The sequence below is a fragment of the Umezawaea sp. genome (genome assembly GCF_057122925.1).
On sequence record NZ_DBNGPQ010000057.1, the window covers coordinates 1 to 56,458 of the forward strand.

The following is a 56,458-nucleotide window of genomic DNA, read 5'->3' on the forward strand; positions in this document are numbered from 1 at the left end:
TCTCCCTGGGCGAGACGCAGGTGCGGCCCACGGCCATGCTCTGGCGCAACATGGCCGCGATGGCCACGGAGGAGATGCTCCGGGCCAACCCGATCGACGGCGTCGTCCTGCTGGGCGGCTGCGACAAGACCATCCCGTCGCTGCTCATGGCGGCGGCGTCGGTGGGGCTGCCCGCCGTGGTCGTGCCCGGCGGCCCGATGCTCACCGGCACGTTCCGCGGCGTGCCGCTGGGCTGCGGCACGGACGTGTGGCGGCTGTCGGAGGAGGTCCGCGCAGGCACGCTGTCGCAGGACCAGTTCACCCGGTCCGAGTCCTCGATGGTCCGCAGCCGCGGCCACTGCAACACCATGGGCACCGCGTCCACGATGGGGCTCGTGGCCGAGGCGCTGGGCATGGTCCTGCCCGGCCTCGCGGGCACCCCGGCCGCGGACAGCAGGCTGCTGGAGAGCGCCCACGAGACCGGTCGCCTCGCCGTGGAGATGGTGGCCGAGCAGCGCACGCCCGCCGCGGTCCTGACCCGCGGCTCGTTCCTCAACGCCATCGTCGCCCTGGCCGCGATCGGCGGGTCCACCAACGCCGTCGTCCACCTGCTGGCCATCGCGGGCAGGCTGGGCGTCGAGCTGACCCAGGACGACTTCGACCGCACCGGCTCGGACGTGCCGCTGCTGGTCGACCTGCAACCGGCGGGCCGGTTCCTGATGGAGGACCTGTTCCGCGCCGGTGGCCTGCACGCCGTGCTGCGGGAGGTGCGGGACCTGCTGGACCCGACGGCGATCACCGTCACCGGCGAACCCCTGGTCGACTACCTGGAGACCGCCGAGGTCTGGGACCGCGAGGTCATCCGCCCCCGCACCGACCCGCTGCTGCCGCACGCGGGCATCGCCGTGCTGTACGGCAACCTCGCGCCCGACGGCGCCGTGGTGAAACCCGCCGCGGCCTCGGAGCACCTGCTCCGGCACCGGGGCCGCGCGGTCGTGTTCGACTCGGTCGAGGACATGCACGCCCGCATCGACGACCCGGACCTCGACGTGGACGCCGACTCGGTGCTCGTCCTGCGCGGCTGCGGCCCGAAGGGCTACCCCGGCATGCCCGAGGTCGCGAACATGCCGCTACCGCGCAAGCTGCTCCAGCAGGGCGTGCGCGACATGGTCCGCGTCTGCGACGGCCGCATGAGCGGCACCGCCTACGGCACCGTCGTCCTGCACGTCTCCCCCGAGGCGGCGGCGGGCGGCCCGCTGGCCCTGGTCCGCACCGGCGACTTCATCGTCCTGGACATCGAGGCCCGCCGGCTCGACCTCGACGTGCCCGGCGATGAACTGGCCCTGCGCACCCCGGACCCGGCCACCGTCGCGGCCTACGCCAACCCGAAGCGCGGCTGGGAACGCCTCTACGTGCAGACGGTGCAGCAGGCCAACACGGGCGCGGACCTCGACTTCCTCACCGGGGCGAGCGGGTCGGACGTCTCCCGCGAGTCCCACTGACCGCTCAGCCCGCCACGGGCCGGTGCAGCGCCGCCGCCTTCTCCGGCCCGTACTTGGACACGAGGACGGTGTCGATCAACGCGTCCACGGTCGTGCCCTGCTTCTCGGCCGCCGCGGTGAACCCCTCGTCGGCCAACGTCATCAACGGGGCGATGTCGACCTTCCACACGCCCTGCTCGCGGACGAAGTCGACGGTGTACGGCGCTTCCCGGCCGCCGATCACCGCCTGCGCGCTGGCCTTGTCCCCGGTCACGTTCACCTTGCCGAGCGCGAGGTCGGAGATCCCGTCCTCGCCCACGAGCCCCTTGTCGAACGAGGTCCGCAGCAGGTCGGCGGGCGAGCCGTCGCGCAGCAGGGCGGGTTCCACCTCGGCGCGCAGCACGTACACCGTGAGCCGCTGCGTGGAGGTGATGCCGGTGAGCTGGTCGTCGGTGGCCGTCAGCGCCAGCTTGCGCGCGTCGTCGTAGTAGGTCGCCACCGTGTCGGCCAGCACGCCCTGCGCGGTCGCGCCGTCCTTCGCCAGCGCGGCCTTCGTGTAGGTCTCGAACGCCCGGTGCACCGCCCCGGTGTCGTCCTGCGCGGCGGACGTGGGCGCGCCGCCGGTGTCCGACGAGCCGCAGCCCGCGAGGAGCAGGGGGACGCACAGGACGAACCGGATCAGCCAGGTCATGGCGCGCAGCGTAGTGCGGTCAGGCCGCGGGTCCGAAGCGCTTGCGGTACTCCGAGGGGGTGAGGCCGGTGTGCCTGCGCAGCTGCGCGCGCAGGTTGGCCGCCGTGCCGAGTCCGCTGGCGGCGGCGACGCGGTCCAGCCGCACCTCGCCGCGTTCGATCAGCCGGCAGGCCAGGGTGATCCGTTCGGTGGTGAGCCAGGTCAGCGGTGTGGTGCCGAGTTCGGCCTGGAACCTGCGGTGCAGCGTGGCCTGGCTGGTGGCGGCTCGTGCGGCGAGGTCGGCGACGGACAGGGGGCGGTCCAGGCGCGTCCGCGCCCAGTCGAGCACGGTGCCCAGCGACGAGTCCGGCACCGCGGGCAGGGGCCGTTCGACGAACTGCCGCTGGCCGCCGTCGCGGTGGCCGCCGAACACCAGCCTCCTGCTCACGGCGGTGGCCACCTCGGCGCCGTGGTCCCGCTGGACCAGGTGCAGCCCCAGGTCCAGCGCCGCCGCGCTCCCGGCAGCGGTCAGCACGGACCCGTCGTCCACGAACAGCACGTCCGGTTCCAGCGCGACCAGCGGGAACCTCCGCGCGAACTCCGCCGCCCACCGCCAGTGCGTGGTGGCCCGCCGCCCGTCCAGCACCCCGGCCTCGGCGAGCGTGAACGCGCCCGTGCAGAAGCTCACCAGCCGCGCCCCGCGCCGCTCGGCCCGCCGGATCGCGTCGAGCACCGCGGGACCGGCGGGCACCTCGGGGTCGGGCCGGTTGGGCACGATCACCGTGTCGGCGGTGTCCACGGCCTCCAGCCCGGCCACGCCCGACAGCGTGAACATCCCCAGGTGCATCGTCACGGCGGGCACGGCGGCGCAGAGCGCGAACGAGTACCAGGGGATGCCCAGCTCCGGCCGCCGCAGCCCGAACAGCTCGGTGGCCACCCCCAGTTCGAACGGGTTGGACCCGTCGTCGACGACCACGACCACCCGGTGCGAGGATTCTTGCGGCATGTGCGATTCCTAGCACTCACGGTCGGGAACCACCAGCCGCCACGATGGCCGCATGAGCACCCAGCCGATCGACATCCGCACCGCACTGGACGGCTTCGACGCCCTCTGGAGCCCGAGGATCCTCACCACCGTCAACGACTACGACGTGCGGATCGCCAAGGTGAAGGGCGACCACGTGTGGCACGTCCACGAGTCCACCGACGAGTTCTTCCTCGTCCTGGAGGGCGAACTCGACCTCGCCCTGCGCGAGCCGGAGGGGGAACGGGTCGTCACCCTGCGCCCGAACTCCGTGTTCGTCGTCCCGAAGGGCACCTTCCACAAGCCCTCGTCGCGGGAGGGAGCGCACATCGTGGTCGTGGAGCCGTCCGGAACGCTCACGGTGGGGGACCGGCACGAGGAGGTGCCGTCCTACGTGGACGTCACCACCGGCCACCGCCTCCAGGACGGCCTGCCCGACTAGGACAGCCTGCCCAGCGCCGCGCGGCTCTCGTCGTCCGCCGGCCGGAAGACCACCAGCCGCTGGTCGGGGTCCTGCATCGGCGTGAGCACCTCGAAGTGCACGGTGACGTCGCCGACGCGGGGGTGCCGCAGCACCTTCCGGCCGCGGGCGTTGACCTCGACGTCCCGCTCGGTCCACCACCGCGCGAACTCCTCGTCGTGGGCGGTGAAGTCGGCGATGAGGGCGGCCAGCACCCGGTCCTCCGGGTGCGCGGCCCACGCGGCGCGCAGGTGGGCGACCCCCTCCCGCACGACGCGGGTCCGGTCGACGTAGGACCCGCGCACCTCCGGGTGCGCCAGGCACACCCACATCGCGTTGCGCCGCGCCGGGGGCAGGTCGCCGAAGTCCACCAGCAGCCCGGCCATCTCGCGGTTCCAGGCCAGGACGTCGAACCGGTGGTTCACCAGCATCGCGGGCAGCGGTGACAGGTCGGCGACCAGCCGCGCCAGCGGCGGCGCGGCGGTGGTGGCGGGTTCCTCGGCGGAACGGGGGCGCTGCCCGGCCAGGTTGAACAGGTAGGCGCGTTCGACGGGGGCCAGGCGCAGCGCCCCGGCCAGCGCCTCCACCACGTCCGCCGAGGGCCGCAGCCCGCGGCCCTGCTCCAGCCGCACGACGTAGTCGACGCTGATCCCGGCCAGCTCGGCGACCTCCTCGCGGCGCAGACCGGGCGTTCGGCGGGCCTGCTTGCGCGGCGGCAGACCGAGGTCGTCCGGGTCCAGCCGTTCCCGCCGGGCGCGCAGGAACGCGGCCAGGTGTCGTGCGGTGTCCGCGGTGGGGGTCGTCATGACCGGTGCAACAGCGGGGGTGGGACCGGCCTTCCCAGGAAGGGCTCTCCCTTACCCGCCGCCCGCGACGACCGCAGACTCGTCCTCCGCAAGGGACCACCACCACAGGAGGACACGATGCCGCTCACCCTCGACACCTACCGGCTGCTGGGCCGGTCGGGTCTGCGGGTCTCACCGCTGGCGCTGGGCACGGCGACCTTCGGGACCGAGTGGGGCTGGGGCGCGGAGGAGCACGAGGCGCGCACGCTGTTCGACACCTACGTCGAGCGCGGCGGCAACTTCGTCGACACAGCCAACACCTACACCGACGGCAGTTCCGAGCGCCTGCTGGGCCGGTTCACCCGCGACCACCGCGAGAGCCTGGTGCTGGCGACGAAGTACACGACGCTGCGCAGCCCCGGCGACCCGAACTCCGGGGGCGGCGGCCGCAAGAGCCTGTTCACGTCGGTGGAGGCCAGCCTGCGGCGGCTGGGCACCGACTACGTCGACCTGCTCCACCTGCACGTGTGGGACTTCACGACGCCGGTCGAGGAGATCCTGCGGGGCATGGACGACCTGGTCCGGCAGGGCAAGGTCCTGTACGTGGCGATGTCCAACGTGCCCGCGTGGGAGGTCTCGCGGATGCAGGCGGTGGCCGACCTGCGCGGCTGGTCGCCGCTCGTCGCGCTCCAGGTCGAGTACAACCTGGTCAACCGGACCGCCGAGCGCGACCTGATCCCCATGGCGCGGGCGGTGGGGCTGGGCGTGACCCCGTACTCGCCGCTGGCGGGCGGCCTGCTCACCGGCAAGTACACCCGCGCCGACCTCGCCGGTCCGGCCGCGGACGACGGCGACAGCACCAGGAAGAGCTTCAACGCCGCCCTCGGCCTGGTCACCGAGCGGAGCCTCGCCGTCGCCGACGTCGTGCGGGAGGTCGCCGCGGAGCTGGACCGCACCCCGGCCCAGGTCGGCCTGGCGTGGACCCTGGTGAACCCCGACGTGACGGCACCGATCATCGGCGCCCGCACGCTGGCGCAGCTGGAGGACAACCTGGGCGCGCTGGACGTCGAGTTCACCGAGTCCCAGCTGGCCCGCCTGGACCGGGTCAGCGCGATCGACCTCGGTACCCCGCACGACCTGCTGGCGAGCGACCACGCCCGCAGGGTGATCGCGGGCGACCTGACACTGGCGGCCCGCCGCTGAACCGGGCTGGCCGGAGGGTGACCGCCCTCCGGCCGCCGCCGCGGTTCAGCCCGACCGGGGCTCGTACCGCACCAGGTCCGGTGATCGCCGCACGACCTCCCGCAGGTCACCCTCGACGCACCCGGCCGCTCGGGCCTGCACCAGGACGTTGCCCAGCGCGGACGCCTCCACCGGCCCCGCCACCACCGGAAGGCCGCACGCGTCGGCCGTGAGCCGGCACAGCAGCGAATTCAGCGCCCCGCCGCCGACGACGTGCACGACGTCCACCTCCCGCCCGGACAGCCGGGCGGCGGCGGCGACCGCGTCGCGGTGCGCGAGCGCGAGGCTGTCGACCACGCAGCGGACGACCTCCGCCCTGGTGCGGGGGACCGGTTGCCCGGTCTCCGCGCAGGCGGCGGCGATCCGCGCGGGCATGTCGCCCGGTGCCAGGAAGCGGGAGTCGGTGGCGTCCACCGCGGAGGACGCGGGCAGTGCCGCCGCCTCGTCCAGCAGCGCGCCGGGGTCGGTCGTGCCCCACTCCCGGTGGCACTCCTGGAGCAGCCACAGCCCCATCACGTTCCGCAGGTACCGGATGGTGCCGTCGACACCCAGCTCGTTGGTGAAGTTCGCCGCCCGGCTCTCGTCGGTGAGCACCGGCGACGGCAGCTCGACGCCCACCAGCGACCAGGTCCCGCAGGAGACGTAGGCGAACCGCTCGTCCGCGGCGGGCACGGCGACGACGGCGGACGCGGTGTCGTGCGACCCCACCGCGTACACCGGGACCCGCCGCGCCAGGCCGATCTCGGGCAGCACGTCCCCGATCACGGCACCGGGTTCGCGCAGCGGGGCGAACAGACCGAGGTCGATCCCGAGCGCCTCGGCGACCGGTGCCGACCACGTCCGGGTGCGCGGGTCGAGCAGGGCGGTGGTCGACGCGTTGGTGATCTCGGTGCCCGCGCGGCCGGTGAGCCAGAACCCGATCAGGTCCGGGATCAGCAGCGCCCCGGTGGCCACGTCCGCCATCCGGTCGGCGACGAGCTGGAACGCGGTGTTGAACGGCTGGAACTGGATCCCGGTGGCCGCGTAGTGCCGCTCGGCGGGCAGGGCGGCGTGCGCGCGGGCGACGGCCGCCGCCGTGCGCTCGTCGCGGTAGTGCACGGGGTTGCCGAGCAGCGTCCCGTCCGCGTCGAGCAGCCCGTAGTCCACGGCCCACGAGTCGACGCCGATGCCGTCCAGCGGCCCGGCCTCCCGCAGTCCGTCCACGACCTCCCGGTACAGCCCCAGGACGTCCCAGTGCAGCGTGCCGCGCACCAGCACCGGCCGGTTCGGGAAGCGGTGCACCTCGTGCAGGGACACCGATCCGCCCTCGACCTCGCCGACGATCACCCGGCCGCTGCCCGCGCCGAGGTCGACCGCCGCGAACCGCTTCATCGCAGGAACGCCGCGGCGACGCCCGCGTCCACCGGCACGTGCAGCCCGGTGGTGTGCGTCAGCGTCGTCAGCACGAACACCGCGTGCGCGACGTGCTCCGGCAGCACCTCCCGCTTGAGCAGCGTGCGCCGCGCGTAGAACGCCCCCAGCTCCTCCTCGGGAACGCCGTAGACCTCGGCGCGCTGGGCCCCCCAGCCGCCCGCGAAGATCCCCGACCCGCGCACGACGCCGTCCGGGTTGACCCCGTTGACCTTGATGCCGTGCTCGCCGAGTTCGGCCGCCAGCAGCCGGACCTGGTGCGCCTGGTCGGCCTTCGCCGCGCTGTAGGCGATGTTGGCCGGTCCGGCGAACACGGCGTTCTTGCTCGCGATGTAGACGACGTCGCCGCCGAGGCCCTGGTCGATCATGATCCGCGCGGCGTGCTTGGCGACCAGGAACGAGCCGCGCGCCATCACGTCGTGCTGCCTGTCCCAGTCCTCCGCGGTCGTGTCCAGCAGCGGCTTGGAGATCGACAGACCCGCGTTGTTCACCACGAGGTCGACGCCGCCGTGGGCGAGCACGGCCGCGTCGAGCGCGGCGGCGACCTGGTCCTCGTCGGTGACGTCGGCGGTCACGGCGACCGCCCCCAGCTCGTCGGCGACGGTCGTGGCCGAGGAGGCGTCGCGGTCGGCGACGACGACGCACGCGCCCTCGGCGGCCAGCCGCGTCGCGATGGCCCTGCCGATGCCCGACCCGGCCCCGGTGACGAACGCGACCCGCCCGGTCAGCGGCGCGGGCTCGGGGCGGCGGGCCAGTTTCGCCTCCTCGAGGGCCCAGTACTCGATGCGGAACTTCTCCACCTCGTCGATCGGCGCGTACGTCGACACCGACTCGGCGCCGCGCATGACCTCGATGGCGTTGAGGTAGAACTCGCCCGCCACGCGGGCGGTCCGCGCGTCCGCGCCGTAGGAGAACATGCCGACGCCCGGCACCAGCACGATCGCCGGGTCCGCGCCGCGCATGGCGGGGGAGTCCGGGACCGCGTGCCGCTCGTAGTAGGCGCGGTAGTCCTCCCGGTAGGCCCCGTGCAGCTCGCGCAGCCGCGCCTTCGCCTCGTCCAGCGGCGCGGTCGGCGGCAGGTCCAGCACCAGGGGGCGGACCTTCGTGCGCAGGAAGTGGTCCGGGCACGACGTGCCGAGCGCCGCCAGCCTCGGGTGTTCCGCGCGGGACAGGAAGTCCAGCACGGGCGCGGTGTCGGTGAAGTGGCCGATCCGCCGGTCGTCGGTGGACGCCAGCCCGCGCAGCAGCGGGGCCAGCGCGGCGGCGCGGGCCCGGCGTTCAGCCTCCGGAAGTGCTTGGTAGCCGGGCAGCTCCGGGCCGAACGGCTCGGCGCGGCCGTGCTCGGCGAGGAAGGCCGCGGCACCGCGGATGATCTCCAGCGACCGCGCCTCCGCCTCCTGCGACGTCTCGCCCCAGGCGGTGATGCCGTGTCCACCCAGGACGCAGCCGATCGCCTCCGGGTTCTCGGCCCTGATCCGCGCGATGTCCAGCCCCAGCTGGAAACCCGGCCTCCGCCACGGCACCCAGACGACCCGGTCGCCGAAGCAGCGCGCGGTCAGCTCCTCGCCGTCCACGGCCGTCGCGAGCGCGATCCCGGAGTCCGGGTGCAGGTGGTCGACGTGCGCGGCGTCCACGAGCGCGTGCATCGCGGTGTCGATCGACGGAGCGGCACCACCCCTGCCGTGCAGGCAGTGGTCGAACGCCGCCACCATCTCGTCCTCGTGCTCCACGCCCCGGTACACGTCCACGAGCCCGCGCACCCGGTCCAGCCGCAGCACGGCCAGGCCCGCCCCGGTCAGCGTGCCCAGGTCGCCGCCGGAACCCTTGACCCACAGCAGGTCCACCGGTTTCCCGGTCACCGGGTCGGTGCCGGTCCCCTTGGCGGAGGTGTTGCCGCCCGCGTAGTTCGTGTTCGCCGGGTCGGAGCCCAGCCTGTTCGACCGCTCCAGCAGATCCCGCACCGCGCTCACGCGCCCCACCCCGCCCGGTCCCCGCCGACGCGCCCGCGCGCGATCCCGTCCTGGTGCCCGGAACGCCGGTCGGCGCCGACGGGGTCGACGCGCACCTCCGCGAGTGCCGTCATGGTGTTCTCCCACCGCCGATTGAAACGTTTCATCCGATGGTATTGTTCGTCGTGGCGCGGAGCAAGGGGTCGGGTGACATGGTCGGCATCAAGGACGTGGCCCGCCGCGCCGGGGTCTCGATCGGCACGGTCTCCAACGTCGTCAACCGCCCCCACGTCGTCTCCGCCGTCACCCGGTCGCGCGTCAACGCGGTCATCGAGGAACTCGGCTACGTCCGCGACGAGTCGGCCCGCCAGCTCCGCGCGGGCAGCAGCCGCACGCTCGCCCTGCTGGTGCTCGACCTCGGCAACCCGTTCTTCGTGGACGTCGCGCGCGGCGCGGAGGAGGCGGCGCACGAGGCGGGCCTCAACATGATCACCTGCAACAGCGCCCAGCGCGTCGACCGGGAGAGCTCCTACCTGGCGATGCTCGCCGAGCAGCGGGTGCGCGGCGTGCTGCTCAGCCCGGTGGGCGCCGGGGACGGGGGGTTCGGGCGCAGCGGCATCCCGTACGTGCTGGTGGACCGCGAGGCGGGCGCGGGGGAGTGCTGCTCGGTCTCCGTGGACGACGTGCTCGGCGGCGCGCTGGCGGCCCGGCACCTCCTCGACCAGGGCCACACCCGGATCGCGTTCGTCAACGGCCCGTCGGTGCTCGTGCAGTGCCGCGAACGCGAGGAGGGCGTGCGGAGCGCGCTGGCCGACGCGCCGGAGCACCACCTGTCCGTGCTGGAGGTGGCCGCGCTGGACGTGGCGTCCGGCCGGGACGCGGGCGCGCGGCTCCTGGCCACCGGTCCGCGTCCGACGGCGGTGTTCTGCGCCAACGACCTGCTCGCCCTCGGGGTGCTCCAGGCGATGGTCGCCGCGGGCGTCCGGGTGCCCGAGGAGCTGGCCATCGTCGGCTACGACGACATCGAGTTCGCCTCCGCCGCGGCCGTTCCGCTCACCTCCGTCCGGCAGCCCGCCGGCCGCATCGGCGCGACGGCCGCGCGGCTGCTCATCGAGGAGACGTCCGGTGAGGACGGCCACGAGCACCGCGCGGTCGTGTTCTCCCCGGAGCTGGTGGTCCGCGACTCCACCCGCCGCTGACACCCGATCGGGGACATCATCGCCGCGCGCCGGGCGTGCGCGCGCCGGGCGGGTGAAGCTGTCGGAATGACCGGATCGCGTGGTGTGGCACTGGACGACCTCGTCCTCCCGTCGGCGGACCTCGGTGTCCACACCGGACTGGCCGGGTTCGGTGACGCGTGGCTGACGGGCCGCTCGGAGGGGCGCCTGCGGTACGCCGAGGCCGACGGGTTCCTGTACGTCAGCGCGGTCGTCCCGCCGTCCGTGCGCTACGCGGAGGCCGTGCGGGCGCTGTACGCCGAGCTGTTCGCGCTGACCAGGCGGATGGGCTACCCGACGATCTGCCGCCTGTGGCACTACATCGGCCACATCAACGGCACCACCGCCGACGGGTTGGAGACCTACCGCGACTTCTGCGTCGGCCGCGCGCTGGCGTTCGAGGAGGTCTCGACCGCCATGCCGCCCGCGAGCGCGGTCGGCTCCGCGCACGAGGGCATCGGCCTCTTCCTGCTCGCCACCCGCTCCGGCGGGCTGACGGCGATCGAGAACCCGCTCCAGGTGCCCGCCTACCGCTACCCCCGCGACCACGGGCCGAAGCCGCCGTCGTTCGCCCGCGCCGGGTACCTCCGGCACGCCTCGGGCGGCACCCTGTTCCTGTCCGGCACGGCGAGCATCGTGGGCCACGAGACCGCCTGCCCCGGCGACCTCGACGGGCAGCTCGCGACGACGTTCGCGAACGTCGAGGCGGTCGTCCACGAGCGCAACCTCGCCCGGCACGGCGTGGCCGCGGGGTTCGGCCTCGCCGACTTCGACCGCGTGACGGCCTACGTCCGCCACGCGGCCGACCTGGCCGCCGTGGAGTCGGCGTGCCGGGCCGCGTTCGGCGCGGGCACGGCGGTCCGGCTGCACCGGGCCGACCTCTGCCGGGCGGACCTGCTGGTGGAGGTCGAGGGCGTGATCAGGTGACGGGCGGGCCGTACCGCGCGCAGGCGCCGACGGTGTCCGCGCCGTACCGCGCGACGTCGGCCTCGATGTCCAGCTCCCCCTTGTGCGCCAGCACGGCCTCGTCCACGAGGTCGGCGGGCACGAGCCAGCACACCTCGAACTCCAGCCCGTCGGGGTCCCTGCCGTACAGGCCCTTCGTCGCGCCGTGGTCGCTGGAGCCGACCAGCGCGCCCGCCCCGACCAGCCGGTCCCGGCAGTCGCGCAGGTCGGCGAGCGTCGGCACCTCCCAGGCCAGGTGGTAGAGCCCGACCTGGCCGCGGCCCGCGGTGCTCGGCGCGGGGTCCTCGGTCTGGAACAGGCCGAGGTCGTGGTCGTTCGCGGACTCCGGGGCCCGCAGGAACGCGGACCTCGGCGTGCTGTGCACGACCCGGAAGTCCAGCACGTCCACGTAGAACGCGCTGCTCGCGCTCGCGTCCCGGACCCAGAGGACGGCGTGGTTCAGGCCGCGGATCGCCACGGGTGCTCTCCCTCAGGTGGTGCGTGGGGGCAGGGCGAAGTCCGCCCCGCCCCGCCGCCACCATCGCGCGTACACGTCGGACGTCGCAACCAGGCAGAGGTACCGCTGCTCCACGGTGGCGCACAGGTCGTCCACGGTGGACGCGATCGGGGAGTCGCCGCGCCAGGCCAGCACCAGCTCGCGGTAGAGCGGGTTGCCCTCCAGGGTGAGGGTCGCCAGGCCGTCGCGCGCGGTGCCGATGGGGTAGAGCACGCAGACCGCCCGGTTCGCGGCGGTGAGCGAGAAGGCCACGTGCGCCTCGGTGGTCAGGTGCGCGATGCTCTGCTCGAACCCGGCCGCGGCGCAGACCCGCGCGAAGAACTCGTTCATCCCGCTGTCGTCGGGGTCGGGCATGACCCACTTCTCGTCGGCCAGCTCCGCCAGCGGCACGTCCTCGCGCCCGGCGAGGCGGTGGCTCGCCGCGACGCCCACGAAGAGGGGCTCGGTGAGCAGGAGCCGCTGCTCGACGCCCTCGGGCAGCGCGAGCGGGAAACCGGGGAACCGCCGCAGCACCGCGATGTCCAGCTCCCCGGAGCCCAGCAGCGCCGTGAGCGTCCCGGTCTCGCGGACGGTGCGGCTGGTCACCTCCTGGCCGGGGTGGGCGGCGGCGAGCGCGTCCACGAGGAGGCTGAACTGCTGCGCCGGGATGCCGCCGACCGTGAACGGCGTGCCGGCCTCGCGCCGCGCGTTGAGACGGGCCGACCGCTCGACGTCGGTCATCTGGTCGAGCACCTTCTTGGCGTCGCGGACGAACTCCGCGCCCGTGTGCGTGGTCAGCACGCCCTCGGTGGACCGCAGGAAGAGGGCGCCGCCGAGGTGCCGCTCGATCCGCCTGAGCTGCGTCGTCACGGCGGGCTGCGTGAGGTGCAGGTGCGCCGCGGCCCTGCGCAGGCTGCCCGATTCGGCAATGGCGACGACGAGTTCGAGGTGCCGGACTTCGAGGCGCATGAGCTGATCCTACGGTCGCGTGAACGGGCGCTGAACGAGAAAGGTTATCGCCCATTGCTATAGCGCCAATCCCGTGATCGTTTCGACGTTTCCCCTGGTGAGGGACGTGTGCCCGACGTCGGGTGGGTTGTCGCGACAGGGAGCGCCGGCTACGTTTTCGCCACCGATCCCGGAAGGTCACCGGGAATTCCCGACGAGCGGAACACCCCACGATGCCCACTCTGCTGGAAGTGCGCGACGCCCCCATGCGCGTCGCCGGAAGCCGGTCCGTGCTGTTCTCGGAAACGGCGTTGGAGAGCTTTCTCTCGGCGGCCGCGACGGAGTACGCGTCGATCACCCCCGACGAGCCGAGACCGTGCTTCGGGGTCCTGCTCGGCACCAGCGCGGAGGGCGCGTTCCTGGTGGAGCGGATCGAGTTCGGCCGCAACGCCCGCGGCACGTGCGCCGCCGCGCGGGAGGAGTTCGCGACCACCATCGTGCCCCGGTTCGGCTCCGCCTACGAGAACCCGGTGCGGGCGTGGTGGCTCGACCCGGCGGACCTGCTGCGGATCTCCCGCCGCGCCGACGCGCTCGACCTCGACGTCCTCGGGTCCATCCACCTGCACCCGGACTGGCACCGGCTCGGTCCCGAGTCCGAACGCGACCGACCGCTGAGCGACCGGCCGTCCGCGATGGACGAGTACGTGTTCCGCGGCTGCGGCTGGCCCGTCAACGTCGTCTGCTACCTGGAGCGGCAGCACGGCTCGCTCTACTACTCGGTGGCCGCGTGGGACGGCGACTGCCTGCCGCTGCCGCTGCGGGTCCGCGCGACCACGCCGGGGAGCCGGGATGAGTGACGACGACCTGGTGCGCGGCCTGTGGTCCACGATGGCCGAGGGCTGGGCCGAGGGGGACGCCGAGCGGTTCGCGGAGGCCTTCGCCCCCGACGTCGACTTCGTGACCGTGCGCGGCGAGGACCTGCGCGGCCGGGCCGCCGTCGCGGAGGTGCACGCGCGCCTGTTCGCCTCGGTCTTCCGCGGCACCCGGCTCGTGCCGAACTTCCTGCTGCTGCGCCCGCTCGCGGACGGGATCCGCCTGGTGCACGTCACCACCGGGATCGTCCCGCTCGGCGTCCTCACCCACGCGCAGGCGGTCGTGACCCGCCGCGACGGCGCGTGGTCGATCACCGCGTTCCACAACATGGTCCCGAACGTCCCGGAAGGAAGCACCCCATGACCAGGCCACGCCTTCGCCACCTCGCGTTCGTCGTCCAGGACGCGGAGCGGATGGCCGACTTCTACCGCGAGAGCCTCGGGATGGAGCAGTTCCACCAGGACCCGGACGGGAGCCGGTTCCTCACCGACGGGTACATCAACCTGGCCCTCATCCAGCAGCGGCTCGACGGTGACGTCGCCACCGGCTTCAACCACTTCGGCTTCGCCGTGCGGGACGTCGACGCGACCGCCGACCGCCTCGTCGGGACCGGCGTGCCCCGGCCGGTCGCCCGCGCCACCGACCGGCCGTTCGCCGAGTACCGGGCGATCGACCCGGAGGGCAACTGGTTCGACCTGTCCGCCCACGGCTTCCTGCCGCCGGGCGCGGGGGAGTGATCCCGCGGCGGGCGGCTCCCGGCCGCCCGCCGTGACCGATCGTGACCGGGTTCGCCGAAGGGCTCACGCGCTGTTCGCGGAAGTCCGCCGAGTAGACCGGACGTATCACGGGGAGTCGAAAAGGGGAAATGGCGGGGAATAGCGTGGTATCGATGCGACGAGGCCGACACGTACGGTAGGGGTGGATGGTTCACCGCGATTCGGTGTTCGTCGAATTTTTCATCTGTCCAGGTCAGGGCGTTGACATTAACGTCTGTTCATCGACATTAACCTGGCGGCGACTTTTGTGCCCGTGAATGGTTAACGAGGGGTTGCCGGTGGGGTCGTACCCCCGCTATCGTCCCCTCCGGTCCATTGTCGAGGTTGATCACGAGTTGAACAACGAGTCGGACCCCCGACCGACTCGCCGGGTTCCCCCGCCCGGTCCCGACCGGACTCCCCGAGCACGGAAGGCCAGGTCTTGTCCCACCTCCGCTCCTCCGGCGGCCAGGCAGACGGCGGCACGGCACCCCGAGCCGTGCCCAAGCACCGGCTGCCCCCGCCCCCCTCGTCGTTCCGCGGTCGGATCGTCATCGCGGCCGTGGCCATCGGCGCGTTCGGCGCCGCCGGTGCGGGACAGGCGCTCCAGGCGGTGGACGGCGCGAGCACCGACGAGGTGACCCCGCTCGCGAACGCCACCAAGCCCTCGGACAACGCCGCCGCGTTCGGCATCGGCGGCACCGCCCCGGCCGCCCCGCAGGTCCTCCAGGTCGCCCGGCAGGTCGACCCCTCGGCCGAGGCGGGCAAGCTCGTCAAGAGCCAGCGCATCACCGAGAAGCGCGAGGCCGAGGAGGCCGAGGCGCGCCGCCCCAAGCGCGTCGCCCCGACCCGCGGCAGCTTCACCTCCGGGTTCGGCTACCGCGACGGCGCCATGCACTACGGCCTCGACATCGCCGCCCCCGTCGGCACCCCGATCTACGCCGCCGCCGACGGCGTCGTGATCGAGGCCGGGCCCGCCAGCGGGTTCGGCCTGTGGGTCAAGGTCGAACACGCCGACGGCACGGTCACCGTCTACGGCCACATGTACCGGTTCAACGTCCGCAAGGGCCAGCGGGTCCTGGCGGGCGAGCAGATCGCCGAGGTCGGCAACAACGGCGTCTCGTTCGGCGCCCACCTGCACTTCGAGGTCTGGAACGCGGTGGGCGTGAAGACCAACCCGCTGCCCTGGCTCAACGAGGCGGGCATCACGGTCTAGCGTCCCGCCAGCGCCCTGTCCACCGCGGCCTCCACGTGCAGGCGGGTCGTGGGGAAGACCGGCACCGGGCTGTCGGCCGCCGTGATCAGCAGCTCGATCTCGGTGCACCCGAGCACGACGCCCTGCGCGCCCTCGGCGACCAGGCGGCCGATGACGTCGCGGTAGCCCGCGCGGGACGGCTCGCGCACGACCCCGACGCACAGCTCGTCGTAGATCACCCGGTGCACGAACGCGCGGTCGGCCTCCTCGGGCACCAGCACGCGCAGGCCGTGGCCCGCCAACCGGTCCCGGTAGAACGACTGCTCCATCGTGAACGCCGTGCCCAGCAGGCCGATGCTGTCCAGCCCGGCCCGCCGCACCGCCTCCGCGGTCGCGTCCGCCAGGTGCAGCAGCGGGACGTCCACCGCCTCCTCGATCCGGTCGGCCACCTTGTGCATCGTGTTGGTGCACAGCAGGAGCAGGTCGGCACCCGCGGCCTGGAGACCGCGCGCGGCCTCCGCCAGCAGGGCGCCCGCCTCGTCCCAGCGGCCCTCCACCTGGAGCCGTTCGACCTCGGCGAAGTCGACGGAGTGCAGCACGCACTTCGCGGAGTGCAGGCCGCCGAGCCGCTCCCGGACCAGCTCGTTGACCAGGCGGTAGTACTCCGCGCTGCTCTCCCAGCTCATCCCGCCCAGCATTCCGATCGTCAGCATCCGCACCTTCCCGAGGTCGAGGTCGTCCGAGCGAGCAACCACCGGGGCACTCCGGACCGTCATAGGGACAACACTCTTCCAAACTCCGCGGAGGCCTCCCTTGCCGACCACCGTGTGCCGCGCCTGCGGCGGAACGAGCAGTCCGCTGCGCTGGGCCTGCCGGTGCTGCGTCGTCGCGACCGGCGAGCGGCTCGACGCGATCCGCGGCCACGCCGTCGCCATCTGCACGGCGGGACCGGTCGACGGGCCGGGCTGCCCCGGCCGCACCGGGGTGCTCCCGGCGCGGCCGGGGGACGGGCTGCCCCTGCGGCTGGACGACGCCGCGCTGCGCGACGGCGACCCGGCCGTGGTGGTGCTGTCGGTCCTGGAGGTCCTGCACCGGATCGCCCGGCACGTCCGGCGCCACCGCGGCGAGCCCGCGCAGTTCCGCTGCACGATCGGCAGCGAGGTCGGCTACCTGCGGGCCAACGCCGAGTGGTGCGCGCACCAGCTGTGGGGGCACGAGTTCGTGGAAGCGGTGCACGGGCTGCACTCCCGCACCGGGGAACGGGCGGGCGCGCTGGTCCGCTGACCGGGTCAGGGATCGTGACGACGATCTTGCCGCGGGTGTGGCCGCGCTCGCCCCCGGCGTGGGCGGCGGCGGTCTCGTCGAGCGGGAGGGTCCGGCTCACCCCCGGGGTGAGGGCGCCGCGCCCGCCCAGCGCGGCACCCGCGCCGAGCACGGCCGAGTCGTGCTCGGCGTGCAGCAGGCGCACGGCCAGCGCGTCGGCGTTCGTGAAGTCGGCGACGGTGACGACCCCGCCGGGGTTCCCGGCGATGCCGACCGGGTCGGCCGGTGAGCCCGAGCCCGCCGCGTCGAGGACGACGTCGACCCCGCCGCCACCCGGTCCGCGAGACCGGGCCCGTAGGTGGTGGGCGTCGCGCCGAGCCCGGTGAGGAACGGGTGGCTCGCCCCGCTCGCGGTCCCGATGACGGTGGCGCCCCCGGCGAGCGCGCCACGGTGCGCGCCGACCCGGTGCCGATGTGCCCGCTCGGACGCCGGAGGGCACCGCGGGCCGATACCAGGGGTCTCCGCGCCGGTCAATGGCGCCCGCTCGACCACCGGGAGGCCCGCCGGGGGGATCGTCGCGGTCCCGCCGTCCCGCGATGCTGGTGGCGGTCGGTGGAACCGGCCTCCCGCAAGGGATTCGCACGTGACCGCGTCCTCAGAGGACTCGCGCCCGCCCGTCGACGTGCCGCGTCGGACGGCGCGGTCGGGCGCCCGGTCGGAGAGGAGACCACCATCGGATCATCGACCGGATCGGGCTGCGCGGCACCCACCCGTCCGCGCGCGGCGAGCAGGCCCACCCGCACGGGCACGGCGTCCAAGCCCCCGGTGCTCCACCTGCCCACGTCACCGAGGTGGACCCCGCCGTGGGACGGGCCGCGCGGCGCCGGGAGGAGGTGACCGCGACGGAGGTGGTACCCCCGCGCGTCGGCCGTACGACTTTCGGCCAACGCGCGGAGGGGAGCACGGGCTGACGCGCGATGACGGCGGGCACCGGCAGTCTCGACGGTGACCGGCTTCTCCCCGATGAAGGAGTGGAACCCATGCTCAACGACCACCACGTGCTCGCCGTCCAGGCCGAGCCCTGGAACTGGGCGGTCGCCGCCGTGATCGTCGCGGTCGTGCTCGGTCTCGTGGTCCTCTTCCTCGGCGCGCTCGTCAGCGTCCTGCGCTCGGGCCTGACCCTCGGCATGAAGGCCGTGTGGGTGGTGTTCGCGTTCTGCGCGCCGTTCCTGGGACCGGTCCTGTGGTTCCTGATCGGCCGCGAGGACCTGGACGCGCGGCGCGTCCACGCCTGACCGCGCCGCGATGATTTCCGGTGGTTTCGCCGGTCTGTTCCTGGTGTTCCGGGACGATGCCCGGAGCGGTACACCACGGAGGACACGATGACGACCACGCCGAACCACCCGACCACCGCGCCGCCCGGCCGCCCGCCCGTCGTCGACCAGGCCACCTGGCAGGCCGCCCGCGACGAACTCCTGGTCCGCGAGAAGGCCCACACCCGCGAGGGCGACGCCCTCGCCGCGGCCCGCCGCGGGCTGCCGATGGTGGAGTTCGACGCGACGGTCGAGGTGGTCGGGCCCGACGGCCCGGTCCCGTTCCTGGACCTGTTCCAGGGCCGCGAGGAACTCGTGGTCTACCAGCACATGTGGTACGACGGCGCGCCGCACCAGGGGCAGTGCGAGGGCTGCACCACCACGGCCTGGCACCTGGGGGACGCCTCCTACCTCAACGCCCGCGGCGTCTCGTTCGCCGTCCTGACCACGGGCCGGTGGGACGAGGTCGCCGCCTACGTCGAGTTCATGGGCCACACCCAGCCCTGGTACTCGGTGCGCGGCCTGGACTGGCCCGTCGGCGGCGGGATGGGCTACCTCGCCTGCTTCCTGCGCGACGGCGACCGCGCGTTCCTCACCTACTCCACCACGGGCCGCGGCAACGAGCGGGTCAACGGGTCGCTCGCCCTGCTCGACCTGACGCCCTACGGCCGGGGCGAGGCGTGGGAGGACACGCCCGAGGGCTGGCCCGAGGGGCGCGACGCGTGCTGGACGTGGCGCTCGGACGCGGACGGGAACCCCACCTGGGGCCCGACCAGCCGCCCGGTGCCGCAGTGGACCCGCCCCGGTGCGACCCCCGTGCGGACCCCGGGCCGCAGCGGTCCCCACTGCTGACGCGCCGCCGACGGCCGCCCGCGGCGGCGGCCGTCGACCCGGTCAGCCCAGCCCGGCGTCGTGGACGACGATGGCGACCTGGGTCCGGTTGGAGACCTCCAGCTTGGCCATCACCCGTCCCACGTGGACCTTGACGGTGGATTCGCTCAGCACCAGCGCCTTCGAGATCTCCGCGTTGCTCAGCCCGCCGCCCACGGCGACCGCGACCTCGCGCTCCCGTGCCGTCAGGGCCTCCAGCCTCGCGACGGCCTCCTGCTTCACACCACCGCTCGCGAACTCCCGCAGCAGCCGCTTGGTGATCCGCGGCGAGATCATCGCCTCGCCCTCGGCCACCCGGCGCACGGCCTGCACCAGGTCGCGCGGCGGGGTGTCCTTGAGCAGGAAGCCCGAGGCGCCCTGCCGCAGCGCGGAGTGCACGTACTCGTCCAGGTCGAACGTGGTCAGCACCAGCACCGGGGGCCCGTCGGGCAGGGACGTGACCAGCCGCGTCACCTCCAGGCCGTCGACCACCGGCATCTGGACGTCGGTCAGCACGACGTCGGGGCGGTGCCGGGCGACCAGGTCGAGGACGGCGGACCCGTCGGGCGCCTCCGCGACCACGGTGAGGTCCGGGTCGGACTCCAGGATCATCCGCAGACCGCCGCGCACGAGTTCCTCGTCGTCGAGCAGGAGCACCTTCACCGTCACGGGCGCGTCATCCGATCACCGGGGGAACCGAGCGGACACAAGGTACCCACCGCCGTCGGTCGGCCCCGACCGGACCGTGCCGCCCGCGAGCGCGACCCGTTCGCGCATGCCGACCAGCCCGTACCCCGAACCGGTCACCTCCGTCCGCGCCGCGCCCGCGGGCCGGTTGGCGACCTCGATCGCCACGTCGTCGTCCGAGGCGGCGACGGTGACCGTGACCGGCGCTCCGGGGGCGTGCTTGCCCGCGTTGGTGAGCGCCTCCTGCACCACCCGGTACGCCGCCCGGCCCACCACGTCCGACGTCTCCGGCACGGCGTCCGGCAGGACGAGGTCCACCTCGGCGCCCGCCGAGCGGAACTCCTCGACCAGGTCGCCGACGCCGTCGAGCGCCGGGCTGTGCCGGGGCGGCGGCGCGTCGGCGTCGTCGCGCAGGACGCGCAGCACGTCGCGGAGCTCGTTGAGCGCGGCGGTGCTGTTGGTCCGGATGACCTCCGCGACCTCCCCGACGTGCTCGTCGTCGGAGGTGAGCGTCAACCCGCCCGCCTGGAGGGCGATCACGCTCACCCGGTGCGCCACCACGTCGTGCATCTCGCCCGCGATGCGGCGGCGCTCCGCGGCGACCGCGCGTTCGGCGAGCAGGTCGCGCTCCCGCTCGGCCTGCTCGGCGCGGTCGCGGAGGGCGGCCAGCAGCGTCTGGCGCTGGAACGTCCAGAGCCCGGCCACCACGGGGAGCGCGATGAACACGATGGTGATCAGCTGAGCCGGGTCCCAGCGGTCGTTCTCGTTCGTCCACACCACGACCTGGACGGCACCGAGCGCCACCGCCGACCCGACCCAGGTGCGCACGGTCGGCCCGTAGCGCGCCGCGGTGCTGTAGACGGCGACCAGGATCGGCACCAGGTACGGGTCGAGCGCCATCCCGACGACCGCCGCGGCCACCGCGACCAGCGGGAACCTCCGCCGGACCACGAGGCCCGCGAACGTGACCAGCGCGCCGCCGACCTCCGCCGCCGTGAGGTCGCTGTTCTGGACGCCCAGCCACGCGACCACTCCCGCCAGCCCCACGTCGAACAGCAGCGACCGCACCCGGCCGCCCCACCACGCCGGCACCGCCCGCGGTTCGCGCATCGCCACGGCGATCACCGTAGCGCCGCCCGCCCCGCCCCGTCGCGGGCCTGGACCGGGGCTCCCCGTGGTCCCCGGTCGGGGTGCCGAGCCGCCGCGCCGGAGGCGACGGAGCGTGCCGACCCGCCCGTGCCGCGGTACCGAACGGTCTGCCGAGATCGGGCATAATCGCTGGCCAGGGCCACTGTGTCACGCACGGTGGTCGACTGAGCCGATCGGGTGACTTCGGTGACGAACCGGAGCCGGACGCCGTGGGCGGCGTCAAACTCCCGCGTTGTCTCCCGGCGCTTCCTGGACGTCGACTCGTGGAGGGTCCCGGTGCAGTTCCGAGTTCTCGGGCCGATCGAGGTGCACGACGACGACGGCACCCTCCTGCCGTCCCCGCCACCGAAGGCGGGCCGCATCCTGGCCGTGCTCGCGGCCGACTGCGGGCGGGTGGTCCCCGTCGACCGGCTGATCGACCTGGTCTGGGGCGACCAGCGCCCGCCGCAGGTCCGCAAGTCCCTCCAGGTCCACATCTCCGGCCTGCGCCGCGCGGGCGTGCCGGTCGAGCACCGGGCGGAGGGCTACCGGCTCGACGCCGATCCCGAGCAGGTCGACGCGCACCTGTTCCGCACGCTGGTCGCCCGCGCAGGGGAGACCCCCGACGCGGTGGAGCGCCGGGCCGTGCTCGGCGAGGCCCTGGCGCTGTGGCGCGGGGCGCCGATGGCCGGGATCGACCGGCTCGGCGGACCGGTGGAGGCGCAGCGGTTGGCGGCCGTCGAGGACGCCGTGGACGCGGACCTCGCGCTCGGCCACCACGCGGACGCCGTGGACCTGCTGTCCGGCCTGGTCGAGGAGTACCCGCTCGCCGAACGGCTGCGGGTGCGGCTGATGCGGGCGCTGGCCGGTTCCGGCCGCCGTCCCGAGGCCATGCGCCTGTTCCAGGACACCCGGCGCCTCCTCGTGGACGAGCTGGGCGTCGAACCGGGACCGGAGCTCCAGCAGACCTACCGCGCGGTCCTGGAGGGCGACGAGCCGGGGGAACCGGTGCGGCGCAACTACCTGCCGTGCGACGTCGGCGACTTCACCGGCCGCGTCGCCGAGCTGGAGCGGCTGACCGGCGGCGACCCGCACGGCGTGTGGTGGATCGAGGGCCCGGCGGGCGTCGGCAAGAGCGCGCTGGCCGTGCACGCCGCCCACCGGCTGGCCCCGCGCTACCCGGACGGGCAGCTCTTCGTGGACCTGCACTCCCTGCCGCCCGCGCCGGGCGTCGCGCTGGACACCCTGCTGCGCGCGATCGACGTTCCCGGCGTGCGGATCCCGGTGCGGCTCGACGAGCGCGCGGCGCTGTGGCGCGCGCAGCTCGCGGACCGCCGGGTCCTGATCGTGCTGGACGGCGTCACCAGCGCCGCCCAGGTGCGCCTGCTGCTGCCCGGTGCCCCCGGCTGCCTCACGCTGATCACCAGCAGGCTGCGTCCCGCCGACCGGCAGGCGCGGCGGCTCACCCTCGACGAGCTGACGTCGGCCGAGGCGGTCGCGCTGCTCGCGGACATCCTCGGCGACGACCGGGTGGCGGAGGAACCGGAGGCGGCTCTGGAGGTCGCGCGGCTGTGCGGCCACCTGCCCCTCGCGGTGCGGATCACCGGCGCGCGGCTCGCGAGCCGCCCGCACTGGCCGGTGTCGCGGCTGGCCGGCCGGTTGGGCGACGAGCGGTGCAGGCTGGACGAGCTGGTCGCCGACGACCTCGCCGTGCGCAGCAGCCTGGAGCTGTCGTACCGGGCGCTCGACGAGCGGGCGCGGCGCGCGTACCGGGCGTTCGGCTTCCTCGACCACCCGGAGCTGCCCGCCGAGCTGGCGTCGCCGCTGCTGGGCGTGCCGGGGCGCGCCGCCGAGGACGTGCTCGACCGCCTGGTGGACGCCCGGCTGCTCGACGTCACCGGCGAGGACCGCTACCGGATGCACGACCTGGTCCGCATCCACGCGCGCGAGCTGGCCGAGGCCGAACCCGACGACGCCGACCGGCTCGCCGCCGTGCGCCGGGTCGTCGTGGCGTGCCTGGCCAAGGTGGACGGCTGCGTGGAACGGCTGATGCCCGCGGTCAGCCAGATGCAGGGGTTCCTCGGGGAGCTGCACGACGACCCGGTGCCGCCCGCGGAGCGGGACGCGTGGTTCGCGGTGGAGGAGCCGCTGCTGATCAAGGTGGTGGAGCGGGCGGCGGAACTCGGTTTCGCGGCGGACGCGTGCGACCTCGCCGAAGCCCTGGTGTTCGCGTGGTTCGGGCTGCGCAACCGGTACGACGGCTGGGAGCGGACCCACCGGGCCGCGCTGGACGCCGTGGTCGAGGCGGGCGACCGCAGGCGCGAGGCCGTGCTGCGGTGCAGCCTGGGGCAGCTGCACTTCAAGCGCGACGAGTTCACCGAGGCCGGTCTGTGGTTCGGTGCGGCGGGGGCGCTGTTCGTGGAGCTGGGCGACCGCCGCGGCGAGGCCATCGCGCTCAACGGCGAGGGCATGGTGACCCGCGAACGGGCGCAGTACCACCACGCGCTCGCCGCGCTCGGCCGCGCGCGGGAGCTGTTGACCGAACTCGGCGACGGCGAGGGCGTGGCGCACTCGCTGTACGGGATCGGCTCCGTGCAACGGGAACTGGCCCGCGACGAGGAGGCGCTGCGCACCCTGCGCGCCGCCGAGACGGCGTACCGGGTGGCGGGCAGCCGACGCGGCGAGGCGCTGGCGGTGCGGGGCATCGGGCTGGTGCACCGCGCGCGGGGCGAGTACGCCGAGGCCGAGCCGTACTTCCGCCGGGCCCACGAGATCGCGTCGGAACTCGGCGACCCGCTGATGAGCTGCTACACCGCGCAGTCGCTGGCGAAGGCGTGGCTGCGGGCTGGCCGGTTGGCCGAGGCCGCGCGGCTGCTGGCCGGGGCGCTGTCGGACTGCCACGAGCTGGGCGACCGGTTCGGCCTCGCGCTGCTGCGGCGCACCATCGGCGAACTCCACCTGGCGGGCGGCGAGGCCGACCGCGCCGTGGTCGTGCTGCGGGTGGCGCTGGCGGGCTGGGACGAGCTGGACCTGCCCGCGTGGCGGGCGCGGACCCTGCGCGACCTCGGTGCGGCGCACGCCAGCGCCGGTGACGGCGGCAGCGCCGCCCGCTGCTGGAGCGAGGCGGCGCTGCTGCTGGAGGGGTTGGGCTCCAGGGAGGCGGGCGAGTCCGGCACCTGGGCCCGGTGGGGCTCCTCACCCGTCGGTCCCCAGGCGTGACGGTGTCCTGCGGGGCACCGGAGAGCCGTGCGGACGGGGGGATCCCGGCGGGACGATCAGAGCCTGACAGCCCTGCCCCGGCGCCGGGGCGGGACCACCGCGCGGACCGCACCCCCGTGGTCCATCGGGATGAATTCGCGGCCGACCCGAACCGGTGGCGGTGCCGTCGAGCCGAAGATGATCGGCGGCACGCGACGCCAGGGCAGGGGAGGCCTCCATGACCGGTCAGCAGGACTCCGGGGAGTTACCCGGCGGGCCGGAGCCGTCCACCGGTCCCACCACCGCGAGGTTCGCCGTCCTGGTCGTCCTCGTGCTGGCGGTCGCCGGGTTCGTGTTCCTGTTCGCCCTGCCACCGGGGATCGTCGCCAACGGCGCCGCCGTGGTCCGCTGCCACGTCGACAGCGGTGTGCCCCTGACCTACGTGCCGCCCCAGACCCTCGACGAGGGCACGGCGATGCGGGTCCCGATGGAGCGCGCGCAGGCGTGCATGGCCGAGTTCATGCCCGCCCGGCTCGCGTGGCTCGCCGCCGGGATGCTCGTCCTGCTGCTGGTGGTCGCGGTCGTCTACCGGCTCCAGCCGTGGTGGCGGATCCGGCGCAACGGCCTGGTGCCCCTCGACGTCCCCGACGGGTCCCCGCTCGCGGCCGAACTGCGGTCGCTGGTCGAGGTGGCCGGACTTCGGCGGGCGCCGACGTTCCTGCTCGACCCGTACTCCTCCCGCGCGGGCGGCGTCGCCTTCGGCCGGGCCGGGCGGCCGTACGTGGCGCTCGACGCGGGACTGGTCGCCACGGCCACCGGCAGGCCCGCGCTGTTCCGCTCGGTCGTGCTGCACGAACTCGCGCACCTGCGCCGCGACGACGTGCCGACGACGTACCTGACCATGGCGGTCTGGCGGGCGTTCGTGCTGGTCGCCCTGCCGGTGTTCGCCTGGGGTCTGGTCGGTCCCGCCCTGCTCGCGGGCGACTCCGCCGAGTGGAGCGCGGAGGGCGTCGGGTTCCTGCTGCGGGTCGCCGTGGAGGTGCTGCTGCTGGCGGCGCTGGTGTACGTGTCGCGCAACGCCGTCCTGCGGGACCGCGAGCGGCACGCCGACGTGATGGTCGCCGACCTGCTCGGCTCCGTCGACTACCTCGCCCACTCGTCCCGGCCGCGCCTGCGCGGGTGGTTCGGCCCCCACCCGCCGTCCGCGGACCGGACGGCCGTGGTGGCCGACCGCTCCCGCCTGCTGCGGGCGGGGTTCGGCGAGGCGCTCGCCTTCGGCATCGCCGCGCAGCTCGGCTGGTGGCAGATCACCTTCGCGGTCGGCAGCGCGGCCGTGTTCACCGGCGAGGTCGCGAGCCACCTGCTGTCCGCGTGGGGCCTGCTGCTGGCGGGGTTCGTCGGCGCGGTGGCGGTCCGGCTGGCCGCCGCTCCGCGGATCACGGCGCGCGCCGTGCTGCTGCCGTGCCTCGGGTTCACGGCGGGGGTGCTGATCGGGTCCAGGACGGGCATCGGGCGGTCGGCGTTCACCCCGCCCGACCTCGCGGAACTGGCCTTCCTCGCCGCGTTCACCGCGGGCACGGCGCTGCTCGTGCGGTGGACCGCCTCGTGCGCGCGCCTCGCCGCCGCGCAGGCGACCCGCGCCCGCCGCGCGTGGGCGGGCCTCGCGATCGGCGGCACCGCGACCCTCGTGTGCACGACCCTGCTGTTCTGGGCGTCGTCCGCGCCCTCCACGGCGAAGGTGGTCCCCGACCTGGTCGGGCCCACGCTCCGGCGGATCTCCGGCCTGGTGGAGCAGGCGGACGGCTCCGGCTTCGACCTGCTCCTGTCCACCGTCGTGGCCAACCCGCTGGTGATGCTCGCGGCCGACCTGTGGAGCGCGGGCGTCGCGGTGGTGCTGCTCTGCGCCGTGCCCCTGGTGCTCGCCCGTCCGGACCGGCGGACCGTCCGGACCGGACTCCTCACCGCCGCCGTCGTCGTGGCGGCCGTCGTGGTGCTCCAGGTGGTGCTGCGGCTGGTGATGAAGTCGGCTCCCGCCGACCTGCGGGCGACCGACGGGTTCGTCTGGATCGCCCGCGTCCGGCAGATCGCTATCATCCTGGTCGCGGTCTTCGCGGCGGCGGTCGTCACGGCCGCGCGCCGCGGCACCGCCGCCGCTGTCGTCGCCGCGCTGGCCACCAGCCTGTTCAGCGCGCTCGCGTTCTGGGGGCTGACGATCGCGGGCGCCTGCGTGAGCGCCGTGCGGCTCACCGAGACCCGCTGCGCCGTGACCGTCCCGTACGTCACCGCGCAGGTGCTGCGCATGGTCCTGCTCGACGGCGTCGTGGTCGCCGTCGTCGGCGTCGCACTGGGCACGGCCGTGCGCCGAGCCCGTGCCGTGCCGGTCCCGGTGGGAGCACCGGGCGGGCGCGCGGCCCTCGTCGCGCTGGCGGCCGTCGCGGTGCTCGTGGTGCTCCCGCACGAGGAGGCGGTCACGCCCACCGCGCCGCCACCGACCACCACCGCCGTCGACGAGCCCGCCGCGCTCCGGGCGTGGTGGCTCGGTCGCGGCCAGGAGGCCGTGTCCGCCGTCGTGTCCGCCACCAGGAAGGTCGACGACGCCATCGGCGCGGGCGACGCCGCCGCGCTCGGCCAGGCGTGCCTTGGCTTGGCCACCGCCGTGGAGACGGGCCGGGGGACCCCGTCGCCGCCCGCCGCGGCGGCCGGTGAGCACTGGACGGGCCTGCTGGACGCCTTCGGCGCGACCGCGGCGGGGTGCCGCGACCTGAGCGAGGGCGTGGCGGGCGCCGACGAGCGGATGACGACCGCCCTGGGCTCGGCGGTGTCGCACGTCAACGCGCTGGTGGACCTCGTCGACGACTGATCCTCGCGCACCATCGGGTGATGCGGCGAATGGAGCAGCGGAAGGCCGGGTAGCCCTCCGGTGAGGCGTCCACACCGGACGCCGTCGAGGGAGGGTCCGAGCCATGGGTATCGGCGACAAGTTCGACGCGCTCAAGGACAAGGCCAAGGACGCGCTGGGCGACCACGGCGACAAGGTCGACCAGGGCGTCGACAAGGCGGGCGACTTCGCCGACGACAAGACCGGCGGCAAGTACTCCGACCAGATCGACCAGGGCCAGGAGAAGGCCAAGGAAGGCCTCGACCGGTTCGGTCAGCGCTAGCTCCGGGCGCTTGACGAGGCCTCCCCCGCCACGACGGGGGAGGCCTCCGCCGCGCGGTCGTCAGAAGCGTCGTCGGCGGCGGGCGGTCGCCAGACCCGCGGTGACGGGGCCGACGAGGTCGTGCGCCAGGTCCGGGTGCAGGCCCGCCCAGTCGGCGAGCTCCCGGTAGTGCTCCTCGGCCTCGGCCCACCGGTTGGCCCTGCCCAGCGCCTTGGCCAGGACGTGCCGGGTGAACGCGGTGACCGGGTGTTCGGCGCCCAGGGTGCCGCGCGCATCGGCGAGCAGCTCGGCCAACGCCTCGGCCGCGTGGTGCGGTGACGGCGCGGCCGTCTCGATGACCAGGCCTCTCTGGGCGATGATCCACTGGTCGACCCGCGCGGTGCGGCGGTCGTCGTGGGCGAGGCCCTCGCGGGCCAGCCGCAGGCAGAGCAGCCGGTCGACCGGATCGCGCACGACGGCGGACAGCCGCAGCAGCGCCTCGGCGGAGGGGCGGGTCGCGGTGGGCAGGGCACGAGCCAGGTCGTCGTAGGCGATGTCGGCCCGCCACGCGGCGAGCAGGCGGGTCCCGCGCCGATCGAGCGAGGCCGCCAGGTAGATCGCCGTGGTCAGGACGGCGGGCTCGTCGGGGGCGCACACCCCGCGCAGCCCCCGCAGCACCCGGTACAGCTCCACCGAGGCCCGCCGGTGGTGCCCGGCCCTGTCCAGGGCGAGAGCACGTCGGCCGCGCTCCACGAGGTCGGCCGCGCCGTCGAGGCCCGCGGGAGGTGCCGGTGGCTCGGGGGCGGGCTCACGCGGCACGGGGGCGAGGGCGAGCCTGTCCTGCAACGCGGCGTGGCGGAACCGGTAGACACCGCCGTGGCGGCGCAGCACCCGCCGGTCCCGAGCGTCCTCCAGGAACCTCAGCGGTCGCCACGGCAGTCGGCCCCGTGCGGCCAGCGCCACGCCCGCGACCACCGACCAGCTCCACGAGCGCAGGCAGACCTCGCGGGCCAGGAACACCGTGACGAGCAGGACGGCCAGCGCGCCCGCGTAGCGGCGGTCCTCGGGGGTGGACTGCGACAGCACCAACGGCAGGGCCAGGACCGAGGCGGCGGTGATCCGCACGACGGAGGACACCAGGTCCGCGCGCAGCACGGCGCGGGGGTGCTCGGCGCGGTCACCTCGCCAGGTGTCGGCGGGCTCCGAGGCTTCGGCCTCGGTGATCGCGTCGGCGTGGACCAGGACGACCAACACCAGGACCACCAGCGCGCCGACCCCGCCCGTCAGTCCGGGGTGGCCGCCGGTCGCCAACCCGACCGCGGCCCCGGCCGCGAAACCGAGACCGGTCAGCACGGCGACGCCTCGCCCGCCGAGGACGGTGGGTGCCCACAGGTCGCCCAACCGGACCCCGGTCGGCGCGTCGGGTGCCGGGCGACCCCAGCGGGAGCTGGACTCGTCGAACAGACCGCACAGGGCGCCCACGCCCGCGCCGCACGCCACACCCGCACAGACACCCGCTCGGACCGCGATCCAGAACAGGGCGCTGGAGTTCTCGTCGGGGAACCAGGTCAGACCCACGAACGCGCCGACCACCGCACCCAGCACGGCGCCCGCGGCGGCGGTGAGCAGCGCGGTGACGACGACGTCGAGGAGGACGTCACGGGCACCGCGCCGCGCGCCGCGCGCGGTCCACGAACTCCGGCGCCACCGCGACGCGTCCCGGTGCCCCACGACCATGCCGGTGGCGACCGCGGCCGCCACCGCACCCAGCAGGGCGCCGACCGCGACCGCGGTGACCGCCGCGGTCGGCGCGGACTGTCCGCTGACCGTCCGCACGGAGTTCTCGACCATCGAGTACGGCACCAGCCACAGGCGGGCGAGGAAGTCGTCCTCGTCGAACGGCGGGTGCTCGGGGAGTGCGCCGATCGCGAGCCTGGCGAGCGCGGTGGCGACGCTGCCGGTGACCAGGCCGGTCAGCGCGCCGAGCAGGAGACCGAAGCGCCACCGGGGCACGAGCAGGTACAGCCGCCACCACGCGATCCCGTGCCGGTCGTCCTCGGACATGCGGGTGGCCAGGTGCTCCAGCCAGCCGTGCACGCGCTCGGGGCTCCACCGCGACCTGGCGTAGGCGACCTGCGGGAAGCGGCCGAACAGGTGTCGGGTCACCGAGTCCGCGTCCGGCAGCTCCAGGAGTTCCCCCGGCGTGCTCCTCGGCGACTCGTAGACCTTCGCGGCGAGCGTGAGCGTCAGCGGCGTCGCCAGTGCCACCGCGACCGGGGACGTCGGGTCGTCCAGGGCGCGCACCACCGGTCGCCACCGCTCGACGTCACCGCCCGAGGGGAAGACCCTGGTCAACCAGCTCACGGCCGCCGCGCGGGGCAGCGGTTCGAGGACGACGGCCGCCGCGTCGCGCACCGCGGTCCCGTCGGCGGGGTAGGCGTCCGTCCTGGAGGTCAGGACGACGGCCTGGCCGTGCCACAGGTCGTCGTTGAGCACCGCGAGGAGGTCTCCGCGCCGCGCCGGGGCGACCTCGTCCAGTCCGTCGAGCAGCAGCACCAGCCGGTTGGTCTCCCGCAGCGCGGTGGCCAGGTCGTCGGCACTCGGGCGCCGTCGGCGGGTGCGCAGCTCGGGGAACTGGTCGACCACGCCGTCGGTGACCCAGTCGGTGAAGTCGCGGCCCTCGGGCCAGGTGCTCAGGTCGAGCAGGACCGGCACGGCACGCCTGTGCTCGGCCGAGTCGAGCAGGCCGCGGGCGAAGGTGTGCAGCCAGTCGGTCTTGCCCGCGCCGCCGTCGCCGCGGACGACCAGCCGCCGGGAGGGGACCCGGTCGAAGACGCGCACGTACTCCAGCGGATCGCCGGTGCCCGTGCCGAGGGTGGCGAGGTGGACGCGGTGGCGGCTCGCGTCGGGATCGGAGCGCCACACCTGGGGGAGCGCGGGCAGGCCGGGGAACAGGCGGTTCTCCCGCACGTGCCGCCGCACCCGCGCGTCGAGCCGCCCGCGCAACGCCTCGACGGCCTGGTCGAGGCGGGCGGGCTCGGCCAGCATCGCCTCCACCGACGCGGCCCGGCGGCGGGGTGCCTCCTGGACGACGAGCAGCACCGCGGTGAGCACCCACAGGACGATCACCAGGGTGTAGGCGTGCGGTCGGAGCACGTCCAGCGGCGGGGGAGCGGATTCACCGGTCGCGACGTTGATCACGATCGCGGTGAGCGTGGCGAGGGTGCTCGTCGCCAGGCCCGTGAGGACCACCCCAGCCGGCACGCGCATGGTTCCAGTGAAGCGTCGATGACCTGTCGTGGACGAGGAGTGTCGCCCTATCGGGCGTACCGGCCCGACTCGGTCACCCCACCCTGCCCGCGTCGGGTCCCGCGCCTCGTGCGCGGCGGGCACCGTCGCGGGCTTCCAGTCCTGGACCAGCCGCCTCGCCACCGGGCTCGTCGTCCGGCGCACGACCACCAGGGCGCCCCCGCGACAAGCAGGTCCCCGCCCAGCCCGGCGCGGGAGGGGGTGCCTGTCCACCAGCCCGTCGCGCAGGCGTGGAACACCCGCCGCACGGGCGTGAAGGGCCTGATGACCTGGTCGATCGACTGGGACGGGTCGAAGGGCCGCACCTTCCGCACCAGCGGGGAGGTGTCGCGGGGCCGGTGGGCACGACCGCGGGCGCGGGCCGCTCGACCTGCGCCCGCGGCGCGGTTGGTTAGGGTTCGGGGCATGTTGACGGTCGGGATCGTGGGTGGCCAGGACGCCGAGACCGCCGCGTCGCGGCTGCGGGCGCTGGGGGTGGCGGCCGTGCTGGGGTCGGGCTCCGCGGTCGCGTTCCGGATCGCCACGTCCGACACGTCGGGCGACACGCGGTTCGTCGACGCCGTCCTCACCGCCGACGAACCGGTGCACGCCCAGGTCGAGCGACTGTGGTCCACGCGGCTGCGCCCGTGGTCCGAGGCACTGGCCGGGAGCGCGCCCGGCCGCCGTCCGCCGCGCGTCGTGGACCACGACCCCCGGTGGGAGTGGGCCGGACGGCGGGGGATCGACCGGGTCCGGTCCGCGCTGACGGGCCTCGACCCGGCCGGGGTGTTCCGCTACGACCACATCGGCTCGACGTCCGTGCGCGGACTGGACGCCAAGCCGTTCATCGACCTCCAGGTCCGCGTGCCGCGCCTACCGGACCCCGAGGACGTCGACCCGGTCATGGCCGCGATCGGCTTCCTCCCCGGCACGGGCGTCCACCGCGACCTCCCGCGCGACCCCGAGGTCGCGGCCGACGACGTGTGGGCCACGCGGCTGTTCGTCTCGCCGGACCCGCTGTCCCCGACGATCGTCCACGTCCGCCGCCTGGACTCGCCGCGGGGCGACCACACCGTGTGGTTCCGCGACTGGCTGAAGGCCCACCCCGACCAGCGCGACCGCTACGCGGAGGTCAAGGCCGCCGGTGCCGCGGAGCACGCGGGCGACACCGACCACGACGACTACACCCGTGCGAAGACCGTCTTCTTCGACGAGGTCCACGAGGCGTTCGAGCAGTGGGCGCGTCGCTAGCGCGGTGACAGCACCGGGCAAGCGCGCGGTGATCACCGTTCCCCTGAGCGAGACCCCGCTGCTGGTGGCGGTCGTCCGCACCGGCACCGGGGTCAGCGCACCGCGTAGTCCTTGAGGGCGAACGGCAGCGTGAGGCTCCCGAAGTCCGGGAGGTCGTCGTCGGCCGCGTCCCGCGGCGCGGAGTTCAGCTCCAGCGCGATGTCCTGGTTGCGGACGGCGTAGTCGCGCAGGGCGTCCTCGTAGGCCGCCAGCCCCCTCGGCAGGTCGTCGCGGTGCGCCGCGAGTTCCCCGGCCAGCACGTACGCGCCGACCATGCCGACGCTGGTGGCCTGCCCCGTGCCCAGGGAGACGGCGTACCCGGCGTCGCCGACCAGCACGACCCGCCCGCGCGACCACCCGTCCACCCTGACCTGGCTCAGCCGGTAGAAGTGGAAGTCGTCGGCGTCCATCATGTGCTCCACGATCCGCGGGACCACCCAGCCGCCGTCGGCCACGCGGTCGGCCAGCAGCCGCTTCTGGCCGTCGACGTCGCGCACGTCGCCGACGGCCTCCGGAGCGCTGAAGCCGAGGTAGGCCCGCGCGGGCTCGTCCGCGCTCAACCCCATCACCAGCGCGCCGATGAACGGGTCCTCCCGCTGGTACACCACCTCCCAGCGTTCGAGACCGAGGAAGTTCGGCATGCTGAACACCGCCACGTGCAGGTCGCCGAACTCCCGCACGAACCGCTCGTCCGGGCCGAAGGCGGTGCGCCGCACCCCCGAGCCCACCCCGTCGGCGCCGACCACCACCTCGAAGCGGCGGGGTGCGGCGGTGGCGAACGCGACGTCGACGCCCGACCCGTCCTGGACCAGCGAGGTGACGGAATCGCCGAACAGGTGCTCGACCCGGTCGCCCACGGCGTCGCGGAGCACCCGGCACAGGTCGTCGCGCAGGACCTCGACGTCGGGGCTGTCGAGCCGGCCGCTAGTCAGGGTGCCGGTGGTGCTGCGGAAGGTCTCCCGCCCGGAGGAGTCGACCACCGCGATGCCCGCCAGTCTCGTGGCCCGGTCGCGGAGCGCGGCGGCGACGCCCATCCGCTCCGCGACCTCCAGCGCGGGCCCGCGCACGTCGACCGCGTGGCCACCCGGCCGCGGCCGGGGCGCCACCTCGACCACCGTGACGTCGAAGCCGTGGCGGTCGAGCCAGTAGGCGGTGGTGAGGCCGGAGATGCCCGCGCCGGAGACCAGCACGCGCGGGCGATCGGGGGATTCGTGGTTCGTGGAGTTCACGAGAACGACCGTAGGCAGCCCTGACCGAGCTGTCCAAGACATAGAATGACGACTTGTGATGCTCTCAAGGCAACGGTGCTGACGCCGTGGAACTCCGCCACCTGCGCTACTTCGCGATCATCGCCGAGGAGCAGAACTTCCGGCGCGCCGCGGCCAGGCTGCACGTCTCGCAGTCCCCGCTGAGCAGGCAGATGAAGGACCTCGAAGAGGAGATGGCCGTCGAGCTGTTCGAGCCGGACGGCCGCGGGATCAGGCTCACCGCCGCCGGGAAGGTCTTCGCGGACCGGGCCCGGAGCATCCTCGCGAGCGTCGACGCGGCGGTGGAGGAGGCCAAGGGCGTCGCCGACGGCAGGCTCGGCACGGTGGTCATCGGCTTCGAGCAGGGGGCCACGTTCACCGGCGCGCTGGCCTCGCTCATGGCGGCGTTCCGCAGGCGCGCCCCGCGCGTCGGGCTCCAGCTCGTCGCGATGACCGGCGCCCAGCAGTGGAACGCCCTGCGCGACGGGACGATCTCGTTCGCCTACGGGACGAGCCGCCCCGACGACGACGCGCTGGTCTCCCTGGAGATGACCAGCGACCGGCTCGGGCTGCTGCTCGCGTCCGACCACCGGCTCGCGTCCCGCGCGGAGGTCCGGCTGCGGGACCTGGTGGGGGAGCGGGTGGTCCTCGAACCGCGCGAGGCCAACCCCGGTCTGCACGCCGACGTCGTGGCCGCCGCCCGCGCGCACGACGTCGCGCTCGGCGCGATGGCGGAGGTCCCCGACCTGGAGGCGCTGCTCGCGCTGGTGGCGGTGGGCGACGCGGTCACGTTCCTCGCCCGGCGGACGGCGGACCTGGTGGCCCCGCTCAGCTCGATGGTCTGGCGCCCGGTCGCCGACCTCGACGTCGCGCTGTCCGACGTCGTCACCTGGCGGGTGAGGGACGCGGCCACGCCCGTGGTGCGGGCCCTCGTCGAGAGCGCGGAGGAGGTCCGGCCGCTGCTGAGCCCCGACGCCTGACGGCGTGCGCCCCGGTCAGTCCGGGTGGCGGACCAGCGACGCGAGGACGACCTCCCGCGTCGCACCGACCGTGGCGGAGAAGGCGGCCGGGTCCCGGCCGATGCGCTCGGCGCCCGAGCGCATGGCACCGGACAGCAGCTCCACGACGAGGGGCACGTCGCCGACGTCGCGGAACTCCCCGCGCGCGACGCCGTCCCGGACGACGGCCTCCACCTCGACGACGATCGCGTGGAACGGGCCGTCCGGCCCCTTCGGCACCTCGGCGACCAGCGGACCGGAGCCCGGTCGGAACATCAGCTGCATGGCCTGGTCCGTGGACGCCTCCAGGACCGCCTCGACGATCTCCCGCACCCGGTCCGCGGCCGGGTCCGCGGACCGGCGGGCGATCGAGGAGACCCGGTCCACGACGGGCGCGCACGCCCGTTCGGTCAGCGCCAGGACGAGCGCCCCCTTGTCGCGGGCGTAGTTGTACAGCGTGTTGCGCGCGAGCCCGGCCCGAGCCGCGATGTGGCCCATGGTGATCGAGTCGTAGTCGCGTTCGAGCAGCAGGTCGCGCACCGCCCCGGCGAGGTCGGACCACACCATCTCGTGGTGCTGTTCGATGCTGGCTCCCCGGATGCGCGGCACCCGATCATCCTCCTCCACCGGCGCCGAGGGCCGCTAGCGAGCCGTGGCGGCGCTCGCCAGGTGCTGGTTCTCCTGGTGCGCCGCGGTGAGCGTGACGTGGCTGAGGCGCCAGCCGTTCTCCGTGCGGACCGCCTGGTCGTCGTAGAAGCCGACCACCAGCCAGCGGTTCGGGCCGTCGCCCGCGACCTCGGCCGGGACCCAGTGCTCGGCGCGGACGTGCGCGTGGATCGTCGCGGTGTCGCCGTCGACCTCGACGACGTGGCCGGTGATGGCGTGGTGGGTCGCCGTGAAGGGGGCGAAGGCGCCGCGGAGGACCTGGACGTAGTCGGCGAGCGGCACGGTCATCGGGGGGATTCCCGCGACGGACTCGAAGTCGAGCGTCACCGGGTCGGTGAAGACGAGGCCGGGCAGTTCGGTGTACTCCTTCAGGTCCGCGATGTCGGCGTAGCGGCTGAGCAGTTCGACGAGGTCGGCGCGGTCGGCGGGTGAGGTCATGGGAAGTCCTTCTCCACGGGGTCGGCGGCGGTCGCGCCCTTTACGCGACAACCTGTCGTAAACATTACGACAGATTGTCGTTAAAACCGGCCCCGTGTGACCCCGTTCACGGCCCGCTGTCGCTCCCACCTGCGCTTTCCCGGCGATTTACATCGTTGGCACAACGTTGTAAAAACGCTACGCTCCGATCAGCCCCTCTTCGTGCTCGACACCTCAGGCCGCACCCACCCCGCACCGGGAGCACAGCCATGTCGATTCCACGCCGAACGTTCCTCCGAGGCGGTCTGCTGACCGCGGGCGGGGCGCTGGTGGTCGAGCGCGCCGCCACCGCGCGGGCCGCCACCCCGCACCACCCCGTGAACCGCCCGCCCCCGCGCCCCTCCTCCTACCTGCGCCTCCCTCCGGGCGCGGTGCGCCCGACCGGGTGGCTCGCGACCCGGCTCGACCGCCAGGTCACCGGACTGACCGGGCGCTACCAGGAGTTCTCCCACTTCCTCCGCTTCGCCGACACGGGCTGGACCCGGCCCGACCTCGACGGCTGGGAGGAGGTGCCCCACTGGCTGCGCGGCTACGGCGACCTCGGCTACGTGACCGGCAACGAGCGCGTGCTCGGCGACACCGAGCGGTGGATCGACGCCATCGTCGCCACCCGGGCCTCCGACGGGTACTTCGGGCCGTCGAGGCTGCGCACCGCGCTGAACGGGCACGCCGACCTGTGGCCGCACATGCCCGTGCTGCACGCCCTGCGCTCGTGGGCCGAGCACCGCGGCGACACCCGGATCGACGGGATGCTGACCCGGTACTTCCGGTTCGTGGCGGCCCAGCCCGACGGGGTGTTCTCCGACGGCTGGGGCGCCACGATCGACGTCCTCTACTGGCTGTTCAACCGGACCGGCGACACCGCCCTGCTCGACCTGACCAGGCGCGTCCACCAGCACTCGGCGAACTGGGTCGACCGGATCGCGAGCCCGCACAACGTGAACTTCGCGCAGGGGTTCCGGGAGCCCGCGCAGTTCTGGCAGCTCTCGGGGGACGACCGGCACCGGGCGTCCGCCCACCGCACCTACGACTCGGTGATGACCTCCTACGGGCAGTTCCCCGGCGGCGGGTTGGCGGGCGACGAGAACTCCCGGCCCGGCTGCGGCGACCCCCGGCAGGGGTTCGAGACGTGCGGGGTCGTGGAGTTCATGGGCAGCCACGAACTGCTGCTGCGCACGACCGGCGACCCGGTGCGGGGCGACCGCACCGAGGAGCTGGCGTTCAACCTGCTGCCCGCCTCGCTGGACCCGCAGGGCAAGGCCGTGCACTACGTGACCAGCGCGAACGGGGTGCGCCTCGACAACTCCCCGAAGAGGCGGCGGCAGTTCCAGAACGGGTTCGCGATGCAGGCGTACGTGCCCGGTGTCGACGACTACCGGTGCTGCCCGCACAACTACGGCCAGGGCTGGCCGTACTACGTCGAGGAGATGTGGCTCGCCACGCCCGACGGCGGTCTCGCCGCCGCGCCGCGCGGACCGTCCCGCGTCAGCGCGAAGGTGGGGGACGGGACGGTCGTCACCGTCGTGGCGGACACCGGCTCCCCGTTCACCGACACCATCACGTTCACCCTGACCACGCCGAGGGCGGTGGCCTTCCCGTTCTCCGTGCGGATTCCGGGGTGGTGCCCGAACCCGGTGCTCACGGTCAACGGGACCGCGGTGGCGGCGCCGGGCGGCCCGCGGTTCGCGTCGGTGGACCGGACGTGGACGACCGGCGACCAGGTCGTGCTGCGGCTGCCGATGACCCCTCGGACGAGGGTGTGGACGCGCAACCACAACGCGGTGTCGGTCGACCTCGGGGCGCTCACGTTCTCGCTGCGCGTCGAGGAGCGGTGGAACCGGTACGCGGGCAGCGCCGACTGGCCGGAGTACGAGGTGGAGCCGGGCTCGGCGTGGAACGTCGGCCTCACGCCGGACCAGCGGTTCGTCGTGTCGTCCGGCGGCTCGCTGACCGACCCGTTCACGCTCGCGACCGCGCCCGTGCGGATCAGCGCCCGCGTCCGGGACATCCCGGACTGGGAGGTCGACAGCGAGAACGTCGTCGGCACGCTGTCCGACGGGCCCGTGGCGACCACGGGGGCGGAGCGGACCGTCGAGCTGGTGCCGATGGGAGCGGCCCGGCTGCGGATCACCGCGTTCCCGCAGACCGGCGGCACCAGGACGTGGGGCACGCCCGGCGTCCTGTGCCGGGTGCAGAACGAGAACAGCGACAAGGTCCTGTCCACGTCGGACGCTCGGGTCGTGCAGTTCGCCGACGACGGGGGCGCCGACCACCGGTGGACGCTGGTCGACAACGGCGACGGGTGGTTCCGGCTGAGGAACGTCCACTCCGGCAAGGTGCTGGCCGTGGACCGGATGTCCACGGCGGACTCGGCGAGGGTGGTGCAGTTCGACGACAGCGGCACCCCCGACCACCTGCGGAGGCTGTCGTGATCAGGGGTGTCGTCGCGTCGCTGCTCATCACCCTCGCCCCCGTCGCACCGCCCAGCACCGACACCGGCCCCTCGGCGGCGGCCGTGGTGTGCGTGCTGTCCTGCGACACCCTGGACCCCTCGCGGGCGCGGCAGGAGACCTTCCCCGTGCCGGAGCGCCGGGTCAACGGCCGCCGGGTCGTCCTGCACGTGTCCGACGCCGACGGGATGGGCTGGGCGTCCGTCGACGGCGGCGTCACCGGCGACGGGGTCTGGCTGGACCGGTCCTGGGACGGCGGCGCCACCTGGGAGGGGCTGCTCGGCCGGGCGACCGTCCCCGGCTCGTGGACCGGGACCAGGACGCTCATGTACAACGTGACCGATCCGGTGGCCCACCAGCGCGGCCTGCTGAGGGCCTGCGGCGACGGCGCGGGCGTGGTGTGCACGGACTGGATCTACCCGACCGTGTGCGACGTGACCTGCGACCGCACCGACGCGGGCCAGGCCGACGGCGACACGCAGCCGGTGCCGTCGACCACGCTGTTCGGCCGGGTGATCCGGCTGCACGTCGACCGGAACGCCATGGCCTGGGGCACGATCGAGGCAGGCGGACCCGGTGACGAGGTCTGGCTCGACCGGTCGTGGGACTCCGGCGCCACCTGGCCGGGCGGCTCCTCGCTCGGCCGCACCGGCGTCACGGCGGGGGCGGGCACCCGCACCGCGATGTTCGCCACCCGCGACCCGCGCGGCAGGCACTACGGCGGCGCGGTCCGGGCGTGCGGCCGGGAGGCCGCGCACGCGCAGGGGAGCTGCACCGCCTGGGCACGCCCGACGCCGACCCGCACGGCGGCGGCGGCCGACGCGCTGGCCTACTCCTACGACCCGTACACGGCGTGGTGGCCGAGCAGCTGGTGGAACTCGGCGGCGACCCTCACCGCGCTGACCGCCTACGCCGCCCGCACGGGCGACCACCGGTACGACTGGATGATCGCCCGCACCTTCGACGTCAACCGCGGCCCGTTCGCCGCGGGCCAGCGCGGCTCCGACCCCGTCGAGGGCGACTTCATCAGCCGGTCGATCGACGACACGGCCTGGTGGGGGCTCGCGTGGATCGGGGCGTACGACCTGACCCGCGACACCCGGTACCTGTCGATGGCCACCACCATCGCCGCCTACGTCCACCGGTTCTGGGACACCGGCACGTGCGGCGGCGGCGTGTGGTGGGACCGCGAGCGCACCTACAAGAACGCGGTCACCGCGGGCCTGTACCTGCGGCTCGCGGCGGCGCTGCACAACCGGACGCCGGGCGACACCCTGTGGGCGCGGCGGTCGAGGACGGCGGCGGACTGGTACCTGGCCAGCGGGATGGTCAACGCCTCCGGCCTGGTCAACGACGGCCTCACCGCCGACTGCCGCAACAACGGGCAGACGGTCTGGACGTACAACCAGGGGCTGGGCATCGGCGGACTCCTGGAGACCTGGCGCGCGACCGGTGACGCGCGCTACCTCGCCGAGGCCCGCCGGCTGGCCGACGCGGGCACCACCAGCCCGGTGCTCGTGGTCGCGGGTGTGCTCACGGAGTCGTGCGACACCGGAACGCGGGCGTGCGACGACAACCAGAAGCAGTTCAAGGGCGTCTTCGCCCGCTACCTGGCCGACCTCGCGCAGGTCACGGGGTCGGCGGCCTACCAGCGGTTCGGCGAGGCGCAGTCCGACTCGATCTGGACCGCCGACCGCGACCCGCTCAACCGGCTGGGGCAGCGGTGGGCGGGCGGCAGCCCCAACCAGGTCGACTGGCGAACCCAGGCCAGCGGCCTTGAGGCGCTGACCGGGTGACCCCGGCGTCGCCCGGCCCGGCGCGCACGGGTCAGGCGACGCAGAACTCGTTGCCCTCGGGGTCGTTCATCACGACGTGGCCGAGGCGCCCGTCGTAGAGCTCCTCGCCCACGACCGTCGCCCCGGCCCCGACCAGCTCCACCACCTTCGCCCTGATCAACCGCTCCCGCTGCGCCAGGTCCCACGGCGGCTCGCCCGCCACCCGGACGTCGACGTGCACCCGGTTCTTGGCCGACTTCGGCTCGGGCACCCGGAGGAACCCGATCGCGGGCCCCACGCCGTCGGGGTCGACGATCGACGCGCCGTCCGGTGCGTCGTAACCGGGTTCGTCCACGTAGCCGAGCGCGAAGGCCCAGAAGGCGGCGAGGCGGTGGGGATCGGCGGCGTCGCAGCCGAGCGTCCAGTGCGTGGCCATGCCGACGAGGCTACGTCGAAGACCGCCGTCGGACCCGCTGCTCGGGTGAAACACCCCTCGCGGGTCCACGGCGGTCAGTAAGGTCTCGCCAGTCCGTTCGAGACCTCACCGGGGAGAGACGTGGTTCCACCGCTGCGGCAGTCGTTGGGAGTGGTCACCGCCGCGCTGGCGGTCACCGCCTGCTCGGTGCGGGCGCGGCCCGCCCAGGTCGGGGAGGTGTCGGTGCCCACGTCGTCGTCGGTCGCGGTGCGGACGTTCCCCGAGGGCGCGGCGGCCGACTACCAGCTCGGCGGCGCCTACCCGCCACCCGCGGGCGTCACGGTGGTGGTGCGCGACAGCACCGCCGAGCCCGCCGAGGGGCTCTACAACGTGTGCTACGTCAACGCGTTCCAGACCCAGCCCGCCGACCGCGACCTGTGGCTGGGCGAGCACGCCGACCTCGTCCTGCGCGGGCGGGACGGCAGGCCGGTCGTCGACCCGGACTGGCCGGACGAGATGGTCCTCGACACCTCCACCGTCGAGAAGCGCGCCCGGCTCGCCGTGATCGTCGGCACCACCGTCGGCAGGTGCGCCGGCGCGGGCTTCGACGCCGTGGAGTTCGACAACCTCGACTCCCACACCCGCTCCTCCGGGGCGGTCACCGCCGAGAACAACCTGGCCCTCGCGGCGCTGCTCGTCGAGTCGGCCCACGACAAGGGGCTGCTCGCCGGGCAGAAGAACGCCGCCGAGCTGGGGGAGCGCGGCAAGGACGAGGTCGGGTTCGACTTCGCCGTCGCCGAGGAGTGCGTGGCGTTCGAGGAGTGCGAGCGGTACACCGCCGTCCACGGGAAGCGGGTGCTGGCCGTGGAGTACACCGACAACCTCCCGCCGGGCGGGGCGTGCGCGGCGCCGGAGCGCCCGCGCTCGACCGTCGTCCGCGACCGCGGCCTGGTGCGGCCCGGCGAGCGCGGCTACTCCTACCACCGCTGCTGACGTGCGAACGCCGGCCGGGCGGGCCCGAGGGCCTGCCCGACCGGCGTGGTCGGCCCTACCGCGGCGCGGTCACGTCACGGGTAGCTCACCACGTTCACCGGCACGGTGCCCGGAGGCGTCACCCCGCCGGTGTCGTTGATGACGTGGGTGATCGTGCCCTGGTAGTTCAGCGAGACCGTGCACAGGCTGTGGAAGCGCACGTTCGGGTTGTTCGGCACCTCGAAGGCGTTGTACGCGCTCACCGAGGGGTTGACGTTGAAGAAGTTGTAGCTGCCCAGCCCCCACGCCTCGTGGGAGGTGACGTTGTCCGCGACCTTGTAGGCCGCGTACCCGTTGCGGCCGCTCGGCCGGTTCCAGCTCGCCTGGTTGGGCACGTCGTAGGGCATCTCGTTCTGGAAGAAGATCGTCTTGCCGCCCTGGCCGTTCCAGATGACCTGCGTCTTCTGGTAGTGCTCCACGAACAGGCCGGTCGCCAGCACGTTGTTGCCGTTGACGATCAGGCCGGTGTCGCCCTTGGCCTGGGTCCACCCCCACGTGCCCGCGTTGCCGTGGTCGGCGCGCCAGGCCCAGATGTGGTCGATGATCGTGTTGTGGCTGTTGACGACCAGGCTGGTCGTCGCGTTGCCCGCGATCGACCCGCCGATGCGGAAGAACACGTCCTGCAACGTCGTCGGGTTGCTCGCGTGGTTCGCCGAGGACCCGGACGGGCCGACGGTCAGCAGCGCCGCCGAGTTCGTCAGGCCGGCGTCGAACAGGACGCCCTTGATCCGGACGCCGTCGACGTCGGCGACCTGCATGGCGTTGACCCCGTTGTCCGGGATCAGCGTCGGGTAGCCGATGCCCAGCACGACGGTGTTGGGCCGCGTGACGTTGAGCGTCTGGTTCAGGTGGTAGATGCCGGGGGTGAAGAACAGGTTGCAGCCCGCCGACAGCGCGGAGTTGATGGACGACGCGGTGTCGCCCGCCTTCACCACGTAGAACTGGCTCATCGGGATCGACGTGCCGGGGGTGGAGCCGTTCGCCCAGCTCGCGCCGGAGGCGTTGGTGCGCAGCGCGGGCGTGAACACCCGGTACTTGCCGGTGTTGTCGAGGTACAGGTAGGGCACGTCGCGGGAGACCGGCGTGGTCGCCAGGGTGGTCTCCGGCGGGTTCGGGAACGTGGTCGGCGGGGCGCCGGGGGTGCCCGAGAAGACCATGTTCCACACGCCGCCCGCCCAGCTGCCGAGGTTGCTGTCGCGGGTGTACCACTGCTGCTGGGAGATCGACGCGGTCTCGCCGGACACCTTCGAGTCGGCGATGTAGCCGCCGCTGGCGAAACCGTAGCTCGCCGGGTAGAGCTGGAGGTTGCCGCGGATGTCCATGCGGCGGAACGGCGCGGCCTGCGCGACGGCCCAGCGGTTGGAGCCGCCGATCGGGTTCACGGCCATGTTCTCCGCGGAGCGCCAGAAGTTCTGGAGCGCCACGCCCTTGTCGGACTCGTTGAACGCGTCGACGGTGATGGCGCCGTTGATGACCACGTCACCGGGGTTCTGGCCGAGGCCCGCGACCGAGGTGTAGTAGCCGACGTCGTCGTGGACGCTGTAGGCGCCGGGCTTGAACAGGTGCGCGATCCGGCCGTTGCCCATCTGGTGGGCGAGGGTGTCCTTCTGCGCGTTGAAGTCCGCGTCGAGCTGCGCCTGGATGGACGTGGCCGACATGCTCGGGTCGAAGATCCGGGTGTTCGGGCCGAAGTTCGGCACGTCGGGCTGCGTCGGGCAGCCCGCGGAGGTGCCGATCGTGTAGGTCGCGCTCGCCACCGCGGAGTTCGCGAGACCGGACTTGACGCCGATGGCGTTGACCGTCCGCGACGACGAGACCGTGATCGGGCCGCTGTACAGCGTCGAGGACGCCGTGGGCGTGGACCCGTCGGTGGTGTAGCGGATGGCCGCACCGGAGGTGGACGTGGAGATCGTCACCGTCTGCGCGGACGAGTACTGGCCGCCCGCCGGGCTGAACGTCGGCGTCGCGACCGGCGTGCCGATGACGTACGCCGCCGTCGCCACCGCGGACGTCGTCGACCCGGACTTCAGGCCGATCGCCTTCACCGTGGTGTTCGACGAGACGGTGATCGGGCCGCCGTAGACCGTCGAGGACGCCGAGGGGGTGGACCCGTCGGTGGTGTAGCGGATGGTCGCGCCGGAGGTGGCGGTGGAGATCGTCACCGACTGCGCCGACGGGTAGGTGCCCGCCGCGGGGGAGAAGGTCGGCGTGGCGACCGTCGTGGACCCGCCGCCGTGGGTGTAGGAGAAGTGCGGCGTGTCGTACTGCGGGCCGCCCTTCTCGTAGGTGAACCAGTAGTCGACCGCGCTGCCGGTGGACAGGCCGCTGATGGTGCGCCGCCACGTGCCTCCGCTGAGGTCCATGCGGAAGTTCTGCTGGCCCTGCCCCGCGACGACGTAGTGGATGTCGACGTAGAGCGCGGCGGTGGTCGGGGTGAACGAGACCTGCGCCTGGGTCGCGTTCACCGACGCGGCCGACTGCGTGTAGTCGTCGGCCGCGGCGGCGACGGACGCCCCCGTGACGGTCGAGGACAGGGCCAGTGCGAGCGCGACGACGGCCGCACGCCAGCGCGACCGGCGCCGGACGGTTTTCTGCGGGCTCCGATTCACGGGGGCGCCACCTCCAAGCAGGGAAAACCGAGGGGGACAACGGGGTGAGAGCGCTCTCACATCGGGACAGTAAACCGATTCAGGCGGACACGGAAGGGTTACACCGAAGAAACAAGCCCGACAGTGGGAAATACACGGGCGGCGGGCCTTCTCGCGTCGGGGAGCCGATCGGTCCCAGCCACTCGACGCTCGCGCTGAACTGGGCGGACGTGCTGCCCGCCCGATCGCCCCGACGTGCCCGGCGGAAGAGCGGTCGCGCCGAGCGGGTGCGTTCTCCACCGGCTTCCGGACCAATTTCGGCACCTGCCGACAATGAGGATTCCGTGATGCGCGAAAAAGCCCGGTGGGGCGCGTTCGAGAACGCGCCCCACCGGGTGCGGGGATTTCGCGGGTCCTCAGAAGGACGTCAGGGTGATGGTGACCGAGCTCGGCACGCCGTCGAACACCAGCGACTCGAAGTTGCCGACGTCGTCGAAGGCGAACCCGTAGGCCTTGCCGTCGACCATGTTGGCGTGGATCACCTTCGAGTAGTGGTCGGTGATCGGCTTGGTGTAGAACTCCTCGCCCTTGTAGGTCGGCTGGGTGTGCAGGAAGCCCAGCGTCGAGCGGTGCAGCGACGCGCACAGGGTGCGGGCCAGCGGGCCGACCACGTCGTCGTTCGGCGCGGCGAGCTTGCCGTCGCAGCCGAACACGTCCTTCGTGGAGGGCTGCGGGAACGACGCGACCTGCTTGCCCGTGGAGTCCTTGAACTGCAGGACCCCGTTGCCGTCGGTGCGACCGGTGTACTTGAGGTTCGGCTGGAACTCGAACGGCACGACCGTGAGGTCGGTGTCGCGGTAGGTGTTCCAGGTGTCGCTCAGGTAGCCGTCGAGGTAGGTGGCGTCGAAGCCGCCGTCGCCCTCCATCGCCAGCCGCGGCGCCAGCGCCCGCAGCCTCGTCCCGTCGGCGCGGGTGTGGATCAGCTTGCCCCAGTCGCCCGGCTCGTCCTCCAGGGCGTCGAGGATCGCGTCCCGTCCACCGGGCTTCAGCTCGCCCCTGGTGCTCGTGCCGCGCTCACCGGTCACCGACACCGAGTGGGGCACGCTGAACATGTCGACCTGCGAGCTGTTGAGCCACAGGCCCGCGTCGTTGTAGGTGAACTCGCTCCAGTCGAACAGCACGTCGCGGTTCGGGTCGCCGCCCGCCCACGGAGCGGGCTGCACGAGACCGCCGTCCTGCGCCAGCAGGAACGTCAGCTTCTGCCCGAACGACATGTACATCCGACCGGAGATCCCGCGGGGCAGCTGGATCGTCTTCGACGACCCGGTGCCCGGTCCCGCGATCGACACGTCGGGGGCGGGCGCCGGTGGGTTCGCGCCACCGCTCCACGCGGTGAACGCGCCCGCCTCGTCGACGTAGCCGAGCTTCCCGCTGGCCAGGTCGGTGCCCAGCACGTACAGGAACACCTCTTCCGAACGCCCCGAGTTGTTCGCGACGCTCAACGGCAGCAGGTTCGGCGGTTGCGCGGCCTGGGCCGTCGCAGCCACGCCGAGGACCACGGGAACGCTCACCGCCAGCGCGGTGAGCAGGTGGAGCAATTTCCGGGTGCGCACAAGCCACTCCAATCCCCGGTGACCGGGTGTGGTGCATGAGAGCGCTCTCCTGAGGAGGCGTTCCCATGGTTGGAGCGCCGCACGTCCAAGGTCAAGAGCGACCGCTTGGTCCTGTGGTCTGGAACCTGTGGACCGAAAAGTGTTTATCCGCGCAGATCGCGGACTTGGGGGTGGTTCTGGACGTCCGGGATTGGTGCGGCGAGACTGTGTCCCATGACCCCCTCAGAGGCCTGCGCGGTCGCGCACGGCGACGCACCGGCCGAGCCCGCCGACCGCACGCTCGTCGCCGTCTTCGCCTCGCCCGTCGCCCGCTACCTGCTCGCCTACGGCGCCGACCTCGGCTACCGCACGCTGCTCGTCGACCCCGACCCCGCGCGCGACGGCGCCGACGCGTTCCCCGACCTCGACGACCGCACCGACGTCGTGGTCACCGACCACCACCGGCCCGAACTGGGCGAGGTCCTGCGCGACGCGCTCGCGGGGGAGTCCCGCTGGATCGGCGTGCTCGGCAACCCGCGCCACCCCGGCCCCCACGTCGAGGCGCTGGCCGCGCTCGGCGTCGCCGAGGCCGACGTCGCCCGCGTGCACCGGCCCGTCGGCCTGAACATCGGCTCGCGGACCCCGCCCGAGATCGCCATCGCCACCCTGGCGGGCCTCATCGCCGAACGCGCGGGCCGACCTGGCGGTTTCGAGTTCTAGCGCACGTCGCCGAGGATCGCCTCGCCCTTGGTCAGCCACGCGAAGCCGAACGCCAGGATCGCCGCCGACTCCAGCCAGAGGGCGAGGTGCAGGTCGGTGTGGGGGAGGACGTTGGCCACCACGATCAGGGCCAGGCAGACCAGGATCACCCAGCCGCACACCACGTACACGCGGTTGCGCTGGACCTTGCGCGGCGTCGGCCGGGTCTGGTCGGACTTCGTGAACAGCACCAGGCAGAAGTACGCCAGCGCGAGGAAGAACACCGACGCGAACACCAGGTGCACCACGCCGACGACGCCCTGGGTCGGCGAGTGGCCGTCGCGCGGCGTCGTGGGGAACAGCGCCAACCCGACCGCCGCCACGCCCGCGGCCGACGCCGTCGCGTTGTCGAGCCCGTCGTAGCCCCGGTAGGACAGCAGGAACGCCCCGACCGCGCACATGGCGCCGATGAACACGTCCCGCATCGGGCTGTAGTAGTAGCCGCTGATCGAGTCGAGGAACTCGCCCCTGGTCAGCAGCACCCCCACCACCAGCACCACGGGCAGCAGCACGCCCACGAAGCCGATCGCGCGCCGCAGGAACAGGTACGAGTGGACGAGCGAGTCCTGCTGGCTCATGGCCACCTCCGCGAGTGCCGCTACCGGGTAGATCGGCAGGGTACGGACCGGCCACGAGCCGCCATCGGGGTGTTCCCGCGCATAACGTTCCCGCGACCGCGTCGTTGGACAGGGCAGATCCGACGCGAGAGGGGCTGGAATGCTGCTCGAGGACGGCACCGAGCTGCACGTGGTGCGCTCCGGCGACCCGGACGCCGCCGTGACCGTGGTGCTGGCGCACGGCTACGCCCTGGACCACCGCACGTGGTGGCGGGTGGTCGAGGGGCTCGGCCGGGACCACCGGGTGGTGGCCTACGACCACAGAGGACACGGCAGGTCCGACCCGGCCACAAAGGACACGGCCACCATCGAGCGGCTGGCCGACGACCTGGGCGAACTCATCGAGCACGGTGTCCCGGACGGCCCGGTCGTCGTGGTCGGGCACTCCATGGGAGGGATGGCCGCGATGGCCATGGCCGAACGCCGTCCCCGGCTCTACCGGCAGCGCGTCGCCGGTGTCGTGTTCGTGTCGACCGCGACCACCGGGCTGGCCGAGACGTCGCTGGCGTGGCCCAAGGCCGTCGGCAAGCTCGTGCGCGAGCTCGAACGGGCCTTCGGGCCGATCGTGCGGGCCGTCCGCGAGAAGATCGAGCCCGCCAAGACGGCGGGTCTGCGCTGGTGGCTGTTCGGCGACCAGCCGCGCGCCGAGGACGTCGAGCTGACCGCCGAGATGGTCTGGGCGCACTGGCCCTCGACCGTGGCCCTGTTCCGCCCCGCCGTCGACCGCTACGACCGCGAGGCGGCGCTGACGGTGGCGCGGGAGAAGCCCGTCGTCGCGATCGTCGGGGACGAGGACAGGCTGTGCCCGGAGTCGAACGCGCTGGCACTGGCCGAGGCCGCGGGCGGGGAAGCGCTGGTCGTCCCGGACGCGGGCCACATGCTCCCGCTCGAACGTCCCGAGGAAATTGTCGCCTGCGTTGCGAAACTCGTGAACTCGGAGTCCCGCGTGCGCTGATCGCCAGCTAGGGTTTTGCCATGGTGGCCCTGAACGCCTGGTACGGCGACGAGTTGATCAGCCTTCGTGGTGCTGACGACCTGGAAGTGTTGCTCGACCGGATGACCCGCGAACACGCGGCAGCCCAAGCCCCTCCGCTGCTCCAGATCTCCAGGAGAGAGCGGGGGTCCTGGGCGATCCTGCACATCGGACTGAACCACGACCGCGGCGTCGTCGGGCACACCGACAAGACCGGTGCCGTCATCAGCACCGACGGCACTGCGCCCACCGGCGCCGAACTCACCTACGACCACCGGGGGGAGCCGCACCCGCTGCCGTCCAACGCGGAGGTCCCGGCGGCCAGCGTCCGCCAGGCCGCGCACGACTTCCTGCGCACCGAGGGAGCCCGCCCGACGTGCGTGCGGTGGCAGGTCACCGTCTCGCCCGCCGACTGACCCACCCCGTCCACTCCGGACGGTGCCCACCGTCCGGACCCACCCCCGTGACCGGTTGAGACGGTCCACGTGCACGGCGGAGCCCCTCGACGAGGTGTCGAGGGGCTCCGCCGTGCCGCGGCGTCAGGCCTTCAGCGTCGGGTAGTCCAGGTAGCCCGTGTGGTCGCCGCCGAAGAAGGTGGAGGGGTCCGGCGCCTCGTACGGGCCCTGCGCGGCGAGCCGGGCCGGGAGGTCCGGGTTGGCCAGGTAGGACGATCCGAACGCGACGAGGTCGGCTCCGACGTCCTCCAGCGCGTCGTGGCCCGCCTCGTGCGGCGCCAGCGGGTCGGCGTCGCGGTGCGGGTTGAGCACGAGCGTGTGCGGCCACGCGGCCCGCAGCTCCTTGGTCAGCTCGCGGTTGCCCGCGACCTCCATGATGTGCAGGTAGGCCAGCGGCAGGTCGCGCAGCGCCTCCAGCAGCGCGAGGTACAGCTCGCGGGAGTCGCCCTCCTCGATGCCCTGGATCAGGTTCGCGGGGGAGATGCGCAGCGCGGTCCGCTCCGGCCCGATGGCGTCGGCCACCGCGCGGACGACCTCGACCGCGTACTTGATGCGGCCCTGCACCGAGCCGCCCCACTCGTCGGTCCGCTGGTTCACGCTGACCGACAGGAACTGCTGCGCCAGGTAGCCGTTGGCGCCGTGGATCTCGACGCCGTCGAACCCGGCGGCCACGGCGTTGCGGGCCGCGGCGACGTGGTCGGCGATGATCTCCACGATCTCGTCGTGCGTGAGCGCGCGGGGCGTCACGTAGTCCTGCGGGCCGGTGTAGGTGAAGACCTGGCCCTCCGGGCGCACCGCGGACGGCGCGACCGGCTGGAACCCGGCGATCTCCGGGTGGCCGATGCGGCCGGCGTGCATGATCTGGGCGAAGAACGCCGCGCCGTTGGCCTGCGCGGCCTTGACGACCGGCTTCCAGCTCTCGACCTGCTCCTCGGTGTGCAGGCCCGGCGTGTTCGTGTAGCCCTGGCCGGACAGGCTCGGCTGGATGCCCTCGGTGATGATCAGCGCGGCCGTGGAGCGCTGGCCGTAGTACTCCGCCATCAGGTCGGTCGCGTGGCCCTCGCGGGTGGCGCGGCTCCGCGTCATGGGCGCCATCGCGATCCTGTTGGCGGTCTTGACGGTGCCGACGGTGGTCTCTTCGAACAGCCTGCTCATGTCTTCCGCTCCTGTTGTGTGACCTCGGCCGTCAGAGCTGGCCGGGGAAGAACCCGTGACGGGAGAGGGGCGCGACGAGTTCGCGCTCCTCGTAGGCGAAGTGCGACAGCACCGTGTCGGTGAGCAGGTCGACGGCCTCGGTGATGGGTCCGAAGTCCGTCGGGTCGTCCGCCAGGCGGATGAGCGCCCCGTCGACGCCCTCCAGCACGGTGTGGATCGCGTGGTGCTCCTCGGTCAGCCGGTCGAGGACCTCGGCCAGGTCCCGCTGGCTGCGCCGGAGGTGCGGGAAGACCTGCTCGGTCTCCATGCCGTGGTGCTGGGTGAGGGAGGCGCACTGGGCCTGGCACGCGCCGTGCAGGCGCCAGTCGACGGTGCGGAGGGCGAGCCCGTTCAGCTCGCCCCGCGCCTGGCCGATCCCGGTGCCGCCGTCCCTGACCCGCCGCAGGATCTCGCGCACCTTCGCGAGTTCCGCGCGGTAGTGGTCGTGCACGGCGATCAGGTGGTGCCCCGCGCTCAGCCCTCGCCTGGTGAACCGCACGTCGTCGTCCGGTTCCGGCGCGGTCGGCCGGTCGTGCTCGCTCAGCACCGACGTGGCGCCGAGCCGTGTGCTCGGAGCGGTGCTGGGGACCAGTCCGGTCCGGCGGGTGACCCATCCGCCCCTGTCGTCCGACACGTCCTGACCTCCTCAAGTGCGTTACCTCAAATATAGTCTGTCCGGCAGAACATCTGTCAACTAGAAAATATGCCCGGACGAACAAAGGCGGTGTAAGCTGCGGCTATGGCCACGGAGCGGTGTCACGAACTGGCGGAGGGGGACACCCTGCGCCGCGACTTCGGCTGGGCGCTCGGGGTCGTCTTCCGCGCCTACCTCAAGGCCGCGAACGAGGCCACGGGCTCGCTGCCCGGCGGCCCGCGCGGTCACCAGGTGCTGGAGGCGGCGACCAGGCGGCCCCCGGTGAGCCAGAGCGTCATCGCGCAGGAGATCGGCTGCGACCGCACCGTCATGACCTACCTGCTCGACGACCTGGAGCGCGAGGGCCTGCTCACCCGCCGCCCCGACCCGGCCGACCGGCGCAGCCGCCAGGTCGTCGCCACCGAGAAGGGCGTCGAGCGGCTGGAGAGGCTGCGCGAACTCATCGTGCGCGCCCAGGACTTCGTGCTCCAGGAACTCGACGAGGAGGACCGGCACGTGCTGCGGTGCCTCCTCCAGCGCTCCGCGGTCCGGCTCGACTCGCTCGACCCGACGGCCCCGTGCAACGTGGTCCGCGACATCGCCGCCGCCGACCACGCCGGATAGGTCAGCTTTTACTTATATAAGCCTCGTCTGTCATACTGGGCCGCGCACGCGGCACCGGATGACGGCAGAGGGGCTACACATGATCGACATCGCCAACCACCTGAAGGCGATCCACCGCGAGGTGGGCAGGGGCCAGGCCGCGAGCGGCGAGGTGGTCAGCGTCCTGCTGCGCCGCGAGTACGACGCGCACGTCGCCGACGTCTGGGACGCGCTGACCGACCCGGACCGGGTCAAGCGCTGGTTCCTCCCGGTCAGCGGCGACCTGCGGGAGGGCGGCACGTTCCAGCTGGAGGGCAACGCGGGGGGCGACATCCTCACCTGCCTGCCGCCGACGACGCTGAAGGTCACCTTCGGCGGCCCGACCAGCGTCGTGGAGCTGCGCCTCACCGCCATCGGCGACGAGGGGACCGCCCTGGAGCTCGAACACACCGTGCCGATCGAGATGGCGGGCAGCGGCGCGGGCGCCCTCTACGTCGGCCCCGGCTGGGACGGCGCGTTCCTGGCGCTGGCGCTGTTCCTGGCGGGTGAGACCGCCGAGGACCCGGCGGCGGCCGCGAACTCCCCGGAGGCCCAGGAGTTCTCCCGCCGGTCGGTGCGCGCGTGGGTCGCCGTCGTCGAGTCGTCCGGCACCGCGACGGCCGACGAGATCGCCGCCGCCACCGAGGTGTCGCTGGCCCAGTTCGCCCCGGACGTCACCGACTGACGCGACCGCGCCGCGGGCGGGCCCACCCCGCTGGGGCGAGCCGACCCGCGGCGCGGTGGGCCGGGGACTACCCGATGGACAGCGTCGGGCCCTCGGACCTCGGGGCCTCGGCGGCGCACCGGACGTCGTGCGCCGGGCGCTGCCCGCCGACCAGGTACTCGGTCACCCGGTCGTCGGCGCACGCGTTGGTGCCGAAGAGGTAGGTGCCGTGCCCGCCCTGGTCCACGGTCAGCAGCGCGGCCCGGTCACCGAGGGCGCGCCGCGTCGAGAGCGCGCCCGCCAGCGGCGTGGCGGGGTCCCGGTCGTTCTGCGCCATCAGCACGTTGCGCGGCCCGCGGTCGGAGATCCGCACCGGCTTCTCCGCGGCGTCCGGCCAGAAGGCGCACGGGTACACGTTGGCCGCCGCAGCGCCGAACATCGGGTGGCGGACGCGGTCCACGGCGACGTTGTGCTGGTAGGTCGCCACCGACGTCGGCCAGCGCGAGTCGCCGCACACCACGTAGTTGCGGCCCGAGATCAGGCTGTCGAGCCGAGGGGGAGCGGGCGTGTCGTTCGGCGGCAGCGGGGCACCGGTGTCCAGCGACCTCCATACCTCGGCCAGCGCGGTGAACGACCTGTCGGTGGTGCTGTAGAGCCCGCCGAAGGTGAGCGCGCGGAACAGCGGGCCGGTGACGCCCTCGGGCGACGGCGTCCCGTCGAGACGGCCCGCGATGTCGAAGTACTTGGCGCGCACCGCCTCGGGCGTGCCGCCGAGGCCGAACTCGGGACGGGCCGCCGCCCACTTCGCGAAGTCCGGGAACGTGTCCTCCACGCCGCGGCCGTACAGCCTGCCCGCCTCGACGTCCCAGCCGCCCGCACCGAGGTTGCTGTCGATCACGACGCGGTCGGAGGTGCGGGGGAACAGCGTGGCGTACACCGCGCCCAGGTACGAGCCGTAGGAGTACCCGAGGAACGACGCCCTCCGCTCGCCGAGCGCGGCGCGGATCCGGTCGAGGTCGCGGGCGATGTTCGCGGTCGTGTTGTGCGGCAGCAGGTACGCCGTCGACGACGTGGTGCACTGCTGCGCGATCTTCTTCACCGCCTCCGCCCTCGTGAGCACGTCCTGCGGCGTCACGGCGTACGGCGGGACGCTGCCCGCGTACTGCTGCTCCAGCGTCAGGTCGCACGTCGCGGGCGTGCTGCGGCCCAGCCCCCGCGGGTCGATCCCGATCACGTCGTAGGAGTCCCGCACCTCCTGCGGCAGACCGGCCAGCCGCAGGGTCGCCGGGAACGTCAGGCCCTCGCTCGGGCCACCGGGGTTGGTGAGCAGGACGCCGCGGCGCTTCTCCGGGTTCTTGCTGGCGATGCGCGAGATCGCCAGTTCGATCGTCCGGCCTCCCGGATCCCGGTAGTCCAGCGGCACCCGGAGCGTCCCGCACTCCACGTCGGGAGCCGCGACGTCGGCCGGGCACTCGGCCCACGTCACGGTCGGGGCGGGCGTCGCCGCGGACACCCCCGGCGCCACCGCCATCGTCGCCGCGGCGGCCAAGACCGCCGTCACATACCTTCGCATTTGCAAATACCCTTTCGTTGGTGGGCCCGCCGTGGGTCGAACCGGGGTTCCTCAGCCGTTCATGCGCACCAGGACGTCGATCTGCGCCTCGTTGTAGAGCTCGACGACGACCTTGCCCATCGTCCGCATCGCGAACTCCTCACCGCGAGGCGCGCCCGCGTAGATCCCCGCCGGAGCGGGGAACCTGGCACGCAGCTCCCGCACGATCGGCAGCGCGCTCATGCGGTCGGCCAGGTCCTGGCGGGTCTGCTCGTCCGCGTCGGCAGGCAGGGCGTCGAACTCCAGCCCCACCGGGTCCTTCGCCTTCCCGTCCAGCACCTCGGCGTAGGTGGCCAGCGCCTCCGGCGACATGAGCTGGGCCAGCACGACGGTGACCGAGCGGTCCTTCGGCGACATGTCCGCGCCCGCGATCGTCGCGGCGATGTCGAACGGCAGGTCCGTCGGCACCTCCCGGCGCAGGATCAGCGCCAGCTCGCCCCGCACCCGTCGCAGCCGCTCGACCGTGGCCGCCAGCTCGGCGTCCAACCGGCGCAGCGCCTCGCCGGGGTGCTCGTCCTCGTCCCCCAGCTCGGCGATCCGCGTGAGCGACAGCCCCAGCCCGGTGAGCCGCTTGACCCGCAGCACGCGCACGAGGTGGGTCACCCCGTAGCTCTTGTAGCCGTTGGCCCGACGCTCGGGCTCGGCCAGCAGCCCGACCTCGTGGTAGTGCCGGATCGTGCGCAGCGTCGTGCCCGCGAGCTCGGCCAGCTGACTGGTGCTCCACCCCACGACGTCGCCCCCCCTCGGTGGTCCTCGACGCGGTCGCGTCGACACGGCAAGTGGAAACCATGCCGTTGCGGCACGGTCAAGCGTGGTGGAAACTTTCCGACCAAGGTATGAGCTGGGTGTTCACCTTCGTCCCGCGCGGGTCCGCGGATGGTCTCGCCCGACCGCGCCGACCGGCTCGGCAACGGGACGGGGGTGGGCGGCGACTCCTGCTGGTGACCGCTGGCACCTGCCGACGGACACCGATGCGGAGCGTGCGGCGATGCGCGGACTGGTTCTGGTCGTCGCCGTCCGGCTGGTCGTCGCCGTCCTCCGCGCGGTGACCGCCCGGACCGCCGGTGCCGCGCGGCCCGCAGGCGGCTCCGCGACCGGCCAACCGGTTCCGCAGCGGGACCCGGTCGCCGGTGGGGCACGTGAGCGGTGTGCGGAGCCGTCGAACTCACGCGCACCGTCCCCACGAGATCGACCACTTCCACGGTCAGACCACCTGCTCCCGGACCTCCCCGCAGCTCACGGTCATCAGCCGCAACGGCGAGGTCGCCGCGCGGCGCGGTGCGAGCATCGCCACCAGCATCCGGATCGCGTGCGGACCGGGGCCGCCGTCCAGCTCGGCCTCCAGGCGCTCCCGCCGCGCGAGCGGCGTCCTCCCGACGCTGATTTCCGTCAACTGACAACGGTCCGCGCGACCTCACCGGGGGAGGAGTCGTCGATAGCGTGGGCGGACCTACCACGGAGGTGGCATGGACCACACACGTGTCCGGCGACGCCCCGCCCTGCTGATCACCGCGCTGCTCTCGGTCGCCGCGCTCACCGCGGGCACCACCGGCGTGACCGCCGCTCCCCTCGACGAGCCCCCGCACCACTGGCAGTTCGACCACTGGCCGCGGCAGCAGCCGTGGCAGGAGCCCCGCGACTCCGCCCGCGCGGCGGCGGCGGCCGGGTTCCCCGGCCCGGTCGACCCGCAGAACTGGGTCAACCCCGACCACATGACGTGGGAACGGGACTACCGGGCGATCCCCGGCACCACCTGGGCCGACCCGTCGGTCAGGGGATCGGTGCGCGACTTCAGGGGCGCGCTGGTCCTGCTCGACTACCCGAACCAGCCGTTCGTCGTGACGCAGCCGAAGAACTCGACGGTGTTCGGCAACCCCAGCGCGGAGGCGAGCGGTGTCCCGCGCGACCAGGTCGCCCGGTTCTACCAGGACTTCCTGAACCAGCCGAACGCCCTCAACCGCGGCCACACCGTGCACGAGTACTGGATGGAGGACTCCGGCGGGCGCTACGGCGTCGACCTGACGGCGTTCGGCCCGTACACGATGCCGGGCAAGGACCACGAGTACGCCATGGAGTTCCAGGGCGGCACCGCCTGCCCCGCGGGCGACACGTGCAACCGCGACATCCGCACCGACGGCCGGGCCGCGTGGATCGCCGACGTCGGGGCGGAGGTGCCGAAGGGGTACGACTTCGTGTACTTCCTGTCCGCGGGCCAGGACGAGTCCGGGACGTGGCAGGAGTTCGGGATGATGAAGTTCCCGACGAAGGAGGCCGTGACCGACGAGTTCGGCCCGCCCGACCCGGCCCTGCCGAACTGGTCGCGCACCCGCTACGTCGACTGGACGTCGTGGGCCGCGGGCTCCAGCATCTGGCCCAACGCGGGCGGTGGTTCGTCCACGCAGGCGGAGAGCTCCGGCCAGGGCGTGTACGCGCACGAGCTGAGCCACCTGCTCGGCATCGGCGACAACTACAACAACCCGTACGGCACCCCGCCGCGCCGCGACTACAACGGCATCTGGGACATGCTGTCGCGCGGGTCGTTCAACGGTCCCGGCGGTCCGCACTCGCGCTGGGTCGTCCCGGCGACGGCGGGCGGGTCGATGGGCGCGCAGCACATGCTGCGCAACAAGATGAAGCTCGGCATCGTCGACGAGCGCAACGTGCTGCGGCTGTCCAGGGAGGCGCTGGCCGAGTCCGGGCCGGTCGTCGCGAAGGTCACCGCCCGCACGGTCCAGCCGGGGCCGACCGGGTTGTCGGGGATCAACGTCGTGCTCGGCACCGGTGACCTGGCTCCGCCCTGCGACGTCCGGACCGACCCGTTCTGCGACGGCCGCGGGTACCAGAACTACACCGTCGAGGTCGTGGACCGGATGGGCGTGGACTCGTTCACGCCGGACGCGGGCGTGCTGCTGGCCAAGACCAAGAACGCCGACCAGGCGCCGTTCGCGTGGGTGGTCGACGCCAACCCGCAGGACATCGGCATGACCGACTACGTCCTGCCGGACGGGACGCGGGTGCCCATCACGGTCGGCGACTACCGGCAGCTGGCGGACGCGCTGTTCCACGCGGGCACGAACTCGGGCAGCGAGCACGAGTACGTCGACCAGGCCAACCGGCTGCACTTCTACGTGCTGGACGTCGAACGCGACGGCCGGGGCGTCCTGTCCTACACGGTGGCCGTCCGGTCGCTGGACGGCGCGGGCCCGCAGCAGCGCGGCGCACGGGTCCTGCCCGCCGCCGCCCGTGCGAGCACGGACGGCGTGGCGACGTGCCGCTTCCCGCTGCTCAACACCGGCCGCACCGCCGCCCCGGCCGGGGAGCACCCGGAGCCCGTCGCCCAGTACCTCGACGGCGACGTGTACCGGGTGTCGGCGAGGGCGGAGGGCCGCGGCTGGTCCGTGTCGGTGCCCAACACCCTCGCGACGGCGAAGTTCGGCGGGCGGGTGGAGGTGCCGGTGCACGCGAAGCGGGACGGCGGTGCGCTCATGTCGAAGGTGACCCTCACGGCCACGTCGGAGAGCGACCCGACCAAGGTCGCGACCGCCTCCTGCACGGTGGTGGGGAGGTAGCCCGGTCCACGACGGACGTCGGCGCGACCCGCGTGGTCGCGCCGACGCCCCGCCGTCAGCCGGAGGTGAGCGGACCTCGCCCTCGACGTCTCCCGGCAGCGCGTGGGCACCAGGGCCAGTGGGACGCGGTCCCGGCCGCGCGGGTCACCAGGGGACGGCACCCGCGTCGTCGAAGAAGCCGCCGCGAGGTCCGTCGTCCGGCAGCGTGGCGAGCCGGATCGCGATGGCGGCCCCCTGCTCCGGCGTTCGCGGCGCGGCGAAACCGGTGAAGTCGGTCGCGACGTAGCCGGGGCAGGCGGCGTTCACGATGACGTTCGTGCCGGCGAGAGCACGGGCGTACTGCGCCGTGACGCTGTTGAGCATCGTCTTCGACGGCGCGTACGCCGCCATGACCGGACCGGTGCGGAGCACGAGCGAGCCCATGGTGCTGGACATGTTGACGATGCGCGGCGACCTCGCGCGGCGGAGCAGCGGGAGCATCGCGTTCGTCACC

The 56,458-nt window shown here is 73.6% G+C and carries 50 protein-coding genes and 1 pseudogene (1 of these 51 cut by a window edge); 26 read left to right on the forward strand and 25 right to left on the reverse strand.

From position 1 onward, the window contains the following. Positions 1–1,481: dihydroxy-acid dehydratase (locus tag AC156L_RS13010; protein WP_484406875.1), on the forward strand; the 1,481-nt coding region annotated here is incomplete at its 5' end. Positions 1,482–1,485: 4 nt separating this feature from the next. On the opposite strand, the gene AC156L_RS13015 is transcribed toward AC156L_RS13010, so the two are convergent. Together AC156L_RS13015 and AC156L_RS13020 are read right to left on the reverse strand one after the other, a co-directional pair. Then, positions 1,486–2,151: a hypothetical protein gene (locus AC156L_RS13015; RefSeq protein ID WP_330879752.1), complete on the reverse strand. Its 666-nt coding sequence runs from the start codon at positions 2,149–2,151 to the stop codon at positions 1,486–1,488. Positions 2,152–2,170: 19 nt separating this feature from the next. After that, complete coding sequence (locus AC156L_RS13020) at positions 2,171–3,136, reverse strand: helix-turn-helix domain-containing protein (protein WP_330879751.1); 966 nt, start codon at positions 3,134–3,136, stop codon at positions 2,171–2,173. Between the two features lie 52 nt (positions 3,137–3,188). Here AC156L_RS13020 and AC156L_RS13025 point away from each other — a divergent pair, with 52 nt between their 5' ends. Then, positions 3,189–3,596, forward strand: coding sequence for a cupin domain-containing protein (locus tag AC156L_RS13025; RefSeq protein ID WP_330879750.1), 408 nt, complete (start codon positions 3,189–3,191; stop codon positions 3,594–3,596). On the opposite strand, the gene AC156L_RS13030 is transcribed toward AC156L_RS13025, so the two are convergent. Next, positions 3,593–4,420: a helix-turn-helix domain-containing protein gene (locus AC156L_RS13030; RefSeq protein WP_330879749.1), complete on the reverse strand. Its 828-nt coding sequence runs from the start codon at positions 4,418–4,420 to the stop codon at positions 3,593–3,595. The genes AC156L_RS13025 and AC156L_RS13030 overlap by 4 nt on opposite strands. Positions 4,421–4,537: 117 nt before the next feature. Between AC156L_RS13030 and AC156L_RS13035 the strand changes: the two genes are divergently transcribed. Further along, entirely contained in the window at positions 4,538–5,602 is a 1,065-nt protein-coding gene (locus tag AC156L_RS13035) for an aldo/keto reductase (RefSeq protein WP_330879748.1), read from the forward strand. A gap of 45 nt (positions 5,603–5,647) precedes the next feature. Here AC156L_RS13035 and AC156L_RS13040 read toward each other — a convergent pair whose 3' ends face one another. After that, positions 5,648–7,012 carry a rhamnulokinase gene (locus AC156L_RS13040; protein ID WP_330879747.1) on the reverse strand — a complete coding sequence of 455 codons (1,365 nt, stop codon included), beginning with the start codon at positions 7,010–7,012 and terminating at the stop codon, positions 5,648–5,650. Then, positions 7,009–9,021 carry a bifunctional aldolase/short-chain dehydrogenase gene (locus AC156L_RS13045; RefSeq protein ID WP_330879746.1) on the reverse strand — a complete coding sequence of 671 codons (2,013 nt, stop codon included), beginning with the start codon at positions 9,019–9,021 and terminating at the stop codon, positions 7,009–7,011. Before AC156L_RS13045 ends, AC156L_RS13040 begins: the two co-directional genes overlap by 4 nt. Positions 9,022–9,212: 191 nt before the next feature. Here AC156L_RS13045 and AC156L_RS13050 point away from each other — a divergent pair, with 191 nt between their 5' ends. Together AC156L_RS13050 and AC156L_RS13055 are read left to right on the forward strand one after the other, a co-directional pair. Beyond that, entirely contained in the window at positions 9,213–10,199 is a 987-nt protein-coding gene (locus AC156L_RS13050; protein ID WP_330879759.1) for a LacI family DNA-binding transcriptional regulator, read from the forward strand. 66 nt (positions 10,200–10,265) lie between these two features. Continuing rightward, positions 10,266–11,144 (forward strand): chorismate transformation FkbO/Hyg5 family protein, encoded by an 879-nt coding sequence (locus tag AC156L_RS13055; RefSeq protein ID WP_330879745.1) that lies wholly within the window; start codon positions 10,266–10,268, stop codon positions 11,142–11,144. Here AC156L_RS13055 and AC156L_RS13060 read toward each other — a convergent pair. Both AC156L_RS13060 and AC156L_RS13065 read right to left on the reverse strand, forming a co-directional pair. After that, positions 11,137–11,640 carry a VOC family protein gene (locus AC156L_RS13060; protein ID WP_330879744.1) on the reverse strand — a complete coding sequence of 168 codons (504 nt, stop codon included), beginning with the start codon at positions 11,638–11,640 and terminating at the stop codon, positions 11,137–11,139. The genes AC156L_RS13055 and AC156L_RS13060 overlap by 8 nt on opposite strands. Positions 11,641–11,652: 12 nt before the next feature. Further along, a complete protein-coding gene (locus tag AC156L_RS13065) occupies positions 11,653–12,627 on the reverse strand; it encodes a LysR family transcriptional regulator (protein ID WP_330879743.1) in 975 nt (324 codons plus the stop codon). A 212-nt stretch (positions 12,628–12,839) separates the two neighbouring features. Between AC156L_RS13065 and AC156L_RS13070 the strand changes: the two genes are divergently transcribed. From AC156L_RS13070 to AC156L_RS13085, 4 genes are all read left to right on the forward strand, one after another. Beyond that, positions 12,840–13,463 (forward strand): M67 family metallopeptidase, encoded by a 624-nt coding sequence (locus AC156L_RS13070; protein WP_330879742.1) that lies wholly within the window; start codon positions 12,840–12,842, stop codon positions 13,461–13,463. After that, on the forward strand, positions 13,456–13,842 hold the full coding sequence (locus tag AC156L_RS13075) for an SgcJ/EcaC family oxidoreductase (protein ID WP_330879741.1): 387 nt from the start codon (positions 13,456–13,458) through the stop codon (positions 13,840–13,842). Before AC156L_RS13070 ends, AC156L_RS13075 begins: the two co-directional genes overlap by 8 nt. Further along, on the forward strand, positions 13,839–14,216 hold the full coding sequence (locus AC156L_RS13080) for a VOC family protein (RefSeq protein ID WP_330879740.1): 378 nt from the start codon (positions 13,839–13,841) through the stop codon (positions 14,214–14,216). Before AC156L_RS13075 ends, AC156L_RS13080 begins: the two co-directional genes overlap by 4 nt. Positions 14,217–14,676: 460 nt before the next feature. Beyond that, positions 14,677–15,450, forward strand: coding sequence for a M23 family metallopeptidase (locus AC156L_RS13085; RefSeq protein ID WP_330879739.1), 774 nt, complete (start codon positions 14,677–14,679; stop codon positions 15,448–15,450). On the opposite strand, the gene AC156L_RS13090 is transcribed toward AC156L_RS13085, so the two are convergent. Continuing rightward, the gene (locus tag AC156L_RS13090; RefSeq protein ID WP_330879758.1) at positions 15,447–16,142 is read right to left on the reverse strand and encodes an aspartate/glutamate racemase family protein; all 696 of its coding nucleotides are present in this window, start codon (positions 16,140–16,142) and stop codon (positions 15,447–15,449) included. The genes AC156L_RS13085 and AC156L_RS13090 overlap by 4 nt on opposite strands. Before the next feature lie 100 nt (positions 16,143–16,242). Here AC156L_RS13090 and AC156L_RS13095 point away from each other — a divergent pair, with 100 nt between their 5' ends. Beyond that, positions 16,243–16,713: a hypothetical protein gene (locus AC156L_RS13095; protein ID WP_330879738.1), complete on the forward strand. Its 471-nt coding sequence runs from the start codon at positions 16,243–16,245 to the stop codon at positions 16,711–16,713. A gap of 76 nt (positions 16,714–16,789) precedes the next feature. Here AC156L_RS13095 and AC156L_RS13100 read toward each other — a convergent pair. Beyond that, positions 16,790–17,335 (reverse strand): annotated as a pseudogene (locus AC156L_RS13100) (hypothetical protein); the annotation flags it as partial. A gap of 397 nt (positions 17,336–17,732) precedes the next feature. Between AC156L_RS13100 and AC156L_RS13105 the strand changes: the two are divergent. Beyond that, positions 17,733–17,987, forward strand: coding sequence for a PLD nuclease N-terminal domain-containing protein (locus AC156L_RS13105; protein ID WP_330879736.1), 255 nt, complete (start codon positions 17,733–17,735; stop codon positions 17,985–17,987). Between the two features lie 87 nt (positions 17,988–18,074). Then, a complete protein-coding gene (locus AC156L_RS13110; RefSeq protein WP_330879735.1) occupies positions 18,075–18,857 on the forward strand; it encodes a DUF899 family protein in 783 nt (260 codons plus the stop codon). Between the two features lie 42 nt (positions 18,858–18,899). On the opposite strand, the gene AC156L_RS13115 is transcribed toward AC156L_RS13110, so the two are convergent. Then, entirely contained in the window at positions 18,900–19,544 is a 645-nt protein-coding gene (locus AC156L_RS13115) for a response regulator transcription factor (protein WP_330879734.1), read from the reverse strand. A 15-nt stretch (positions 19,545–19,559) separates the two neighbouring features. Next, positions 19,560–20,672, reverse strand: coding sequence for a sensor histidine kinase (locus AC156L_RS13120; RefSeq protein ID WP_330879757.1), 1,113 nt, complete (start codon positions 20,670–20,672; stop codon positions 19,560–19,562). A gap of 315 nt (positions 20,673–20,987) precedes the next feature. Between AC156L_RS13120 and AC156L_RS13125 the strand changes: the two genes are divergently transcribed. The 3 genes from AC156L_RS13125 (at position 20,988) to AC156L_RS13135 (ending at position 27,049) form a co-directional block, all read left to right on the forward strand. Next, positions 20,988–23,909: an AfsR/SARP family transcriptional regulator gene (locus AC156L_RS13125; RefSeq protein WP_330879733.1), complete on the forward strand. Its 2,922-nt coding sequence runs from the start codon at positions 20,988–20,990 to the stop codon at positions 23,907–23,909. A 217-nt stretch (positions 23,910–24,126) separates the two neighbouring features. Next, a complete protein-coding gene (locus AC156L_RS13130) occupies positions 24,127–26,748 on the forward strand; it encodes a M48 family metalloprotease (protein ID WP_330879732.1) in 2,622 nt (873 codons plus the stop codon). A 103-nt stretch (positions 26,749–26,851) separates the two neighbouring features. Then, entirely contained in the window at positions 26,852–27,049 is a 198-nt protein-coding gene (locus AC156L_RS13135) for an antitoxin (protein WP_330879731.1), read from the forward strand. Between the two features lie 60 nt (positions 27,050–27,109). Here AC156L_RS13135 and AC156L_RS13140 read toward each other — a convergent pair whose 3' ends face one another. Then, complete coding sequence (locus AC156L_RS13140; protein ID WP_330879730.1) at positions 27,110–30,298, reverse strand: NACHT domain-containing protein; 3,189 nt, start codon at positions 30,296–30,298, stop codon at positions 27,110–27,112. 240 nt (positions 30,299–30,538) lie between these two features. On the opposite strand from AC156L_RS13140, the gene AC156L_RS13145 reads away from it, so the two are divergent. Then, positions 30,539–31,567 carry a GrpB family protein gene (locus tag AC156L_RS13145; protein ID WP_330879729.1) on the forward strand — a complete coding sequence of 343 codons (1,029 nt, stop codon included), beginning with the start codon at positions 30,539–30,541 and terminating at the stop codon, positions 31,565–31,567. Between the two features lie 92 nt (positions 31,568–31,659). On the opposite strand, the gene AC156L_RS13150 is transcribed toward AC156L_RS13145, so the two are convergent. Further along, the gene (locus AC156L_RS13150) at positions 31,660–32,835 is read right to left on the reverse strand and encodes an FAD-dependent monooxygenase (protein WP_330879728.1); all 1,176 of its coding nucleotides are present in this window, start codon (positions 32,833–32,835) and stop codon (positions 31,660–31,662) included. Positions 32,836–32,921: 86 nt separating this feature from the next. On the opposite strand from AC156L_RS13150, the gene AC156L_RS13155 reads away from it, so the two are divergent. Further along, a complete protein-coding gene (locus AC156L_RS13155) occupies positions 32,922–33,833 on the forward strand; it encodes a LysR family transcriptional regulator (RefSeq protein ID WP_330879727.1) in 912 nt (303 codons plus the stop codon). 15 nt (positions 33,834–33,848) lie between these two features. Here the strand turns inward: AC156L_RS13155 and AC156L_RS13160 are convergent, their stop codons facing one another. Then, complete coding sequence (locus AC156L_RS13160; RefSeq protein ID WP_330879726.1) at positions 33,849–34,460, reverse strand: TetR/AcrR family transcriptional regulator; 612 nt, start codon at positions 34,458–34,460, stop codon at positions 33,849–33,851. Between the two features lie 33 nt (positions 34,461–34,493). After that, the gene (locus AC156L_RS13165; RefSeq protein WP_330879725.1) at positions 34,494–34,955 is read right to left on the reverse strand and encodes a nuclear transport factor 2 family protein; all 462 of its coding nucleotides are present in this window, start codon (positions 34,953–34,955) and stop codon (positions 34,494–34,496) included. Positions 34,956–35,203: 248 nt separating this feature from the next. On the opposite strand from AC156L_RS13165, the gene AC156L_RS13170 reads away from it, so the two are divergent. After that, positions 35,204–37,426, forward strand: coding sequence for a beta-L-arabinofuranosidase domain-containing protein (locus AC156L_RS13170; RefSeq protein ID WP_330879724.1), 2,223 nt, complete (start codon positions 35,204–35,206; stop codon positions 37,424–37,426). Continuing rightward, on the forward strand, positions 37,423–39,240 hold the full coding sequence (locus AC156L_RS13175; RefSeq protein ID WP_484406879.1) for a glycoside hydrolase family 76 protein: 1,818 nt from the start codon (positions 37,423–37,425) through the stop codon (positions 39,238–39,240). Before AC156L_RS13170 ends, AC156L_RS13175 begins: the two co-directional genes overlap by 4 nt. A gap of 31 nt (positions 39,241–39,271) precedes the next feature. Here the strand turns inward: AC156L_RS13175 and AC156L_RS13180 are convergent, their stop codons facing one another. Continuing rightward, a complete protein-coding gene (locus AC156L_RS13180; protein ID WP_330879722.1) occupies positions 39,272–39,655 on the reverse strand; it encodes a VOC family protein in 384 nt (127 codons plus the stop codon). Positions 39,656–39,775: 120 nt separating this feature from the next. Between AC156L_RS13180 and AC156L_RS13185 the strand changes: the two genes are divergently transcribed. Beyond that, entirely contained in the window at positions 39,776–40,627 is an 852-nt protein-coding gene (locus AC156L_RS13185) for an endo alpha-1,4 polygalactosaminidase (protein WP_330879721.1), read from the forward strand. 74 nt (positions 40,628–40,701) lie between these two features. Here the strand turns inward: AC156L_RS13185 and AC156L_RS13190 are convergent, their stop codons facing one another. Next, on the reverse strand, positions 40,702–43,275 hold the full coding sequence (locus tag AC156L_RS13190; protein ID WP_330879720.1) for a chitobiase/beta-hexosaminidase C-terminal domain-containing protein: 2,574 nt from the start codon (positions 43,273–43,275) through the stop codon (positions 40,702–40,704). Between the two features lie 395 nt (positions 43,276–43,670). Next, positions 43,671–44,867 carry a beta-1,3-glucanase family protein gene (locus AC156L_RS13195; protein WP_330879719.1) on the reverse strand — a complete coding sequence of 399 codons (1,197 nt, stop codon included), beginning with the start codon at positions 44,865–44,867 and terminating at the stop codon, positions 43,671–43,673. A 213-nt stretch (positions 44,868–45,080) separates the two neighbouring features. On the opposite strand from AC156L_RS13195, the gene AC156L_RS13200 reads away from it, so the two are divergent. Beyond that, positions 45,081–45,566, forward strand: coding sequence for an XdhC family protein (locus AC156L_RS13200; protein WP_330879718.1), 486 nt, complete (start codon positions 45,081–45,083; stop codon positions 45,564–45,566). Here AC156L_RS13200 and AC156L_RS13205 read toward each other — a convergent pair. Beyond that, positions 45,563–46,183 (reverse strand): DUF998 domain-containing protein, encoded by a 621-nt coding sequence (locus AC156L_RS13205; RefSeq protein ID WP_330879717.1) that lies wholly within the window; start codon positions 46,181–46,183, stop codon positions 45,563–45,565. The two genes, AC156L_RS13200 and AC156L_RS13205, sit on opposite strands and share 4 nt — an antisense overlap. Positions 46,184–46,322: 139 nt before the next feature. On the opposite strand from AC156L_RS13205, the gene AC156L_RS13210 reads away from it, so the two are divergent. Together AC156L_RS13210 and AC156L_RS13215 are read left to right on the forward strand one after the other, a co-directional pair. Further along, the gene (locus AC156L_RS13210; RefSeq protein WP_330879716.1) at positions 46,323–47,177 is read left to right on the forward strand and encodes an alpha/beta fold hydrolase; all 855 of its coding nucleotides are present in this window, start codon (positions 46,323–46,325) and stop codon (positions 47,175–47,177) included. A 20-nt stretch (positions 47,178–47,197) separates the two neighbouring features. Next, a complete protein-coding gene (locus AC156L_RS13215) occupies positions 47,198–47,611 on the forward strand; it encodes an Imm1 family immunity protein (protein ID WP_330879715.1) in 414 nt (137 codons plus the stop codon). A 123-nt stretch (positions 47,612–47,734) separates the two neighbouring features. On the opposite strand, the gene AC156L_RS13220 is transcribed toward AC156L_RS13215, so the two are convergent. Continuing rightward, positions 47,735–48,805: an alkene reductase gene (locus tag AC156L_RS13220; protein WP_330879714.1), complete on the reverse strand. Its 1,071-nt coding sequence runs from the start codon at positions 48,803–48,805 to the stop codon at positions 47,735–47,737. Positions 48,806–48,836: 31 nt separating this feature from the next. Beyond that, a complete protein-coding gene (locus AC156L_RS13225; RefSeq protein WP_330879713.1) occupies positions 48,837–49,478 on the reverse strand; it encodes a hemerythrin domain-containing protein in 642 nt (213 codons plus the stop codon). Positions 49,479–49,583: 105 nt separating this feature from the next. Between AC156L_RS13225 and AC156L_RS13230 the strand changes: the two genes are divergently transcribed. Together AC156L_RS13230 and AC156L_RS13235 are read left to right on the forward strand one after the other, a co-directional pair. Next, positions 49,584–50,102, forward strand: a complete 519-nt coding sequence (locus tag AC156L_RS13230) for a MarR family winged helix-turn-helix transcriptional regulator (protein WP_330879712.1) — start codon at positions 49,584–49,586, stop codon at positions 50,100–50,102. A 79-nt stretch (positions 50,103–50,181) separates the two neighbouring features. Next, positions 50,182–50,805 carry an SRPBCC domain-containing protein gene (locus AC156L_RS13235; RefSeq protein ID WP_330879711.1) on the forward strand — a complete coding sequence of 208 codons (624 nt, stop codon included), beginning with the start codon at positions 50,182–50,184 and terminating at the stop codon, positions 50,803–50,805. 67 nt (positions 50,806–50,872) lie between these two features. Here AC156L_RS13235 and AC156L_RS13240 read toward each other — a convergent pair whose 3' ends face one another. The 3 genes from AC156L_RS13240 to AC156L_RS13250 all read right to left on the reverse strand — a co-directional run bounded on the left by AC156L_RS13240 (position 50,873) and on the right by AC156L_RS13250 (position 53,789). Then, entirely contained in the window at positions 50,873–52,357 is a 1,485-nt protein-coding gene (locus AC156L_RS13240; RefSeq protein WP_330879710.1) for an alpha/beta hydrolase, read from the reverse strand. A 51-nt stretch (positions 52,358–52,408) separates the two neighbouring features. Further along, positions 52,409–53,125 carry a MerR family transcriptional regulator gene (locus tag AC156L_RS13245; RefSeq protein ID WP_330879709.1) on the reverse strand — a complete coding sequence of 239 codons (717 nt, stop codon included), beginning with the start codon at positions 53,123–53,125 and terminating at the stop codon, positions 52,409–52,411. A gap of 475 nt (positions 53,126–53,600) precedes the next feature. Next, on the reverse strand, positions 53,601–53,789 hold the full coding sequence (locus AC156L_RS13250; RefSeq protein WP_330879708.1) for a hypothetical protein: 189 nt from the start codon (positions 53,787–53,789) through the stop codon (positions 53,601–53,603). A 73-nt stretch (positions 53,790–53,862) separates the two neighbouring features. Here AC156L_RS13250 and AC156L_RS13255 point away from each other — a divergent pair, with 73 nt between their 5' ends. Continuing rightward, a complete protein-coding gene (locus AC156L_RS13255) occupies positions 53,863–55,965 on the forward strand; it encodes a M6 family metalloprotease domain-containing protein (protein ID WP_330879707.1) in 2,103 nt (700 codons plus the stop codon). A gap of 144 nt (positions 55,966–56,109) precedes the next feature. Here AC156L_RS13255 and AC156L_RS13260 read toward each other — a convergent pair whose 3' ends face one another. Continuing rightward, positions 56,110–56,458, reverse strand: the end of a protein-coding gene (locus tag AC156L_RS13260; RefSeq protein WP_330879706.1) for an SDR family oxidoreductase. The gene runs 368 nt beyond the window's last position; only the last 349 of its 717 coding nucleotides appear in the window; the start codon falls outside the window, past its right edge — the gene reads right to left on this strand; it ends in the stop codon at positions 56,110–56,112.

Bases quoted from the DNA above. Each gene is read 5' to 3' on its own strand.
- AC156L_RS13200 (WP_330879718.1), top strand. From the start codon at position 45,081: ATGACCCCCTCAGAGGCCTGCGCGGTCGCGCACGGCGACGCACCGGCC.
- AC156L_RS13180 (WP_330879722.1), bottom strand. From the start codon at position 39,655: ATGGCCACGCACTGGACGCTCGGCTGCGACGCCGCCGATCCCCACCGC.
- AC156L_RS13230 (WP_330879712.1), top strand. From the start codon at position 49,584: ATGGCCACGGAGCGGTGTCACGAACTGGCGGAGGGGGACACCCTGCGC.
- AC156L_RS13035 (WP_330879748.1), top strand. From the start codon at position 4,538: ATGCCGCTCACCCTCGACACCTACCGGCTGCTGGGCCGGTCGGGTCTG.
- AC156L_RS13070 (WP_330879742.1), top strand. From the start codon at position 12,840: ATGCCCACTCTGCTGGAAGTGCGCGACGCCCCCATGCGCGTCGCCGGA.
- AC156L_RS13090 (WP_330879758.1), bottom strand. From the start codon at position 16,142: ATGCTGACGATCGGAATGCTGGGCGGGATGAGCTGGGAGAGCAGCGCG.
- AC156L_RS13075 (WP_330879741.1), top strand. From the start codon at position 13,456: ATGAGTGACGACGACCTGGTGCGCGGCCTGTGGTCCACGATGGCCGAG.
- AC156L_RS13255 (WP_330879707.1), top strand. From the start codon at position 53,863: ATGGACCACACACGTGTCCGGCGACGCCCCGCCCTGCTGATCACCGCG.
- AC156L_RS13030 (WP_330879749.1), bottom strand. From the start codon at position 4,420: ATGACGACCCCCACCGCGGACACCGCACGACACCTGGCCGCGTTCCTG.
- AC156L_RS13210 (WP_330879716.1), top strand. From the start codon at position 46,323: ATGCTGCTCGAGGACGGCACCGAGCTGCACGTGGTGCGCTCCGGCGAC.
- AC156L_RS13105 (WP_330879736.1), top strand. From the start codon at position 17,733: ATGCTCAACGACCACCACGTGCTCGCCGTCCAGGCCGAGCCCTGGAAC.
- AC156L_RS13025 (WP_330879750.1), top strand. From the start codon at position 3,189: ATGAGCACCCAGCCGATCGACATCCGCACCGCACTGGACGGCTTCGAC.
- AC156L_RS13055 (WP_330879745.1), top strand. From the start codon at position 10,266: ATGACCGGATCGCGTGGTGTGGCACTGGACGACCTCGTCCTCCCGTCG.
- AC156L_RS13110 (WP_330879735.1), top strand. From the start codon at position 18,075: ATGACGACCACGCCGAACCACCCGACCACCGCGCCGCCCGGCCGCCCG.
- AC156L_RS13205 (WP_330879717.1), bottom strand. From the start codon at position 46,183: ATGAGCCAGCAGGACTCGCTCGTCCACTCGTACCTGTTCCTGCGGCGC.
- AC156L_RS13235 (WP_330879711.1), top strand. From the start codon at position 50,182: ATGATCGACATCGCCAACCACCTGAAGGCGATCCACCGCGAGGTGGGC.
- AC156L_RS13215 (WP_330879715.1), top strand. From the start codon at position 47,198: ATGGTGGCCCTGAACGCCTGGTACGGCGACGAGTTGATCAGCCTTCGT.
- AC156L_RS13165 (WP_330879725.1), bottom strand. From the start codon at position 34,955: ATGACCTCACCCGCCGACCGCGCCGACCTCGTCGAACTGCTCAGCCGC.
- AC156L_RS13140 (WP_330879730.1), bottom strand. From the start codon at position 30,298: ATGCGCGTGCCGGCTGGGGTGGTCCTCACGGGCCTGGCGACGAGCACC.
- AC156L_RS13065 (WP_330879743.1), bottom strand. From the start codon at position 12,627: ATGCGCCTCGAAGTCCGGCACCTCGAACTCGTCGTCGCCATTGCCGAA.
- AC156L_RS13135 (WP_330879731.1), top strand. From the start codon at position 26,852: ATGGGTATCGGCGACAAGTTCGACGCGCTCAAGGACAAGGCCAAGGAC.
- AC156L_RS13170 (WP_330879724.1), top strand. From the start codon at position 35,204: ATGTCGATTCCACGCCGAACGTTCCTCCGAGGCGGTCTGCTGACCGCG.
- AC156L_RS13120 (WP_330879757.1), bottom strand. From the start codon at position 20,672: ATGCGCGAACCGCGGGCGGTGCCGGCGTGGTGGGGCGGCCGGGTGCGG.
- AC156L_RS13130 (WP_330879732.1), top strand. From the start codon at position 24,127: ATGACCGGTCAGCAGGACTCCGGGGAGTTACCCGGCGGGCCGGAGCCG.
- AC156L_RS13040 (WP_330879747.1), bottom strand. From the start codon at position 7,012: ATGAAGCGGTTCGCGGCGGTCGACCTCGGCGCGGGCAGCGGCCGGGTG.
- AC156L_RS13080 (WP_330879740.1), top strand. From the start codon at position 13,839: ATGACCAGGCCACGCCTTCGCCACCTCGCGTTCGTCGTCCAGGACGCG.
- AC156L_RS13220 (WP_330879714.1), bottom strand. From the start codon at position 48,805: ATGAGCAGGCTGTTCGAAGAGACCACCGTCGGCACCGTCAAGACCGCC.
- AC156L_RS13020 (WP_330879751.1), bottom strand. From the start codon at position 3,136: ATGCCGCAAGAATCCTCGCACCGGGTGGTCGTGGTCGTCGACGACGGG.
- AC156L_RS13050 (WP_330879759.1), top strand. From the start codon at position 9,213: ATGGTCGGCATCAAGGACGTGGCCCGCCGCGCCGGGGTCTCGATCGGC.
- AC156L_RS13015 (WP_330879752.1), bottom strand. From the start codon at position 2,151: ATGACCTGGCTGATCCGGTTCGTCCTGTGCGTCCCCCTGCTCCTCGCG.
- AC156L_RS13240 (WP_330879710.1), bottom strand. From the start codon at position 52,357: ATGCGAAGGTATGTGACGGCGGTCTTGGCCGCCGCGGCGACGATGGCG.